Annotated in this window: 42 protein-coding genes and 1 tRNA gene; 13 read left to right on the top strand and 30 right to left on the bottom strand. The window is 46.3% G+C overall.

Going from position 1 to position 49,964, the window contains the following annotated elements; genetic code table 11:
* Nucleotides 1-74 precede the first annotated feature (74 nt).
* Together FC82_RS12185 and FC82_RS16925 are read right to left on the bottom strand one after the other, a co-directional pair.
* Nucleotides 75-1,493 carry a C69 family dipeptidase gene (locus tag FC82_RS12185; RefSeq protein ID WP_056997149.1) on the bottom strand — a complete coding sequence of 473 codons (1,419 nt, stop codon included), beginning with the start codon at nucleotides 1,491-1,493 and terminating at the stop codon, nucleotides 75-77.
* A gap of 579 nt (nucleotides 1,494-2,072) precedes the next feature.
* Nucleotides 2,073-2,246: a hypothetical protein gene (locus tag FC82_RS16925; protein ID WP_161939732.1), complete on the bottom strand. Its 174-nt coding sequence runs from the start codon at nucleotides 2,244-2,246 to the stop codon at nucleotides 2,073-2,075.
* A gap of 101 nt (nucleotides 2,247-2,347) precedes the next feature.
* On the opposite strand from FC82_RS16925, the gene FC82_RS17210 reads away from it, so the two are divergent.
* A complete protein-coding gene (locus tag FC82_RS17210) occupies nucleotides 2,348-2,578 on the top strand; it encodes a hypothetical protein (RefSeq protein ID WP_235809234.1) in 231 nt (76 codons plus the stop codon).
* Nucleotides 2,538-3,530, top strand: coding sequence for an acyltransferase family protein (locus tag FC82_RS12180; RefSeq protein ID WP_235809233.1), 993 nt, complete (start codon nucleotides 2,538-2,540; stop codon nucleotides 3,528-3,530). Before FC82_RS17210 ends, FC82_RS12180 begins: the two co-directional genes overlap by 41 nt.
* 50 nt (nucleotides 3,531-3,580) lie before the next feature.
* Here the strand turns inward: FC82_RS12180 and FC82_RS12175 are convergent, their stop codons facing one another.
* From FC82_RS12175 to recX, 8 genes are all read right to left on the bottom strand, one after another.
* On the bottom strand, nucleotides 3,581-6,118 hold the full coding sequence (locus FC82_RS12175; protein ID WP_056997148.1) for an excinuclease ABC subunit UvrA: 2,538 nt from the start codon (nucleotides 6,116-6,118) through the stop codon (nucleotides 3,581-3,583).
* A gap of 181 nt (nucleotides 6,119-6,299) precedes the next feature.
* Complete coding sequence (locus tag FC82_RS12170) at nucleotides 6,300-7,871, bottom strand: peptide chain release factor 3 (protein WP_056997147.1); 1,572 nt, start codon at nucleotides 7,869-7,871, stop codon at nucleotides 6,300-6,302.
* Nucleotides 7,872-8,114: 243 nt separating this feature from the next.
* Nucleotides 8,115-10,139: a CDP-glycerol glycerophosphotransferase family protein gene (locus FC82_RS12165; protein WP_056997146.1), complete on the bottom strand. Its 2,025-nt coding sequence runs from the start codon at nucleotides 10,137-10,139 to the stop codon at nucleotides 8,115-8,117.
* A 12-nt stretch (nucleotides 10,140-10,151) separates the two neighbouring features.
* Nucleotides 10,152-10,985: a hypothetical protein gene (locus tag FC82_RS12160; protein ID WP_056997145.1), complete on the bottom strand. Its 834-nt coding sequence runs from the start codon at nucleotides 10,983-10,985 to the stop codon at nucleotides 10,152-10,154.
* A gap of 62 nt (nucleotides 10,986-11,047) precedes the next feature.
* A complete protein-coding gene (gene tagD / locus FC82_RS12155; RefSeq protein WP_054762510.1) occupies nucleotides 11,048-11,464 on the bottom strand; it encodes a glycerol-3-phosphate cytidylyltransferase in 417 nt (138 codons plus the stop codon).
* Between the two features lie 154 nt (nucleotides 11,465-11,618).
* Complete coding sequence (locus FC82_RS12150; RefSeq protein ID WP_056997144.1) at nucleotides 11,619-12,764, bottom strand: AI-2E family transporter; 1,146 nt, start codon at nucleotides 12,762-12,764, stop codon at nucleotides 11,619-11,621.
* Nucleotides 12,765-12,988: 224 nt separating this feature from the next.
* On the bottom strand, nucleotides 12,989-13,537 hold the full coding sequence (gene ntdP / locus FC82_RS12145; protein WP_054710041.1) for a nucleoside tri-diphosphate phosphatase: 549 nt from the start codon (nucleotides 13,535-13,537) through the stop codon (nucleotides 12,989-12,991).
* A 384-nt stretch (nucleotides 13,538-13,921) separates the two neighbouring features.
* Nucleotides 13,922-14,740: a recombination regulator RecX gene (gene recX, locus FC82_RS12140; RefSeq protein WP_056997143.1), complete on the bottom strand. Its 819-nt coding sequence runs from the start codon at nucleotides 14,738-14,740 to the stop codon at nucleotides 13,922-13,924.
* Nucleotides 14,741-14,816: 76 nt separating this feature from the next.
* Here recX and FC82_RS12135 point away from each other — a divergent pair, with 76 nt between their 5' ends.
* A complete protein-coding gene (locus tag FC82_RS12135; RefSeq protein ID WP_054762516.1) occupies nucleotides 14,817-15,266 on the top strand; it encodes a flavodoxin in 450 nt (149 codons plus the stop codon).
* A 70-nt stretch (nucleotides 15,267-15,336) separates the two neighbouring features.
* On the opposite strand, the gene FC82_RS12130 is transcribed toward FC82_RS12135, so the two are convergent.
* The gene (locus tag FC82_RS12130) at nucleotides 15,337-16,422 is read right to left on the bottom strand and encodes a YihY/virulence factor BrkB family protein (protein WP_056997142.1); all 1,086 of its coding nucleotides are present in this window, start codon (nucleotides 16,420-16,422) and stop codon (nucleotides 15,337-15,339) included.
* Between the two features lie 17 nt (nucleotides 16,423-16,439).
* Nucleotides 16,440-17,555 carry a non-hydrolyzing UDP-N-acetylglucosamine 2-epimerase gene (gene wecB / locus FC82_RS12125; protein WP_054762522.1) on the bottom strand — a complete coding sequence of 372 codons (1,116 nt, stop codon included), beginning with the start codon at nucleotides 17,553-17,555 and terminating at the stop codon, nucleotides 16,440-16,442.
* A gap of 891 nt (nucleotides 17,556-18,446) precedes the next feature.
* Here wecB and FC82_RS12120 point away from each other — a divergent pair.
* Nucleotides 18,447-19,388, top strand: a complete 942-nt coding sequence (locus tag FC82_RS12120) for a glycosyltransferase family 2 protein (RefSeq protein WP_056997141.1) — start codon at nucleotides 18,447-18,449, stop codon at nucleotides 19,386-19,388.
* A 70-nt stretch (nucleotides 19,389-19,458) separates the two neighbouring features.
* Complete coding sequence (locus FC82_RS12115; RefSeq protein WP_054760025.1) at nucleotides 19,459-19,869, top strand: GtrA family protein; 411 nt, start codon at nucleotides 19,459-19,461, stop codon at nucleotides 19,867-19,869.
* A 533-nt stretch (nucleotides 19,870-20,402) separates the two neighbouring features.
* On the opposite strand, the gene FC82_RS12110 is transcribed toward FC82_RS12115, so the two are convergent.
* The 3 genes from FC82_RS12110 to FC82_RS12100 form a co-directional block, all read right to left on the bottom strand.
* Entirely contained in the window at nucleotides 20,403-21,929 is a 1,527-nt protein-coding gene (locus FC82_RS12110; RefSeq protein ID WP_056997140.1) for an ABC transporter permease/substrate-binding protein, read from the bottom strand.
* Nucleotides 21,922-22,881: an ATP-binding cassette domain-containing protein gene (locus tag FC82_RS12105; RefSeq protein ID WP_054760024.1), complete on the bottom strand. Its 960-nt coding sequence runs from the start codon at nucleotides 22,879-22,881 to the stop codon at nucleotides 21,922-21,924. Before FC82_RS12105 ends, FC82_RS12110 begins: the two co-directional genes overlap by 8 nt.
* 406 nt (nucleotides 22,882-23,287) lie before the next feature.
* Complete coding sequence (locus FC82_RS12100; protein ID WP_056997139.1) at nucleotides 23,288-23,761, bottom strand: MarR family transcriptional regulator; 474 nt, start codon at nucleotides 23,759-23,761, stop codon at nucleotides 23,288-23,290.
* A gap of 179 nt (nucleotides 23,762-23,940) precedes the next feature.
* Between FC82_RS12100 and FC82_RS12095 the strand changes: the two genes are divergently transcribed.
* Nucleotides 23,941-24,393 (top strand): universal stress protein, encoded by a 453-nt coding sequence (locus tag FC82_RS12095; protein ID WP_054760018.1) that lies wholly within the window; start codon nucleotides 23,941-23,943, stop codon nucleotides 24,391-24,393.
* A 300-nt stretch (nucleotides 24,394-24,693) separates the two neighbouring features.
* Here the strand turns inward: FC82_RS12095 and FC82_RS12090 are convergent.
* The 3 genes from FC82_RS12090 to FC82_RS12080 all read right to left on the bottom strand — a co-directional run bounded on the left by FC82_RS12090 (nucleotide 24,694) and on the right by FC82_RS12080 (nucleotide 27,223).
* A tRNA-Arg gene (locus tag FC82_RS12090) sits at nucleotides 24,694-24,766 on the bottom strand.
* A 68-nt stretch (nucleotides 24,767-24,834) separates the two neighbouring features.
* Nucleotides 24,835-26,163: a DEAD/DEAH box helicase gene (locus tag FC82_RS12085; RefSeq protein ID WP_056997138.1), complete on the bottom strand. Its 1,329-nt coding sequence runs from the start codon at nucleotides 26,161-26,163 to the stop codon at nucleotides 24,835-24,837.
* 55 nt (nucleotides 26,164-26,218) lie between these two features.
* Entirely contained in the window at nucleotides 26,219-27,223 is a 1,005-nt protein-coding gene (locus FC82_RS12080) for a Gfo/Idh/MocA family protein (RefSeq protein WP_056997137.1), read from the bottom strand.
* 158 nt (nucleotides 27,224-27,381) lie between these two features.
* Here FC82_RS12080 and FC82_RS12075 point away from each other — a divergent pair, with 158 nt between their 5' ends.
* On the top strand, nucleotides 27,382-27,738 hold the full coding sequence (locus tag FC82_RS12075) for a DUF4828 domain-containing protein (RefSeq protein ID WP_056997136.1): 357 nt from the start codon (nucleotides 27,382-27,384) through the stop codon (nucleotides 27,736-27,738).
* 175 nt (nucleotides 27,739-27,913) lie between these two features.
* The gene (locus FC82_RS16755) at nucleotides 27,914-28,177 is read left to right on the top strand and encodes a hypothetical protein (protein WP_162260951.1); all 264 of its coding nucleotides are present in this window, start codon (nucleotides 27,914-27,916) and stop codon (nucleotides 28,175-28,177) included.
* On the opposite strand, the gene FC82_RS12070 is transcribed toward FC82_RS16755, so the two are convergent.
* The 3 genes from FC82_RS12070 to FC82_RS12060 all read right to left on the bottom strand — a co-directional run bounded on the left by FC82_RS12070 (nucleotide 28,160) and on the right by FC82_RS12060 (nucleotide 31,584).
* On the bottom strand, nucleotides 28,160-29,179 hold the full coding sequence (locus FC82_RS12070) for a LacI family DNA-binding transcriptional regulator (RefSeq protein WP_056997179.1): 1,020 nt from the start codon (nucleotides 29,177-29,179) through the stop codon (nucleotides 28,160-28,162). The two genes, FC82_RS16755 and FC82_RS12070, sit on opposite strands and share 18 nt — an antisense overlap.
* A gap of 102 nt (nucleotides 29,180-29,281) precedes the next feature.
* Nucleotides 29,282-30,304 (bottom strand): lactonase family protein, encoded by a 1,023-nt coding sequence (locus tag FC82_RS12065; RefSeq protein WP_056997135.1) that lies wholly within the window; start codon nucleotides 30,302-30,304, stop codon nucleotides 29,282-29,284.
* Nucleotides 30,305-30,315: 11 nt separating this feature from the next.
* Entirely contained in the window at nucleotides 30,316-31,584 is a 1,269-nt protein-coding gene (locus FC82_RS12060) for a hypothetical protein (RefSeq protein WP_056997134.1), read from the bottom strand.
* Between the two features lie 225 nt (nucleotides 31,585-31,809).
* On the opposite strand from FC82_RS12060, the gene FC82_RS12055 reads away from it, so the two are divergent.
* From FC82_RS12055 to FC82_RS12045, 3 genes are read left to right on the top strand one after another with little or no spacing between them, the layout of a single operon-like run.
* Nucleotides 31,810-32,595 (top strand): sugar phosphate isomerase/epimerase, encoded by a 786-nt coding sequence (locus tag FC82_RS12055; RefSeq protein WP_235809232.1) that lies wholly within the window; start codon nucleotides 31,810-31,812, stop codon nucleotides 32,593-32,595.
* Nucleotides 32,596-32,620: 25 nt separating this feature from the next.
* Nucleotides 32,621-33,403, top strand: coding sequence for a glucose 1-dehydrogenase (locus tag FC82_RS12050; RefSeq protein WP_056997133.1), 783 nt, complete (start codon nucleotides 32,621-32,623; stop codon nucleotides 33,401-33,403).
* A gap of 11 nt (nucleotides 33,404-33,414) precedes the next feature.
* Nucleotides 33,415-34,353: a phosphoglycerate dehydrogenase gene (locus FC82_RS12045; RefSeq protein ID WP_056997132.1), complete on the top strand. Its 939-nt coding sequence runs from the start codon at nucleotides 33,415-33,417 to the stop codon at nucleotides 34,351-34,353.
* Between the two features lie 379 nt (nucleotides 34,354-34,732).
* Here the strand turns inward: FC82_RS12045 and FC82_RS12040 are convergent, their stop codons facing one another.
* Nucleotides 34,733-35,509 carry a GH25 family lysozyme gene (locus tag FC82_RS12040; RefSeq protein WP_054760010.1) on the bottom strand — a complete coding sequence of 259 codons (777 nt, stop codon included), beginning with the start codon at nucleotides 35,507-35,509 and terminating at the stop codon, nucleotides 34,733-34,735.
* Nucleotides 35,510-35,748: 239 nt separating this feature from the next.
* The gene (locus FC82_RS12035) at nucleotides 35,749-36,603 is read right to left on the bottom strand and encodes a MurR/RpiR family transcriptional regulator (RefSeq protein ID WP_056997131.1); all 855 of its coding nucleotides are present in this window, start codon (nucleotides 36,601-36,603) and stop codon (nucleotides 35,749-35,751) included.
* Nucleotides 36,604-36,780: 177 nt separating this feature from the next.
* On the opposite strand from FC82_RS12035, the gene gntK reads away from it, so the two are divergent.
* Both gntK and FC82_RS12025 read left to right on the top strand, forming a co-directional pair.
* Entirely contained in the window at nucleotides 36,781-38,340 is a 1,560-nt protein-coding gene (gene gntK / locus FC82_RS12030) for a gluconokinase (protein WP_054760008.1), read from the top strand.
* 133 nt (nucleotides 38,341-38,473) lie between these two features.
* A complete protein-coding gene (locus FC82_RS12025; protein ID WP_054760006.1) occupies nucleotides 38,474-39,829 on the top strand; it encodes a gluconate:H+ symporter in 1,356 nt (451 codons plus the stop codon).
* Nucleotides 39,830-40,195: 366 nt separating this feature from the next.
* On the opposite strand, the gene FC82_RS12020 is transcribed toward FC82_RS12025, so the two are convergent.
* The 7 genes from FC82_RS12020 to gatC form a co-directional block, all read right to left on the bottom strand.
* Nucleotides 40,196-41,722, bottom strand: a complete 1,527-nt coding sequence (locus tag FC82_RS12020; RefSeq protein WP_054760004.1) for a gamma-glutamylcysteine synthetase — start codon at nucleotides 41,720-41,722, stop codon at nucleotides 40,196-40,198.
* Between the two features lie 282 nt (nucleotides 41,723-42,004).
* Nucleotides 42,005-42,703, bottom strand: a complete 699-nt coding sequence (locus FC82_RS12015; protein ID WP_054760002.1) for a matrixin family metalloprotease — start codon at nucleotides 42,701-42,703, stop codon at nucleotides 42,005-42,007.
* 657 nt (nucleotides 42,704-43,360) lie between these two features.
* Nucleotides 43,361-44,740 carry a 23S rRNA (uracil(1939)-C(5))-methyltransferase RlmD gene (gene rlmD / locus FC82_RS12010; RefSeq protein WP_054760000.1) on the bottom strand — a complete coding sequence of 460 codons (1,380 nt, stop codon included), beginning with the start codon at nucleotides 44,738-44,740 and terminating at the stop codon, nucleotides 43,361-43,363.
* A 72-nt stretch (nucleotides 44,741-44,812) separates the two neighbouring features.
* Nucleotides 44,813-45,850, bottom strand: a complete 1,038-nt coding sequence (locus tag FC82_RS12005; protein ID WP_056997130.1) for a diacylglycerol kinase — start codon at nucleotides 45,848-45,850, stop codon at nucleotides 44,813-44,815.
* Between the two features lie 296 nt (nucleotides 45,851-46,146).
* Complete coding sequence (gene gatB / locus FC82_RS12000) at nucleotides 46,147-47,568, bottom strand: Asp-tRNA(Asn)/Glu-tRNA(Gln) amidotransferase subunit GatB (RefSeq protein ID WP_056997129.1); 1,422 nt, start codon at nucleotides 47,566-47,568, stop codon at nucleotides 46,147-46,149.
* On the bottom strand, nucleotides 47,568-49,037 hold the full coding sequence (gatA, locus tag FC82_RS11995) for an Asp-tRNA(Asn)/Glu-tRNA(Gln) amidotransferase subunit GatA (RefSeq protein ID WP_056997128.1): 1,470 nt from the start codon (nucleotides 49,035-49,037) through the stop codon (nucleotides 47,568-47,570). Before gatA ends, gatB begins: the two co-directional genes overlap by 1 nt.
* A gap of 2 nt (nucleotides 49,038-49,039) precedes the next feature.
* Entirely contained in the window at nucleotides 49,040-49,351 is a 312-nt protein-coding gene (gatC, locus tag FC82_RS11990; protein WP_054759997.1) for an Asp-tRNA(Asn)/Glu-tRNA(Gln) amidotransferase subunit GatC, read from the bottom strand.
* Between the last annotated feature and the right edge of the window lie 613 nt (nucleotides 49,352-49,964).

Genomic DNA, 49,964 nt, shown 5'->3' with positions numbered 1-49,964 from the left:
GCACAAAAGTCAGGACCGGACTTTTCTGCCCAGAGTCGCTTCTGCTCCGCCCCCTATGCGCCTTGCTTCACACTCTACAAATTAACATCCATATTAAACGTCAACTTAGAAAGACCAAGCCCCTGTTCAAACAAATCATTCATCAAATTTGTTGTCTTCGACTTCATATCCGCTACCACAGCGTAGTTTTGCTTGGTCAGGTAAGCCGTCAGAGCCTCGCCCTTTAAGTCGGTTGCAGCGGCATCCGACTCTTCCAAGTGGGTTTGGAACGCCTGCTTAGCGGCGGTCAGATAATCCGTGTCCGTTTCAATAAATTCTGCGTAGTGCGATTCAACTAATACCGATAACTTACGGTACATCCAGTAAGCACTGTCCGCATCTGCATGGAATGGCGTTGTTGAATACGACGGATCCGTATCCGTTGCGTTCGCAAAGAATGGGACATACGGACTGAATGCCGGCACACCAAAGCATAACCACATGATGGCTGACTGCTCAGCGGGCACGTTATTGCGTAACTGGAGCACGTGGGAATTTTGCGTCCGGTTCATAGAAATCGGGCGGAATTTTGTTTTCAGATCTTCTGGTCCGCGGCCTAACGGGTCGTAATCCGTTTCGTTATAGTGAGAACTCAGAATATATTCAACGTCTTCCACACTGATTTTACGTGACGCGTGGCAAATGAATGGTAACTCGGACGAGGTGGGTTCCTGTTCAATTTCAGGATTCAAGTAGCGTTGGCCAAACCAGACCCGCGGTGTGTTGTAATGGCGATCCTTTTCAGTACTGGTTCCAAAAATATGGCGGAAGTTCCAGCCAGAAAGATCCGGATTCAAGCCGTGGCCGCTCACGAAGTCTTGAATGCCCTCAGCCCACATAAAGTTGTCCGTATCGGTAAAGTCCACCGTTTGAATGGCAACTTGGTTCGCTGTCACCACGTAGGCGTCGTCCGGAATGCGTTCAGCAACCCACATGTGGCCAGTCACGATCTCCATGTACCACGCTTCATCATTGTCAGCGAACAGAACACCATTACCTTCAGGCGATCCGTACTGTTTGATCAGCTTACCAAGGTAGTCAACACCGTCACGTGCTGAAGTGATAAATGGCAGCACCATTGTTTGCAGACTGTCTTCAGCTAACCCGTTTTCGATCCATGGATCATAGGCCAGCGTCTTCGGGTTGCCGTAGACACTTTCCGTTGCACTCATTGCAACGTTGCGTTCGTTAAAGCCGCTTTCAGCATAGATACCCTCCTTAGCAACATCCGCATTCGGTGTCTGTTGGTAGCGCATCCCTGTTTCAGGAAGCGGTGCTGTAAACCCATTTTGGTTCGACACCAACGTCTCGTGGCGGTCGCTGACGGCAGGCTTCATTTCAAACCTCTGCGGTGTCAACGGTAAAAAGGTATCGTCGTTTCTGGCAATCATGACGGAACCGTCAATCGAGGCTGCCTTCCCGACTAACACTGACGTACATGCTGATTCTTTCATTTCAAGATCTCCCTTTTGCGTGTTTGGGTTTTATTATACCCCACTGTTGCTGAAAGGAACTGTGAGGACAATTACAATTTTTTGAACGTGTGCGGCCTGTTTTTGTTGATGCTGTTGGTGCTGTTGGTGCTGGTTGGGCGGCTATTTGTTTTGCTTGCTGGTTCGCTTGATGAAGCGCGTTTAGCAAGGCATGGGCCCCTGCAGAAGCAACTCTGGTCTCAAAAGTCAGAACCGGACTTTTCTGTGTTCCCTTCTTCTCTTGCCGAAACGCGTTCAGCAAGGCAAGGCGCTACTGCGTAAGCAACTCTGGCAAAAATTCCAGGCCCATGAATTTCTGCCAGAGTTGCTTACGCTCCGCTCCTTAACCGCCTTGCTTCACGCTCTGTGATAGTCAAAACCTTTCACCTACCCATTGTTGATTCATTTTGACTATTGTGTATCATTCAAGGTCGATTTTGTGTTACCATTCTTTAGACTGATGTTTGAGAATTTCTAGTTTTTGGACGCTTTAAATGCAGGCCATTGGATTTTTAGCAAATTGGGCGCTAAAAATCGCCGTTCATCAACTGTCATGCTGACTCATGGCAAGTTGACCGGTGGTGACACACCACTTTTCATGAGCGATTCTGTACTTGTTACGACCGTGCGCACTTGTGACAGCAATGTCAGCAACTGTTCACTGAACCTAGCACCCATCGCAAAATTTGACATCGGATGCAACACTGACGCACCGGCTTGTCCTTTAAGCTCCATTTAAGCTAAAACTTGCAATATAGAGTGTTGCAATCATTACTTGATAGCTATTAGCAATCAACCCTGTGTCTTATTGGGGAATTATTTTAGGAGGTGATGGCTTGGCCACCAAAACCAAACGGCCCTATCTTTACGAAGTTGATCTTATGCGAGTCATCTTTATTTTTGGGGTGTTACTGAACCATACGACAACGGTGTTCATGGGACACATTGTCAACACGACTAACAGTCAAACATTTCTTGAGGCAACCCACCTCATCTTGCACTTTACGCGGATGGGGCTTTATGTTCATGTCCGGCTTAGTGCTTACACTGAACTATTACAATCGTGATCCGCACTGGATCAAATTCTGGAAGAAACGTTTCTCTAGTTCCGGGATTCCTTATTTAGCGTGGAACGCCATCATTATGGTCTTCTTGATTGTGCTTGGTGTCGGTTTTTCCTGGCAGCATTTAGGTGCTGATTACTGGGACGCTATCATTCATGGGGACCAGTTCTACATGTACTACATCTTAGTCACGTTACAACTGTATGTGCTGTTCCCGTTACTGGTCATGCTGTTTAAAAAACTACCAAAATCGCATGCCGGTATCATGGTGGTCAGTTTTATCATTCAGATGTTCCTGATGATCGGCATTAAGTACTGGTTGCCGCACGTTGATACTAGCAACTGGTGGTTCCTGTTTAAAAACTATGGTGAAAACGTGCTGGTTTACCAGTTCTACTTCCTATTTGGGGCGTTTGTTTCGATCCATTACAAAGAGGTCGATGCTTTCATCGCCAACCATGCGAAAGCACTTGGATTCTTCACGGCTGTATTAGCGCTTGGAACCGTTGCACTGTACTGGTGCAACATTCACATCCTTAAGCTGTCGATGGCAGCGACGATGTCCGTTCACCAACCATACATGCTGGTTTACGATACGGTCATGATCATCTTTGTCTTCTGGTTTGGTCGTCAGTATGCTTACGCGCGTCAGCACGGGCTCTGGCCATGGCTCGACCGTTGGATTCACAACGGCGCTAAGGTTTCATTCGGGATCTATCTCGTGCAGATGATTCCGTTGACCTTCCTGACCCTGATCATGAATTACATTCACATGCCAGCATGGTTGCTGGTCCTGTGCTTGCCTATCGGTTACGCATTCGTCGTCGGTATTGCATTCTTGATTTCGTGGTTCTGCTACAAGGTACCGCCATTTGGTGTCTTGATTGGCCGACCACAGATTCATCTGCACCGCCGTGCACCCGCTGTTACAGCACAACCATCTAAAGAAAAATAATATTAACCTAAAAAGCAGCTCGTCCTTCGTGGGCAAGCTGCTTTTTTTGTTTATACTTTTTGGTTCGCTAAGGCTTTTTTCAGGTAACGGCCAGTCTCAGATTTTTTGCTTGAGATCAAGTCGTCAATTGTTCCGCTAACCAGCAATTGACCGCCTTCATTGCCGCCTTTGGGTCCAAGGTCAAGGTTATAATCGCCGTTTGCGATCATCTGCAGGTCATGTTCGATCGTGATAATCGTCGCGCCGTTAGCCAACAATTGATCAAACACCTTCAGCAGCACGGTAATGTCCCGCGGGTGCAACCCGACAGACGGTTCGTCAAACACGTACAGCGTGCCCTGCTGCTTGCGGCCCATTTGGGTGACCAGTTTCAACCGCTGAGCCTCGCCGCCGGAGAGCGCCGGTGTGTTTTCACCAAGCATCAGATAGCCGAGTCCCATGTCATTGAGCACCTGCAACGTGGTTTCAATGGCGGGTTCATCGCTGAAGACATCAAGCGCATCCGTCACAGATAACGCAAGCAGCTCCGCAATGTTGTAGCCGTGCCATTTGACCGTCAGCGTTTCCGGGTTATACCGCTTGCCCTCACAGGTCGGGCACACTTGGGCAATATCCGGCAAATACTGGATGTCCAAGTTGATACTCCCCGTGCCGCCGCACATTGGACAGGCACCAGCCTTTAAGTTGTATGAAAAACGACTCGCAGAATAGCCCTTCTTCTGTGCTTCCGGCGTGGCTGCATACAGGTCGCGAATCCGATCCAGAATGCCGGAGTACGTGGCAACTGTCGAGCGAACATTTTTCCCAACTGGCACCGAATTGATCACCCGGACTTGGCGGATGTGGTGATTGTCAAGGGTCGTCACCTGGCTGGGCAGCGGCTGGTGGTGCCGTTGAGCTTCGATGGCCGGCACGAGTGATTGCAGGATCAAAGTCGTTTTCCCCGCCCCGGAGTACCCCGAAACCATGGTCAACCGGTTGATGGGAAAGTCAGCGGTCACATTGTTGAGATTGTACTGATGACTGACGCCAACTTGTAAATGCCCTTTTTTAAATAACGTCTTAAGAGGTGTCTTTTGGTGAATCTCAATCGGCGCTTGTCCGCTAAGATACGGCCCAATCAATGATTTAGGATCCTGAATCACTTTGGCGACCGGTCCCTGAGTGACGATCTCGCCGCCAACTTCCCCGGCGCCCGGTCCGATCTCGATCAGGTAGTCACAGGCAGAAATGATGCTTGAGTTATGGTCCACAACGACCACTGAATTTCCAATGGCCACCAACCGCTTCATGACGCTGATCAGACCGTCAACGTTCGCAGCGTGCAAGCCCACGGACGGTTCGTCCAACACATAAAGCACGCCGGTGGTTTCACTGTGGAGCACCTTGGTGAGCTGAATCCGTTGCAGTTCGCCAGTAGACAAACTTTCACCGGCCCGGTCCAATGTCAAATAGTTTAGCCCCAGTTCGAGCAAAGGCTGCAAAAGACGGGTCAGCTCACCGACCAGTTGTGCGGCCAGGTGCTGCATCTCGTCGGGCAGTGCCGGCGCAATTCCACCCACAAAATTGTTTAATTCGGCAATCGTCATCGCACTCACTTCAGCAATGTTCTTACCGTTAATCAAACTGGTTAGTAATTTCGGTGCAAACCGCGAGCCGTGACACGTTGGACACGTCATGACCTTATAAAAGCGGTCTAAGCGTTTTAACGTTCTTTCGTTAGTACTTGATGCTAGGGTGTCCGAAATGGCGTTAGACGCGTTTTCATACACCGCATGGTCCATCGTGAACACCTTACCTGTGGCCGTCGGAATGTGAATCTGATATTCACGTTTTTCACCGTTTAACACCAGATCCTTTTCGTGGTCTGTCAGGTCCTGATAAGGCACGTCGACTCGAACCCCCATCTGGGCGACCACAAACGACATAAAGTTCCGGCCGGGTAGGTGCCAGGATGCCACTGCACCATCGTTGATCGACTTGGTCGGATCCCCAATCAGGGTCGCCGGGTCGATCTGCCGCAAACTGCCAGTGCCGCCACACGTTGGACAAGCACCGTTTGAGTTAAACGCAAAGTCTTCAGCACCGGGCACGTAAAACTGCACGCCGCACGTTGGACACGTGATGCGACCCATTTGATCGCCCTCCGCTGCCATGGCGTGGGCAATTTCGATAGTTGGCGGCACCTGGTGACCATTCGGACAGCGCGGTGATGACAGCCGTGAGAACATCAGTCGAAGAATATTCAAAACCTCAGTCATCGTCCCCACGGTAGAACGAACACCGGGAACTGATGGCCTTTGTTTCAGTGCAACCGCCGCTGGCAGATACCGGACCGATTGCACCTGCGCCGCGGCAGCCTGGGTGATTCGACGCTGAGTATAGGTGGACAAAGCCTCCATATAACGCCGGGAACCCTCAGCATAGAGCACCCCTAACGCAAGTGATGATTTCCCTGATCCAGAGACCCCCGCGATTGCCACCAATTGGTTTAGTGGAATGTCAACATCAATGTGTTTTAAATTATGCACGTAAGCATCGCGAACCTCAATGCTCACGGGTAACGTATGTGCTGTCTTATCCGTCATAATATGCCCCCTGTTTGTAAAACTTCTGAATTTACGGTATGCCAGCAGCCGATAATTGTCAATTAAGTTGAATGCGATTTACTGGGCGCCTTTTTGCTGCTCACTAATTTCATAAGCACCAGTTTCCGAGCAATAAAAAAACCACTTAGGCCCCACATGGGTACCCTAAGCGGCGTTATGATTATAGTTTTGAAGTCAACTTAACATCCGGATATTTATCCTTGAACCAGCGCTCAGCAAAGTCGTTTTCAAATAAGAAAAGCGGCTCCCCAGCAAGGTCCTTGACCAGTAAATTCCGGCTCGAAGACATCCGTTCATCCAGTTGTTCAGGATCGATCCAACGGGCAGTCTTATGACCCATCGGTTCCATGATGACATCCGAATTGTACTCGTTTTGCATCCGGAACTGGAAGACTTCAAACTGCAACTGACCCACGGCACCAAGGATGTAATCACCCGTTGTGTAGGACGTATACAGTTGGATGGCGCCTTCCTGGACCAGCTGATTGATCCCCTTGTGGAAGGATTTTTGCTTCATCACATTTTTGGCCGTGACTCTGACAAACAGTTCTGGTGTAAACTGCGGTAATTTTTCGAACTGCAGCTTCTTCTTACCGGTATAAATCGTATCGCCAATCTGGTAGTTCCCGGTATCGTAGAGACCAATAATGTCCCCGGCAACGGCCGTATCAACATTTTCCCGGGTATCCGCCATGAACTGCGTCACATTTGACAGCCGCATCGTCTTACCGGTGCGCCCTAGTGTGACGTCCATGCCATGGTTAAAGCGGCCGGAACAGATCCGCACAAACGCGATTCGGTCCCGGTGCTTCGGGTCCATGTTCGCTTGAATCTTAAACACAAAACCAGAAAAATTGTCATCCGTTGGTTCAACTTCGTCACCTTCAGTCGTCTTGTGTTCTTCCGGCTGCGGCGCAAACTGCAGATAAGTCTCAAGGAAAGTCTTGACCCCAAAGTTGGCCAATGCAGACCCGAAGAAGACCGGTGTCTGGTCACCTTTGGCAATCTTATCCATGTCAAAGGCGTTCCCGGCATCTTCGATCAGCTCCATGTTATCCCGGGCATCTTCGTACCACGAATCATCGTGCAGTGGGTTGTCCGCAGGAATGTCCCCGTCATCGTCTAACGGCACGTAGGCGGTCTCTTCAGAATCTGGCCGGAACATAGCGACCCGGTTATGGTAACGATCATAGAGTCCTTTTAATTCCTTCCCCATACCGATCGGCCAGTTCATTGGGTAACCTTCGATGCCTAAAACATCTTCCAGCTCGGCAATGAGATCAAGCGGGTCGCGGCCATCACGGTCCAGTTTGTTCATGAAGGTAAAGATCGGGATACCCCGCATCTTACAAATTTTAAACAGTTTTTTGGTTTGCGGTTCGATCCCTTTTGCGGAGTCGATAACCATGACGGCTGAATCCACCGCCATCAGTGTCCGGTACGTATCTTCAGAGAAATCCTCATGGCCGGGGGTGTCCAGAATGTTGATGCGCTTGCCCTCATAGTCAAATTGCATCACGGAACTTGTGACAGAAATGCCACGCTTTTGTTCGATTTCCATCCAGTCAGATTTGGCAAAGTTGCCGCTCTTACGGGCCTTGACCGTCCCTGCTTGGCGCACGATGCCCCCAAACAGCAGCAGTTGTTCCGTAATCGTCGTCTTCCCGGCATCAGGGTGAGAAATGATGGCGAAAGTCCGCCGGGTGGCGACGTCATTGGATAATGTTGTCATAGTGTCGTTCCTTTCAATTTTTCGGTTGGTTTATCGTTCATAATTTAAATTTAGTCCATCTAGTAGTATAACTTACTGACGCGTATTAGCCAATTGCCTGCACGAACTTGTTTGGCAAACAGCAAGAAAGACCGGGACGTTACTCCCAGCCTTCCACTGACACTTATTTATAAGTTGTGTGCTTAACGCAATTAGCGCTTGCCTACTGCAGAACATCGCAACATCCACGAAACCGGGCTGCAATCAACCGTTCTTTTCGATCTGGTGGACGACGTAGTTCACGATTTTCAGTGAACTTAGCCCATCATCAATGGCACAGAAGCGTTTGTAAAACTTCATAAAGCGGTCATCGTCACTCATATCTGGTTGTTGAAGGTCCTTCTTAATGCCCGCCAACAATTCTTTTTCGTTGTTAGCAATATCACCAGGCAGATCCTTCTCGTAATCCAAATAGAAGCCTCGCAGTTCATCCTTATACAAATGATAATCGTACGGGTAGAACAGAATTGGCCGCTTAAGGTAAGCGTAATCGAAGAACACCGATGAGTAATCGGTAATCAGCATATCGGACACGAGGTAGAGATCCGAAATGTTGGGGTAACTCGAGAAATCGTAAACGAAATCTGTGTAGTTGCTGATATCTAACGCATTAGCGATCAAGTAGTGCATCCGCAAGATCAAGACTGTATCCTCACCGAACTGTTTCTTAAAGTCGTCAAGGCTAAACGGCAATTCGAAGGTGTACTTTCCCTTTTCAGCGAACTGGTTATCCCGATAAGTAGGCGCGTAAAGCACGACCTTCTTGTCTAACGGGATTCCCATTTCTGCCTTCAATCGTTGAATATCATCGGTTGAAGAGTTTAGCAGTTCATCGTTACGCGGATACCCGACTTTGAGAATCTGGTTGTTGAACCCAAAAGCCGACCGGAAGATGCGTGTTGAGTAATCGTTCGGTGAAACCAGTGCATCCCAGCGGTTGGCTTCCTTCACAAAGTTGGCGTGGTACTTGGCCGTGGTCGTCCCAGGCATCGATACGTTTTCAATATCGAGACCCAGTTTTTTCAGCGGCGTGCCGTGCCACGTTTGAATGTAAGTCACATAGTTTGGCTTTCTTACCCAAGAAGGAAAACGGGCGTTACTGATCCAATACGTGGCTTTCTCCAGTGTCCGGACCCACTTCGAGGTTCTGCGGACAACAAACGGGATGTTGTTTTGCTTACAGAATTTCTTCAATGACCGGTCAATTGACCAAACAAAGTTAAACCCTGGATAGAGCTCCTTAAATAAGCGATAAATCGCGTATGGACTGTCACTGACCTGCCGACCGCCAAAGGATTCAAACACAATGGTGGTCTGATCGTATGGTCGGTGACCGGATTTAAACAGGAAGCGCATCCGCCGCAAGTTGACCTTATCTTGAACGGTGCGGCCAAGGTCAACGACAGCGTGGGTCTTTCCCGGCACTGCCGCAATCTTTTCACCCAAGGATGGTGCCGGGAATTCCTTGATGACGATGCCGTTATTGAACCGCTTTTCAATCAATACCATCCGACTGCCTGGCAAAATCGCCTGAACGGTCTGCCCTTCAAGCGACCGCGCAAGGATCAGCCGCTGGTTTATCGGTTGCGACCCCATTTTGTATGAAATGTACAGGTCTTCAATCGAATCTTGCGGCAGGTCGGTCAGCGGAATGGTGACCTTAAATAAACCGCGCAACGTGCCCTTTTTCGTTGGGTACGCCAGCTTTGCATCTGAATTACGCGATTTTAAAATGATTTTTTGATCAGTGATTTTTTGATTATTAATTTTATTGTAACCGGTAATCTGCAACGTATTGTCCACCAGGTTGACCGCGTTAACTGTAAATTCATCATCCGCTTGGCGAATGTGAATGTTCAATGTGGCCATACCTGCCGAGTCAGCGTTGAATTGAAACTGACTGGTAAGGGACAGCTGGTGCCGGTCACTTAAGTACTCACTTTCAACCTGAAGAATGACCTGTTCTTCATTGGCATCGAAGGCCAAGAAAAGCTGCCAGGTAAATTCCGACTGGTCAAACGCGTTGAACTGCAGCTTGGCAGGATCCATCTGAACCCGAACCAGGTTGTTATCGATAATGCGGGTCACCGGCATCGTTATTGAAGCCAAACTGGTCGTTTCCAAGAAGGTCACTCGTAAATTATCGAAGGAACCTGGGACATCGATCAGTTCAAGTTCCAGTTCTTGTTTTTGTTTTTTTTGATGTAGTCCTGATAATATTGCACGCACGAGAACGACTCCTTAGTAGTTAAAGATCAATAGTTGTTGCATATAGGCCGCGAAGTGCGGGTTGTCATTGAGATCAATGAACAGGCTAGCCGGCACGTCTGCGAATTCGGTGCTGATGAACTCAGCGTAAAATTCAAAAATCGAGTTGAACCGGTGGAAGTCCACGTGGTCAACAACTTCATAATACGGCCGTTCTTCGCTCAAATGATAGCTGACTTCGTCGGTCTTTTCATCAGTCTCAGAGATGAGATTCGTGAAGGCCATCTTAGACGTTCGCTGCATCTCATAATCATAGGTGACGTGACGATTGTGACGAATGAAACGATAGACGAGTTCCCCAGCCCCGTTGAGCAACAGGCTTTCATCGTGCTTGCCATCCGTATAGTGCAGCAAACCGATCTGTTTGCCATCTTCATAAACGGCAGCGGAGACGGGCCGATTCTGAGAAATTTTGGTGGCCGTGATCAATTGACCCGCTGCGTCTGTAATTTCCTCGGCCACAATATCGCCGTCAGCCACATACCGTAGGATCACGTTGTCTGTGTTGTCCGTCGCACTGAATTGTTTTACCTCAAGCTCACGATAATCGGCAACAAATTGATCCTTTGCCGTCACCGTAATTCCCGGCTTCTTACTAACCAGTTCAGCCAGCGATGTCACCTGAACGCGACTGGACTTGACCAGTGACTGGATCAGCTGTTTAGCCGTTTCATATTCATCAAACTGCACCATACCCAGCAACACTGTGATCTGGATATTCTCGTTCAGCAGCATCTTGATTTTTTGTTTAAACGTCAACTTTTTGATACCCGCTAATGACGTTACTAAAAAAATTGCCTGCTTCATTATTACCCTCGCTTTTACAATAAAATATCCCTAGTCGCAACCGGGGATATTGTCGTCACATTCTACTTGTTTTCTTTCCAATCGGCACCGGTTGTCAACCCAAGATCCTGCTTGATCTTTGTGGTTGAAATACCTTCCGTCCGTGGCAGATAAATGACTTCACAGTAATCCTTCAGGAAGTCGAACTTGCCCTTCCAGTCGTCACCCATCACAAAGATGTCGATGTCATTGTCCTGAACGTCCTTAATCTTTTGATCCCAGTTCTTTTCTGGAATCACTTCATCCACGTAACGAATGGCTTCCAAAATATACTTTCGGTCTTCGTAAGACGTGTAGGCGCGCTTGCCCTTAACAGCATTGAACTCGTCTGATGACAAGCACACGGTCAAATGGTCGCCTAAGGCTGCTGCCCGCTTCAATAATCTAACATGGCCCTTGTGTAATAAATCAAAAGTGCCGTAAGTAATAACTTTTTTCATAAAATCTCCCGCTTATCTCTTTAATCGCTTTTTCGCTTTTAATGTTGTGTATCCCTGAGTCCTAACTCGACTATAATATCATAAATTGGGTAGCAACCCAATATCTGACCCGGGAAAGTTTGCCGTCCTTAGTAATCCCTTAAGAAACTGACCGCTATTTTGGCTGCTCAGACTGGGATTTCGTTCGCTGCTCGTGTTGAAGCTGCACCAGATTGTAGATGAATTCGATAATGGTCTTGACCACCGCGTATAGTGGTACGCCGAGAATCATCCCAAACAAGCCCGCAATGTTGCCCGCCACCAGCAGGATAATAATGATGGTCAGCGGATGAATGTTCAGCGTCCGGCCAATCACGTTCGGATAAATAAAATTACCATCTACTTGCTGGACAACGATGGTGACGACCAATACTAAGATTACTTGGGTCAGGCCGCTTTCAATGGCAACAATCAGTGCCGGCAGCACCCCAATATAGGGACCGACATAAGGGATGATGTTGCACATCCCAGCGAAGATTCCCAACAACAGCGCGTATTTTTCTCCAACGAGACTGAATCCGATCGATGTAAAAGTCCCAACGAACAGGATCTCGATCATTTGACCGCCAATGTAACGGGACAGCGTGTGACTCATTTTATTCAGCAGGTCAACGGTTTCATCAGCGCGTTTTGACGGCAGCATTTTTTTGATTCGCGGAATCAGTTTATGGCCATCCTTCAGCATATAAAACAGCATGACCGGCACCGTCACAGCAACCACCGTCACGCTGGTAATCATCCCGACCACAGTCCCGACACTGGAGGTCAGACCATTCATAAACTTTTGCGCGTAACTCGCCAGATTTTTTTCTATCTGAGCCCCGTACTTACTAAAGTCAACGTTTTGCAGCCACTTATAGCTGCTCAGCTTATCATTAATATCAGTCAGTCCATTTTGAATGATCTTGATAATGTTCGGCACGTTATTGACCAGTGTGCTGACCTGTTGAATCAAGCGTGGAATCAGCCAAACAATACCCCCTGCCAAAACGGCAAAGAAAATAAGAAAAATAAGTGCAACTGCCCAAGTTCGGCTGATATGATACTTGCCAATTTTAATTTTTTGAATCAATTTCACCACGGGATTTAACAGGTAAAACAGCACTCCCGCCAATAGAATTGGCATGAAGATCGTGTTAAAAAATGTCGCGATGGGTGAAAATAGAAAATCGATTTTCGTACAGACCCAAATCAGCGTGGCCACGATCAGGATCTCGAGTGACCAAAACAGTAATTTGGACCTGTGAATCTGATCAAACATAGGCCCTCCCTCGTTTCGTGTTGAAAATAAGTCTATTATAACTTGATTATCGGGCGGGTACCAGCGCCAGCGCCGGATTACTGCAAAATCGCGACAAGTGTCGGCTTTGATTGGGAATGGCTTGCTGAATAGCCCATTGTAAGCGCAAATCATTTCAAAAAAATGAACCCAGCCATCGTCTATGGTTGGGTTCATTGATTAAATTTGACCTCGAAAGCAACCCATTAGCTACGCCGGGAAAGTTCGAGATAGCGTGAATACCAGAGATCAACGTATTCTTTGGAGAACGGCCCTTTTCGATTATTGATCCAATCAACCAAAATAAGAACGTTGGCCTTTAAGATTTGATCGATCTCTTTGGAGTAATGCCAGCGACGACTGAACACTTCGTACTCATCAACGTCAAGCAACCGCTTTTCACCGTCAGGAAAGACCTTGACGTCTAAGTCATAATCAATATACTTTAATGCTTCCTTATCCAGAACGTATGGTGAAGCGAGGTTACAGTAATAAGAAATACCGTTGTCTCGGATCATCGCTACCACATTAAACCAATAGTGTTTATGAAAATAAACGATTGCCGGTTCACGAGTCACCCACCGCCGCCCATCGTCTTCAATGACTAACGTGTGGTCATTGCAACCGATGAGGGCATTTTCACTTGTTTTGAGTACCATTGTATCGCGCCAAGTTCGATGCAAACTTCCGTCGTGCTTATAGCTTTTGATCGTAACGAAGTCGCCTTCCTTAGGTCCTCTAGCTTCGCGCGCCATATAGTTTAAACCCTACTTTCTCCTAAAGTATCGGGTATGATTAATAAAAAATTCACCTGTTATTATAACAAATTTTCAGATGTTTGCATACTATTTGTGTAGGGAGCCGCAGAAAGCGATTAAAGAGTGATGTTTCGGGCTTCTGGTCAGTAAAATTAACCTGGTTTTAAGTGACCGGAAGCCCTTAGACACCACACTGCTTGCTTCTGACGTCCCCTGGCGGCACCAGGAAAATTAAGACCTGATGTTGATGAGTCTATGATGAAATGTAAAAATGAGCGTCAGCATATTGGTGTTTCCAATTCAGCAATGCCCTTGCAATGAATAAATGGCCAAGCCAATAAAGCACAACCCAAGTCCAAAAAAGCAGTGGAAGAATAATACCTACTCATCCGCCAGTTTCTCAAACCACGCATTGATCAACTCCCCAGAAAAGCCCTTTCGATACAGCGCTTGCCGCACTTTCATCTTACGCTGACTCTCCGGTTGTGCCCGATAACGTTGCCACAATTTTTCAGCCTGAGGGGCCATTAAATCAGCCTGATCATCATCACTCATTTCAAACGCAACTTCGTTCAATGCCTCGCCGACAACGTCAAAGGAATAACCGCGGTCAACTAAGCGTTTCTGTACCTTTTGGCGTTGTAGTCTGGGCGTCTCTTTACGGTATTGCCGCTGCAGTTTAGGCATCAGTTCTGCGAGTTTTTCTAACTGTTGATCAACACTATATTCATCGGCCAAGGCCTCATCGATGTAATTGACCTGAACGTGCTTTTGCTGCAGCGTCCGGCGAATAACGGTCGGTCCTTTATCGCTCGTTCGGCGCATCGTGCGCACGTAACTGTAGGCGTAGTGTTTGTCGTTCAACACCAGCTCCTCTTTTAATCGGGCGATAACGGCATCAATTGTGTCTGGGTCATACTCTTTTTTAACGAGGTAATCCACGGTTTCTTTTTCAGTACGCTGCTGATATGAGATGTAGCCAAGCGCCACTCCCCATGCTTGGGACTGCTGATCAGCATTTTCCAATTGTTCACGAAGGTTGTCGTCCACTTCGCTGCCCTTAAATAAGCGGAAGCGGACGAGTACGTCCTCGCTGACTGGAAACGCGTAGCGGCCATCTAAGTAAACATTGTACCGGCCGGCACGTTTCTGCGTTTCAATTTTAGTGATAACAGGAATCTTTTTATTTTCTGTAGACAAGGTTGGTTGATACCTCCCGTTTGATTTTGCTATACTGACGTTAATTCATAATAAACATGATCGAGGTAGAAAAATTATGGCAAGTGCTCACGTAGTATACGCAACAATCACTGGTAACAACGAAGACGTCGCTGACATCATCACTGATAAGCTGGAAGAGCTGGGCGTTGACGTTGAAGAAACTGAAATTTCCCAAACTGACGCTGAAGAGTTAAACGATGTGGATATCTGTGTCGTCTGCCCATACACGTATGATGAAGGCGAACTGCCTGAAGAGGGCATGGATTTTTACGAAGACCTGCAAGATCTCGATTTAACGGGTAAGGTCTATGGCGTTGCCGGTTCCGGTGATGTCTTTTACGAAGATGATTTCAACGTTGCTGTAGATGCTTTTAGCACAGCCTTTAAAACTGCAAAAGCAACTCAGGGTGCTGATGACGTTAAGATCAATTTGGAACCTGATGAAGAAGATATTCAGACGTTGGATGCCTTTGTGGAAAAAATTGTCGCTAAGGCCAACGCATAATCAGTTCATTTTTTAAACAACAAGGAGTTGGCGGTTTCCCAAGTGGTCACCGGCATCTCCTTTTTTTGACTCATTTTTTTGCGGTGTCGTGTTTTCGGTTAACTGCCGTTTTGGGTCCCTTGCCGGTGGTTGTCGGTCTTTTAGTCTTTAATTGCGACCGTGTTTTCGGTCTGGTCGTCGGTTTTACCTTACCTGTTCCCCTTGGCGGCGTCTTTGCCTTTGTGGGTGTCACGGTGGCCTTAGGTTGCCCAACCTGTTGTTTTTTGGCTAAGTGCTTTTTACGGCTCTGCCGGGCGGAATCCATAATTTGATTGACAAGGTGCATCTCTTGAATCTCGCCTTGAAACCACTCTTGGATCGTGGCGTTGATCACACCGCCAATCAGCAGAATCATCCCAGCAAGGTTCATCCACACCATTAAGACGATGAAGGTACTAATTGTTTTATAACTGGTCACATTATTTTCAAAGTAACGAATATAAATTGAAAAAACCTGTCCAAGGCCCAACCAGCCAACTGTCGTGACGAGGGCACCAGCCCATACGTAGCGGTATTTCACGCGGACAGACGGCACGATTGCATAAAGAATAAAGCCCAACAAAAAGATACCTACAAACGAAATTGGCCACTTGATGCTGCCGACAAATTGCGTCAGTCTCGGTGAGATTTGGAACCATGGTTTAGCGAGACGCATCAATGTTTCACTGAGCCCAAATAACAGTCCCAGAAGCGTGATAGCAATCACCAGCACCACAATGAAAATGAACGAAAAAAAGCGGCTGATGACGGCGTTGGTATTATGAATGCCGTACGCTTGATTAATACTGCGCTGAAACGCTGCAACCGCTTTGCTGGCAGACCAGATCGTGACGATGATCCCAATTGACAGTGTGCCGGTACTTCCCTGTTCAAGAAAGGACCGGATAACGGGGGCCAGTGTCTGGTAAACAGATGACGGCAGGACTGGTTTTAAATAGTTTAATACGATGGCCGACTTAATGTTCAAAAACGCAATTAAGTTACCCACAATCAAAAAGATTGGAAAAACCGACATCATCATGTAGTAGGACAGCACTGACGCTGAATCACTGACATTAGCCGATAAATAATGCGTCCAAAGCGCTTTTAAGAATAACTTAAAGCTTCGTTTTTGCATGTTGCTCCCCCGATAAACTAGTGTTGAAAGTGCGCTTGAATCGCATCAAGAATGTACTCTGAAGCACGGCCGTCACCGTACGGATTTTTAGCGTCCGCCATCTCTTGATAGGCTGTCTTGTCTGTCAATAACGTGGTTAATTCCTGTGTCACCTTTTGCGGATCAGTTCCAACTAACTTAAGCGTGCCAGCAGTTACACCCTCTGGCCGCTCCGTCTCGTCGCGTAGCACTAAAACTGGTTTTCCAAGGGATGGTGCCTCTTCTTGTACCCCTCCTGAGTCAGTCATGATCAAATAACTGCGAGCAGCTAAATTGTGAAAATCAACCACGTCAAGCGGATCAATCAAGTGAATCCGGTCAACGCCGCCTAAGACGTCGTGGGCAACGGACTGCACCTTTGGACTGAGATGGACAGGGTAAACGACTTCCACGTCAGGATGCTGCTCAACAACCTGCCGAATCGCTTTGAATACGCGACGCATTGGATCTCCCTGATTTTCGCGCCGGTGCATCGTCAATAAAATAATTCGGTGCTGATCATCAATGGCGTCTAACACAGCGTGGTGGTAATCTGCATTCACCGTTTGGTTCAAAGCATCGATGGCGGTGTTGCCAGTTACAAAAATATGACTTTCATCATGGTGCTCAGTCAATAAGTTCTGACGGCTTAATTCGGTTGGCGCAAAGTATAAATCAGCCAGCACATCCGTCAGCTGACGGTTCATTTCTTCTGGGTAAGGGGAATACTTGTCCCAGGTGCGCAGGCCTGCTTCGACATGCCCCAGCGGAATCTGATGATAAAACGCGCTGACACTCGCCGCAAACGTGGTGGTCGTGTCACCGTGGACAAGGATCAGGTCCGGCTTGGCTTCATTGATGACGTCATCAAGATGTGTCAGCACCCGGCTTGTAATCTGCGCCAAGGTTTGGTTAGGCTTCATAATGTTCAAATCATAATCAGGTGTAATCTTAAAGATTGCCAACACTTGGTCCAGCATTTCACGGTGTTGCGCAGTGACCACGGTGATGGGTTCAAAAACAGCCGGCGTTTGCTGCATCCGCAGGACAATGGGCGCCATTTTGATTGCTTCGGGCCTAGTTCCGAAGATGGTCATTACTTTAATTTTTGTCATTTTAAATTCACTCCAATTATTTTCGTCTATTATTATAGCAAACCCATGAAATTGATAACATCTTTCTTGGAGAAGTTTAATGTTCTGATTTGCAGTTACTTTTTTAAGCCGTTATTAATACCTACGACAATCAACGCTCTAGTTTTAAATGACTGGCTTTTTTTAAAATTAGTGACAAGCTTCCGTCATTTGCCAAATTAATTGTATATACCATACGACTGGTTTAACGGATTTTATTCATTTATATTGGCCAGAAGAACTATTTTAATAATATGGTGTTAGAAAGTAGAAAAGGTCGTAACCAAGTGACTAAGATCTGCGTTGAATGATACCTATTTTACTTTTCCCCAGTTTTTAGCGTGCGGTAATGGATGCCGGGACTGAAAATTTTTTGACTTTCATTTATTCTTTGGACGTGCTCCAGTGCACAACGACCTGAATCTACAAAGACACTGTCACAGAGCCCGTTTTCGGATTTCCTCTCTATGTTCTATTGCCGAAACGAGCTCCGAAAAGCAACGACTTGCACCTGGTGGGACGCTGTCAGGAAGCCAGGTTCAGACTTGTCCTTCTATGTTCTATTGCAGAAACGAGCTCCGAAAAGCAACGACTTGCACCTAGAGGGACGCTGTCAGGAAGCCAGGTTCAGGCTTGTCCTTCTATGCGCTATTGCCGAAACGAGCTCCGAAAAGCAACGGCTTGCACCTAGGGGGACGCTGTCAGGAAGCCAGGTTCAGGCTTCCTGACAGCGTCCCCCTAGGCTCCAGTCGTTAACCGCTTTTCTTCACTCTCTACCCCCTTTACCCAACTTTAACAAAGAAACACTTTGTTCTTCATAGGATTTAGCTTAGAATAGTGTATGAAAGTTCTAGGGAGAGAAGGTTTTTATTTATGCGTACCATCAGCCTGATTGTGCCTTGTTACAATGAGGAAGAATCTATTATGCTATTCTACGATGCTGTGGACAAAGTTTTTACCGGCATCAATGCTACCGGTGACAATTACCAGCCGGAATTCCAATTTGTAAATGATGGCTCCAGTGACAAAACACTTGAAATATTAAAACAATTACAAACTCAGCACCCGGAAACCGTGCACTACATTTCGTTCTCACGTAATTTTGGGAAGGAATCTGCCTTGGCTGCCGGGCTTGACGCTGCCACTGGCGACTTAGTTGCGGTGATGGACGTTGACCTGCAAGATCCACCTGAGCTCCTGCCGGAAATGATTCGGCTGATTGAGGAAGAAAACTATGATTGTGTTGGGACGATTCAAAAGGCACGTCGCGGACAAAGCCGGATTCGGGCTTTTCTGTCCTCACGCTTTTATAAAGTTATCGACTCAATGTCACAGGTTAATATTGAACCAAATGCCCGTGATTATCGGCTGATGACCCGGCAAATGGTCGATTCAATTACTGCCTTGCCGGAATACAATCGCTTTTCAAAGGGAATTTTTGCCTGGGTCGGTTATAAAACAAAATATCTGACCTACGAAAGCCAACCACGGGCTGCTGGTACCACTCACTGGTCACTCAGCATGCTGTTTAACTACGCCATCGACGGCATCATTGATTTCTCAGATGCACCGCTGCGGTTAGCCACATGGGTCGGGGGGATCTCCTTCTTCATTTCCATCTGCGGTCTCATTTTTGTCGTCCTGCGTGCCTTGATTGTCGGCGGTTCCGTTGCCGGCTGGCCAAGCATCGTCTCAATCATTTTGATGTTGGGCGGTCTGCAGTTGTTCTGCCTTGGGATCTTAGGCGAATACATTGGCAAAATTTATCTGGAAACCAAGCATCGGCCAAAGTATATCGTTAAAGAAAAAAAGTAGTGTTGTTTGAACAAGTCGCTGATCCGGCTTGTTTTTGTATCGTACAATGACCTGTAAAGAAAGGATTCACATGCAAACCCTCATCACCCTGTATCATAAATACGAATCTGTGATCTCCTACCTGTTCTTCGGTGGGCTGACCACCCTGATCAACATCGCGGTCTTCATCTGGCTCAGTCCGCACATCAACTATCAAATTGCCAACGTGATTGCCTGGTTTCTGTCCGTTCTCTTTGCTTTCATCACAAACAAGCTTTGGGTCTTCAAATCAAAATCAATGGCTTTGGGCACGTTTTTATGGGAAATGGGATCCTTCTTCTTTTTCCGCATCGCATCACTTGGTGTGGATGCGTTGATTCTGTGGATTGGAATTTCACTGTTGAATGGCAACAATCTCGTTGTGAAACTGATTGACCAGATTGTGGTTGTGATTTTAAACTACTTTTTCTCGAAGTGGTTTATCTTTAGAAAACAACAATAGTGTTGCGTAATACTGGGATTTAGAACCGAATCTTTTGAGATAAACACCTCTTTTAATACCTATCTCTATTAGTGATTGTATATACCATCAAATGTTAATTCTAAAAAATCTCACTCATGTTAACTCACGTGCTGAAAATATAATAGGCATATTCGTTCCACAATGTGATTTCGGCTATTGCATAATACAAAAACCTGTTGACAGTAGCCATACGACTAGGACAAGAAGTTTTCTTTTCTGTAAACAGCTTGATGTTTTTTTGGACGCCCAGTAAATCCGTGATAACCGTTCAAAAGCGACTGAGTGCAACCAAATAAGGCACCCCAGACAAAATCCAACTTCGGGATTTTTGTCTGGGGTGCCTTATTTTCTATGATTAAACCGGCCTTTTGTCACCCGCAGCTTCGCAGGATCAATCAAACCTTTGATTTTCGTGAGACCTTCTGGGCAACTGAGTCGCGACTGGTTGAGTAAGGTTGAACGTGACTAGGAGACAAGTCTGCTCGGCCATTAAAACGTCTTGTGATACGCCTTTAATTCAGCAGCCCATGTGTCTTCAGGTAATGACGCGCCACCGTGGCAGCTTTTTCATGTTTAAATGTGACATCGTAATTCATTTTCTGCATGTCAGTCGTCGTAATCTTGCCAGCCAATTTTGACAGTGCCCGCTTCACTTCAGGATGACGATCTGCAAACGTTGTCGTCATCAGTGGTGCGCCCTGATAAGGTGGGAAGAAATGCTTGTTATCTTTTAGAACAACAAGGTGATCTTTCTGAATTTCAGGGTCGGTCGTGTAACCGTCAACCACTTTTACCCGGTGGTCAGCAATGGCTTCGTAACGAATACTGGACTCCATCGTTTTTACCGTGCCGATGTGCAACCCATAAGCCTTCTTCAGCCCCGGATATCCATCTGCTTGGTGGTAGAAATCCGGGTCAAAGGCCGCGGTTGCCTTGTCGCCGACCTTTGCAAGGTCACTGATAGTTTTAAGATGGTACTTCTTCGCAAAGCTGCGGCTAACGGCAAGGTCGTAGCCATTTTGATACGCCATCGGTTTCAGATAAGTCATTTGATTATCCTTGGCGAGCGCCGTTTTCGCCTTTTTGTAAGTGACTTCAGGATTGTGCGGCGTCTTCCCCTTCTCCTTCACGATGGCCTGCAGAACAGTCCCTGTAAACTCTGGGTAAACATCAATTTGCTTGCTCTCCAGTGCCTTAAACAGAAAACTCGTCCCACCGAAGTTGGGCTTCACGACCACCTTAGTTTTTGGTGATTCTTGCTGGATCAGATCTTTGTACATGTTAATGAGAATTTCAGGTTCACTGCCCATTTTGCCAGCAATGGTAATCGTCTGCCGGCTCGGTGCGAAGTATTTAAACGCACCGGCTCCGCAAGCAATCAGGAATACGCAGAGGGTCACAATGACCCCGCGTTTTGTGAAGTGCACCCGTTCCAGCAACCGAATCAATGCACTGAAAACAATGGCCAAAATGGCTGATAACACCGCCCCAATAAGTAGGAGCGCGTTGTTATTGTTTTCAATCCCTAAAATGATATAAGTTCCCAGACCGCCAGCGCCAATCAGGGCTGCTAAAGTGGCCGTTCCAATGATCATGACGGTCGCGATTCGCAATCCCGAAAGGATCATCGGCATCGCGAGCGGCAGCTCAAGCCGAAAGAGTTTTCGACTGCGGGACAGCCCAAACGCTGTGGCCGCTTCTTCCAAACTCGGGTCAATGTCGGTTAAACCCGCATATGTGTTTTGAAACAACGGCATGATGGCATAAATGACCAGTGCGATGATGGCAGGAACAGTTCCGATACCGACAAATGGAATCAGAATTCCCAAAATTGCTAAACTGGGAATCGTTTGGAACACACCGGCAACCTGCAGGAAAAATTCGGCGATCCGGTGATGATTCATCAGCGCAATCGCCAAGGGAATCGCAATCAGGCATGCAATCAGCAACGAAATCAAGGAGATGGCAATGTGTTCGCCGATGGCCTGCCAAATCTGACCGCTCTGGGTGCGTAACACTTCTTCAATTTGTTTAAACAAGGGCCTCACCTCCCGCAGCTAAAAAGTCCAGAAGGTCATCCATTGTGATTTTAAACAAACGCCCACCGCTGTGAGTAACCACGCCATCGGGATGCTGACGCAACGTGGTCACCAGATCCGCAGTGGTAATGAGCGCGTCAACTTGCGGCAGCGACTGGGCTTCGGACTCATCGATAACCGTGCAGGTCTGTGCCTGCTTCAACAGCTCAACAACCGGTTTGTCCGTCTTAGAAATGCCAGAGAAAAATGACCGAACAATATCGTTTGCCGGGTGGTCCAACAGAGCTTGCGGCGTGGCAATCTGCTGCATATCGCCCTCCGCCATGACGCCGATTCTGTCCCCAAGGCGCAGGGCCTCGTTCATGTCGTGCGTCACGAAGAGAATCGTTGAGTTATACTTCTGGTGAATCTGCAGTACAAGATCTTGCAGATTATGCCGCGACACAGGGTCCAAGGCACTAAATGGTTCATCCATCAACACTACTTTAGGTCGGGCGGCAATCGCCCGAATAATGCCGACACGCTGCTGTTCTCCGCCGGAAAGTTCCGATGGCATCCGGTGGGCATACTTCTCTGCCGGCAGCCCAACCGTGTTCAGCAAGTCCGCAGCAATTTGCTTGCGTTCAGCAGTCGGTCGTTTCATTTCTTCCAACTGAATCCCAATGTTATCTTCAATGGTTAAATTCGGAAATAAACTGATATTTTGTAACACATACCCCATTTGTAACCGTAGTTTTCGAATGTCATATTCCTTGATTCGTTTGCCGTCAAAATAGATGTTGCCATCCGTCGGAACGACTAAACCATTCAACATCTTCAACGCGGTGGTCTTCCCAGTACCACTTGGCCCCACCAGCACAAACAGTTCCCCATCTTCAATCGTAAAGTTGATGTGGTGCAGCACCTGCGTGTCATCACTGTAGTGCATTCCCACATCGCGATATTCTATCATCCCTCAATTCCTCCTTGAGTGGTTAAAAGTTAATCCCAGCGAACCGCTTTTATACAGGGAAATCAGTCATTTGATCGGCTTATACACAAACGTATAACAGTCACAAATTATGAATTCCACTTGATATGACGCAGTCGCCAGCTTGGTGCGTTAACTCATTTTCCGTTGTTTCTTTCAACAACGTTGGCGATCTTTGGATAACTGGCCGTTACCCGAACATCTGTTTAAAAGCTTACCACTTTTCCACTCACAACCTCTTCCAAACGCCTCATATTTGCTGATTTAATTGAGTGTTTCACCAACCACAATCGTTGCCATTAGCTTTTCGACATACCAATCAAAAAGTGTCCTTTTTTTGACAAAAAAACAGATCAGCGAACTGGTCTGTTTTTTGCTTATGATAGTTCTAATGGCCTTCCTGAAGATCCTTCAAGAAATCGGCCACAATCGTGAGTTCCTCTGGACTATATTTTTCCACCAGCCGGGCGTGCTGCTGGTCCAGCAAGTCGCCAAGCTCGTTTTGAATCGTGACGACCTTGCTGCCCGTCTTGGTCAGTTGAAAAGTCGCCTGTTTAATATCTTCGTGTGAACGGGTCACAAATCCCAACCGGGAGAGTTTGTTGACATTTTTTGTAATGACCCCCATTTTCAAGTCCAGCTCGGCAATCAGTCCCTCGGCCGTTACGGGTTCGGAAAGCTTGATCTGCTGAAGCAGGCGTAAATTCAAAGTCGTTAGTTGTGAAATGGCATACTGTAAATCACGGTTAGGCACGTGTAACTGAATCCACTGCCGTTCAAAATTATTATCCTGTGCGCGGGTGTTAATAATGTTGATGAGTGGATTTTCGATATGATGTTTATAAAAATCTAACTTTTCCAATCAGTCATCCCTCGTTTTCATTGACACCTGAAACTATATCATAAATCACCCGCTAAGGCTAATGCAGACCACTTCATTGAACTTTAAAACCTCATGAGAAATGGGACCTAATTGTTGAAACCACTTACAATTTGCTTCAAAATGAAGGTGGTAAATAAAATAGAAAAGAGTTGATCCTAATGTATAACAACATTGTCGTTCCACTAGACGGAAGTCACAACGCTCAGTTAGCTTTGGGAGAGGCAATCAAGCTGGCGCGAACTTTCAACGCCACCCTACACCTGGTCAATGTCGCTGATGACAAGCGACTCATTTATGAAGTCACCGGCACGGGTATCGCTAATTCCGGCGGTTACTACAGTGAATTGGCCGATCACGCAAACGAAATTCTGGCGGCTGGCAAGGCTCAGGCAGATAAGGAAGACTTTCCTGTCACGACTGAGATTCTGCACGGCAATCCCAAGCAGGTCATTGCCACAGAATATCCAAAGGATTACGATGTTGATCTGATTATCATGGGTAAATCCGGGACAGATGCAATTGACCGGTTGTTGGTGGGTTCAACCACCGCCTATGTGGTGCGTAACGCCACTGTGAATGTGTTGGTCGTAGCGGAGCCTAGCGTTAAATAATTGCCATTCAAGCCTTCTAAGCTCGTTTATGACGGCTCATTTCCGGGTCCTCGGGTAACTCCCGAAAACTAAGCCGTGGACAGAGCGAGTCCCCTTACGATATAAAAAAGAAGCCATCTGAAGTCAAAATGTGACTTTCAGATGGCTTCTTTTTTATTCAGGACACAATTATTTGTGCCCGTTAATTTCCTATGATTAGTCAAGAAAATTAATTGGATAAATACGCTTTCTGGCAACTCAATCAAACCAAGTTCCCAAAGTTGGCAGTTCAACGCCTAGCACGCTTTGTTTCAATTGCAATGACCCCACCCGGGCTCGAACCGGAATCAGCCGCTTAGGAGGCGGGTGCCCTATCCAGTTGTGCTATGGGGCCAGCAAAACGAACACTCAATATTTTCTCATTGTTACTGCAGAATGTAAAGGTGTTCGCGAGAGTATGGGTCAGTCTTGGCGCTTATGGCGCATACCCTTACGCTTGGAGTGCTTATTTTTCTTATGGCGTTTTGGCGTTGCGACTGGGTTTTGACGTGGTTTCGCACTTGCTGCAGAGTGCGCAGTCTTCTCGGTGGCAGACGCCTGACTTTGAGTGGCCTGTTCAGTTGATGTGCTAGTCGTCGTTTTCGATGATGCACTTGTTTCAGACTGAACTGCGCTGGACTCAGACACACAGGGTTCGGTGGTCAGTCGATGGGCGTTGTAGTAAATCGGCACCAACTGATAATCCGTGTCTTTCAACATCCGTTTTAAATCACGAAAATCGTGGTCATCGCCAAGGTTGATGACCTGCCCCGGTTCGCCCATCCGTCCCGTTCGCCCGGTCCGGTGGGTGTACGCGTTGGCAGAACGCGGCAGTTCGTAATTGACAACCGCCGGCAACTTTGCAATATCTAATCCCCTTGCGGCAACATCCGTGGACAATAATAACTTCACGCGACCCAGTCGAAAATCAGTGAGGGCCTTTTGCCGATCCGTTTGTCGCTGGTTGGCCGTTAAGGTAGCCACTGGCGCATGATGATGGATAAGCCAGCTCTTGGCTTGCTGCAGGGACCCCATGTGACTGAAGAACACCAGCCCCTTAAACTGCTTGACAGTGGCAAGTTTGGACAGCATCCCCGCCTTTTTGAAGTTTGAAACGCTCAGCAATCCATGCCGCACTTCACCCTGAGTGGTATCAATGTCACGGACATCGTAACGGGTCACAGGCTGACCGAACCATTTTTCAAGTTCTTGCAGGATTGGCGTCTCGGTGGCTGAAAAGAAGCCTAATTGCACTTCCGACGGTGCCGATTGCATAATATACCGCACAGTGTCAAGAGTCTCACCATCCAAAAGATCATCGGCTTCGTCAATGATGACCGTCTGCAGATCGCTCATTTTCAGTTTATGATCATCCGCCAGATTTTGGATTCGTCCCGGCGTCCCAACCACGATCTCAGGATGTTTTTTAAGCTGGTCCAACTGGTTTTTAATGTTAGCGCCGCCCGTTAAAGCAGTCACCTTCAGGTCAACAAGCTGGGCAAAGCTCCGCGTCACGTTAGTCAGCTGCATCGCCAACTCTTGGGACGGCGCGATAATCATCGCTTGGATTCCCATTCCAGGTGCTAAGCGTTCCAGCATGGGTACCACAAAGCCCAGCGTCTTCCCAGAGCCGGTCGGTGCCAGGCCAAGCACACTCTCACCGTTTTTAATCGGCTCATACACAGCGGTTTGAATGGGTGACAATTTGTCGAAGCCCAGCTTTTCAAAACGTTTTTCAAATTCAGTTATCATTAATTAGAGTCTCTCATTTCTATTAATTGGCGTGCCTCATTAAGCGCGGTCAAAACTAGTCGTTTGGCTCGTCCGCAAAAACAATGCCGCCGTTTTGACGTAAATTGTACAGCACTTTATTGACCTGCAGACTTAGATCCAACCACCGTTTATAATCAGCTTGATTGGCAGGAGCCTCGGGATCGTTCAGAACTCGGGCGAAGTCCCTGACCTCTGGCAGCATTGGGTTGTCAGTAACCGGCGTGCTGATGACTGTTTCGTGCCCATCAACATCGAAGTAGCTGGCATGGGTCAATTCCCCAGCATCATCGATCACAACGGTGTCCTTCAAGCCGTATATCTCAGACGGCATGTGCGAATTGGTGGTCTTCCCAAAATTAAGGGTGACGTCAAAATCATCATACCGTAAAATGGCAACCCCTTTGCCGTCAACGCCAGTTTGGATTCGTTGCGGGAAGTAAGCCACTTCCTGCGGTAACCCAAACAGTGCAACGGCATCGTAAACGGGATAAACGCCCAGGTCTTGAAGCGCCCCGCCGGCAAATTTCAACGAAAATACATTTGGTTCTTCGCCGGCTAATACTTTATCATACCGGGATGAATATTTCATGTAGGTAAAATTACCGCCCTGAACGGTTGGCATCGCCGCAACCTGCTTGGCAATGGCCACAAAGTTCGGTGTGTGAATGTTTCTAGCAGCTTCAAAGTAGTGTAATGCCGGTTTTTCAGCCAACAGCCCCTGCACCGTTGTCATTTGGGCCTGAGTGGCAAAGGCCGGCTTTTCAATAATGACATTTTTATCAGCTTTTATGGCTTGCACGGTTTGTTGATAGTGTAAACTATTAGGTGACGCAATATAAACAGTATCAAAATCACCATCCGTAAAGAAGTTATCCAAAGACTCATAAAATTGTGTGGCCCCGTTTGGTTCACCAAACGCCTTTGCGGTCGCTTGTTTGCGGGAATACACCGCCGTTAATTGATAGTCCCCTGAAGCGCGAGCAGCATCCACAAATTGCTGGGTGATCCAGTTCGTCCCAATAATGCCAAATTTAATCATGGTTGTAACCTCCTTCAATAACTCTTACAATTATGATACCAGCTATTATATTCAGATGATACGCATTAGATTGGATTTCCCTTAAAATCGTACAAAACGCTAGGGACAGTTTTTTATTCATGTTATATTTATATCAAACGTGTGAGGAGGTCGGTTAAATGAATGCAAAAGATATGCTGAAGAACGGGCAATCATTTTTCCGCGGCTTCCTGCCAAAACAAAAGCATACCAAGCAAAGCAAAAAAGTATCTCCAATTATTTTCGTTGGTTCCTGGCAGCTGCAGCTCTCCGACAACGCCCGAATTCATTCGCTGGTCATCGGGCCGGACCTAACTGTCAATATTGACCACCGCACCATTCCGGCCCAAGTCGAATCACTGACCAGTGACTCGCTGGTCTTGTTGGATCACTATGGGTATCACATCACAATTCAAGCCGATAATGACGTGCCTGTGCAATTATTCGATGAGGCTGATGATGTGTATTACGTGATCTCACCGGTACAGGATCAGTGATGCATTAAATTAAATATGGTCTTCAGGCTGGCGCGACTAATATGTGACCGAATCAAAAATTCGTATTACCGATCATCATTTCTAAACGTGTGCCTTTAGTACTGACGATCCATTTTACCTAAATGAACAGCAACCGACCCCTTCCGGTCATCTAAAAGACCCCGACTACCCTCAAATGAGTGTTAGTTGGGGTCTTTCATATGCTTTGAACAGTACCGCTTTTTGTTTCTGCGTTGTGTTGCCTATGATGAGTCAAGGAGATAAGGCCAAAACACGCTTTCTTAGCGGGCATTCGGAAGCCAGCCGAAAGAAATCAGAAACCGTCCATCTAATCGCGGTTAGTGACCAATCCAAGACTCAGATTACCATTCCCATTAACAGTGCTTACATTCTGATCTCTAACGGCTCCCTTTCAGACTACTCAGTCGTCAGCCATTAAAGAATGGCGCACCATCAACTGACTTTCCACTTGAATGACCTGAGGCGCGTCCGTTTTACCTGTAAAAGCTTGCGTCAAGACCTCGGCCGCACGCTGCCCCATTAATTTTGGCTGTTGCTGAATCGTCGTAATCTGCGGTTGCATGAGCTCCGCGACATTCCAATCATCAAATGCGGTTAGACCAACATCGGTTGGAATCGTAATATGAAATTCAGCCAGCAAAGTCCGCACCTGCATTAAAACTGTCCCCTTTAGACAATAAATTGCCGTTTTGACTGCAAAATTATCGGTTTCCGTCATCAATTTTGAGTATAGCAATTCTTTTGTGAGACCGTTTTTAAGTTCCAGATGGGTTACCTGAGTATCAGTGCCGATGGCTGCGTCCTTAACAGCGCGGTACCGGTCCATCCGTACCGCGTTTTCCGCCAGTGGTTCACTGACAACCAGAATTCGCGCGTAACCCATTCGGATCATTAACTGAGCCAGGACCTTGGAATAAGCGTAGTTATCCGTTGTTACTTCAGGCCAAGTTTGAGGGATAATTTTCCGGTCAACAATTACGACTGGCGTATCATTTGCCTTTAAATATGCGTAATCGCTTGCCTTCTCACTCATTGGCTGGAGAATAATCCCATCAACTTGCAAATCTAATAACCGCTGCAACTGTTCATGCTCCCGTGCCAATGAGCTATCCGAATTCATCAAAAGAATCTGATACCCGCTTGTTTCAAATACTTCATCAGCACCTTTAAACAAAATCGAGGAGAAAATGTTTTCAATATCCGCAACGACGACGCCAATCAAGTGGGTGGATTGAATTTTCAAAGATTGTGCCTGACGATTAATATGATAACCTGTTTCATCAATTACTTTTTGAATTTTCTCACGCGTCTCAAGTGCCATTTTTTCGTAATGGCCGTTAATAAAGCGTGAAACCGTTGCCGTTGACACCCCGGCTAATTTTGCGATTTCACTAATTGTAACCCTTTTTTTCTTCAACATTGTCACCCAGCTTCAACTTCCAATTTTCATCCTTTAAATCATATCATAGTGAAGCTTAATTATCGCATGAGAATATCAGCGCACAAAGAGTCCTTTCTCTCGTCAGTCAATAACAAAACAGACTGCTTCCGGGACGGCATCACTTTTACTGCGTGCTTTGAGTTTGCCAGTTTTTTCATCCCGCGAAAATACGACAATATTATTCGACCGGTGGTTCCCGACAATCAAATATCGTTGCGTCTTGTCTAAGCAGAACTCACGTGGAAAGTCCCCACCGCTGCTGATTGTCTGAATCTTTATCAGACTGCCGTCAGCGACATTTCGTTTAAATACCGCAATTGAGTTTTCACCACGGTTTGAAACATAAAGGAATCGGCCATCATTTGAAAAATGCATACCACCGCAACCATTGCTGTTAAGCCAAGAATCCGCAATGGTTGAAATAAGCTGTCGTTGTTGAAAAACGTGTTCAATTGCATCATAGTCCAAAACAGCAACCTGACTTGCTAACTCACCAAGCACATAAGCCTTGTCACCCAGGAAGATTATTTTTTTGGGACCAAAACCTGAGCGCATTTTCAACGTCGTTACTAATTGGGTAAACTGCCCACTTTTATCGACTTCAAACAGCAAGATCTCGTCCGTGCCAAGATCCACAATCGCAAGCAGCCCACCAGGGGTAAACGTTGCATAGTGAACGTGCGGGCCCTGTTGCTGCGGTAAAACACCGTGCCCCTCGTGGTGGAAACTATCCGTTCGCTGTAATCCGCCACCAGACTTAATATGATAGATTGTGGCTGTACCGTCGCGATAGTTACAGGTCACAACCAGCTTACGATCATCATCGACCATGACATATACCGGTGATGGACCAAATAAGAGCTGTTCATCTATCTTGGTGAATGGCTTTGATTGCGTGGTGAACACGCGAAGGCCGCCTTGGTTTTTACCCTGATGAATTGCGTACAGTGTATTTGCTTTGCTCAACGCCAAATATGTCGGTGATCCTGCATCGGCTGCCAATGAAACATGCCCAATTGTTGCCCTGTCAGAATCAAAATCCGCGGAATAGATTCCTTGCGCTTTTTCTCTTGAATAAGTCCCAATTATTAATTTTTCAATCATCTGTCATCCTCCTACTTAAACATCACAACGGCCAGTAACAAATTAATAATGCTTGTCACCCAGCCAAACGGGACACCAGTCCACAGAAATTGTTTAACGTCTAATTTTTCGTGTTCAACGACCCATAAGTTCCATGACTGCGTGATGCAGGTTGAAATTGCAATTGAAACCGTTGGTACCAAAATAATGGCAAACCCGAAGTATTGATTAAAGAAGCCAGTTCCTGCAAGCACAGCAGCCGTTGCGGCGCCCGCGCCAGAAAACATCAGCGGTCCTCTAAACAACGCGAGTGGGGCACAAATTCCGAAAATCAACGCAATGACCAGTGGGCTGTGGGGCACGATACCCGTCAATAACGAACTGAACCGCGCAGTAATTTTAACCGCTGCAGCGCTGAACATCGTAAGAAACAGCAGCATGATGATCAAACCGGAAATATCAGTAATGGCTTTACTGATCGTATCGTTAATAATTTTTAAAGCTGATTGATAACTTTTTAGATGTCCCGTTGTTAAAAGCACTAAGAAAATTGCAAGCATCAAAGCGGGGATAGGTTCCCACTGGAAAACCAAATTCATAAATACGGGAAAAATAGGCAAGATATACGAAATTTTTGGTACTTTGGGCGTATCATCAGCAACCTCTTGAACATCATCATTTTTACGAATGGACTTCGCGTGCAACAGGATAAAAATGATGACAACCACCATTTGGACAGCCATAGCGCTAAACCCAAATTTTAAATATTTGGCACTGTAGATAACCTTTGGGAAAAAGAGCTGCAGTTGTTTGATAATCACAATGTTCACATACATCGGCGCGCCAATTGAAAGCACAAAAGCTGAAACAGCAACGTTTTTCGATAACCCAAGCGATTGTAGAATCGGCAATAGGATAACCCCAATCGCGATGACCGCTCCCACGCCGTAGGAACTCGTAAAAATGAAGGCCGTGACAAGGCAGATTAAAATCGTTGCAAGAACGGGTCTTTTACGACTCACCTTCACGGTTTGTGCACTAATTGCGCTGGCAATCCCTGTATCCACAAGGACCCTGCCAAACCAAGAACCAAACACAATAACCATGATTGTTGATCCATAATCCATCGCGGGTTGCGAAAAAATATCGGTGATTGCCACCTTATATGGAATACCGCCGATTACTGTCCACAGTAATGCCATCGCCAAGAATCCAATCATGACGTTGCCACCACGCATAACAAAGACAATAAAGCCAACAAATGTGATAAGCAGCAAACAGCCAATAATAATGTTAGTCATGAGTTTTCACTCCATCCAGGTAAAGTTTATGTTCTTGGTTAATCGATTACCTGAAAGCGTTTTAATAATAACGCAAATGATTGTGAAATGTCAAACTATTTTTTAAAATAAGCGCTAAAAAATATTTAATTAGTAATATTGTTTCCTATCTATATCAACGATTAAACTACATTTATCGAATTGACATGATACCCTCCTATCGTTATGATGGGACTGTTCTTAAATTTGGTTAATCGTTTACATGAATCGCAAAATAAAGGAGGAATCAACATGTTACAAAACAGAATCGTGTTAAACACTCTCGTGAGTCAATCGGATCATAATGCAGGTGTGGCTCAACCAGAATTAGTGAGCAATCTGCTCAACACCAATGTGACAAATATTGAATTACGTCGTGAATACGGAAATCAAACCTTATCGGAATTACAAAAATTATCCCAGATTCGTGCTGATCATCGCCTGACGTTCTTTTACTCTGTGCCTGACAATTTGTTTATCGACCACAAACTCAACCTGCATTTGCTTCAATACGTTGCTGAAGCACAGTTATTAGGTGCCAGCTATATCAAAATGACGCTTGGAGATTTTGACCATTCTGATGTGCACCTCGTTGATAGCTTGCTATCCCTCATTCCGGAAAGTATTCAACTCAACATTGAAAATGATCAAAGCGCTGCCAATAGCGATACAAAAAAACTGGCCGCATTCTTTGACCAGTTCAATGACCGTTCACGAAAAATTGGCTTCGTCAACGATATAGGCAATTGGATTTTCACTCATCAAGATGCTGAAACATCGGCTCAAGCGCTACTGCCTTATACGCGATTTGTTCACCTGAAGAGTTATCTCCTCGATGATAAACAACAACCTGCCACCGTATCTTTTACCAAAGGTGATTTAAATTGGAAGCGGTTGCTAAATCTTTTCGATACCACGTTGCCGGTTGCACTTGAATATCCTGCCGATTCGCAAGCATTAGTTGCTGATTTGGCTGTTTTAAAACAGTTCTAATTGATTATGGGTTTGGAGGAAAACTATGAGTACAGAAAAAACATTTAGTACCGATTCATTTCGACTTGATGGTAAGACTGCCGTTATTACCGGTGGTGCATCCGGTCTTGGTTACTACTACACTAAAGCAATGTTGGCCTCAGGTGCCAATATTTACATCGTCAGTTACGATCAAAAAGGCTGGGACGATGTTCAGGCACTAGCAGAAAAATCAAAAGGCAGCGCAGCGTTTCTTGAGGTGGACGTCACTAATGAAAAAGCACCGCAACAAATTGTCGACGGTGTGCTGAATGCCTTTGGTCAAATTGATATTCTCGTCAATAATGCGGGCATGCAACGCCGCGAAAAATGGCAGGATTATAAAGATTCAGATTGGCAAGCCGTCATTAATCTGAACTTAAATGCCGTTTACTTCATATCACACGCGGTCGCAAAAGTAATGGCTGCTAACGGCGGCGGCAAGATCATCAACATTGGCTCGATGCAATCATTCAGAGCTGGGAAATTCATTTTCCCTTATACTGCCAGCAAGCACGGGGTGGTAGGACTGACAAAAGCGTACGCCGATGCGTTAGCGCCTGAAAACATTCAAGTTAACGCAATCGCACCAGGCTACATCGACACACCAATGACAAAGGCCTTACAAGAAGACCCGGAAAGGAATACAGAAATTCTGGCTCACATTCCGGCTCAACATTGGGCAGATCCATCTGAATTAATGGGAACAGCTGTCTTTCTCGCAAGCCCCGCTTCAGACTACGTCACTGGGACAATCATCCCTGTTGACGGTGGTTATCTTTTACGCTAGGAGGCGTCATAATGACAAAAAAAGTAATAATTCCAAAAGGCTTGTCCCAAGCTGGCAAGGACTATCTGACCGAACATCACCTGCAAACTATTGAACTCAAGGACACGTCAGCAGCAACGATTCTGTCTAATGCACCGGAAGCGGATGGCATCGTGCTCATGACCGAACCATTTCCAAATGACACAATTGCGCAAATGCCAAATCTCAAAGTCATCGCCCGCCATGGCGTCGGTTACGATAACGTTGATCAAGACTATATGCAACAACACAATATTTGGGTCACGATTACCCCGAACGCTAATGCATCGACAGTGGCTGAAACAACATTAGCAGAAATGCTTGATCTCTCAAAAAATTTAACCGCTATTTCAGATAAAATGCGTACTGGAGATTTTGATTACAAAGGCAGTCACATGGGCTTTGATTTGGCCGGGAAAAAATTAGGCATTATGGGCTATGGTCGAATTGGCCGAATGGTCGCACACAAAGCCAGTGCCCTCGGGATGACGACATTAATCTACGACCCCTTTGTTAAAGAAGCGGATGCGGGCACGCTCGTTGATCGCGATACCCTTTTCAAAGAAGCTGATATCATCACGCTGCACATGGCAGTGACCCCGGAGAATACTGCCGGAATCGGTCAACATGAATTCGAACTGATGAAATCCTCTGCCGTGATTATCAATCTTGGCCGTGGTGCGCTTGTTGATCAGAATGCACTAATTCAAGCCTTAAAAAATAAAACCATACGTGGTGCGGCGTTAGATGTCTTTAACGAGGAACCTTTGCCATTAACCAGCCCGTTCTATACGTTAGACAACGTTCTTCTAACCCCCCACATCGCCTCAAACACAGTCGAATGTATGTCGCGGATGGCTGTTGACTCAGCAAGCGAAGTTGTTCGGGTACTCTCTGGTGAAAAGCCGGAGTGGCCGGTCAACCAGATTTAGATTTGAACCAAATCATGATTTCATAACAATACAATTAAACAGAACACTCGAATCATCATACAGACAAAGCGAATGCACAAGACGATTTGAGGGTAACCCCCCGTGCTGCTCAGATGCCAATACAGATTGTCTTTTAATCTGTTTCCTAGCCTAATCGCCGAGCTCAAGAGTGGGACAACAGGTGATTTTGCTCTCAAAATATAAGCGACCCCCTCTGAAAACCACGAATGGATTTTTAGAGGGGGTCGCTTATATGCCCGAGATCTGCCGTTCAGCCCACATTTAGGTAAGATAAGCAGAACTTATTGAAGTTATAGTTTTAAGCGTGTTATTAATGGTTGGCGATTCGCTATCACTCAAAATTTAGCATTAAAAAAATTTATTGCGCCAGCAAATTTAAATAGTCTGTCCACTGCTTGCGACTGCCATTAAAAACCGACCGCGGAACCTTTTGCGTTTGGCCATTCATCGAAACACTCCCGTCGTCATCGTACTCGATAAAGGAAATGTCAGTGCCCGCATGTGTCAGACTGCCGCTATTGACCCACCGCTGTGTTTGGCTCAAGCTGCTGTCCTTCAACAATCGCCATACGGTCGGCGTACACCAGATAATCACGGATTGATGGTAATGATGACGCAGAAGCGTGATAAATTCCGAGAGCCGTTTTGCTGTCGCTGAAGACTTTAGCGTCCGTTGGTTATATTCGCCATAAAAAGCAACCTGAACGGCAATCGGCAACGTGCCAGTTTTAGATTTAACTTTGCGCTCAAAATTAGCTGCCTGCGCCTTGGGTGACGTTGAAAAACTAAAAACATGGTAGACGCCCAGTTTAACATCTGATCCCACTGCCCGCGTATAGTTTGAACTAAAATCATCATCCGTATAGGTGGCCCCAGAGCTCGCCCGCAAATACGCAAACGAAATCCCGTGTTTTGCCAGTTGTTGAAAATCAACAAACCCGTTGTCCTGGGTTAATGAAATGCCTTGGATCGGGTAACGTTTGAGTTGAGCCTGTTTATACCGCTGCCAGCCCATCCAGGAACCAACGGCAACTAAAATAACCGCAATAACCAGCAGCGTGCGCGTCCAAACATAACGCCGTCGCAACTGACGGTAGGTTGTATTATATATCGGTTCAATGCGTCGTTTTCTCACTTTGTCTCATCCTCGTTAGAAAGTGTTCATGATGTTCATGATTTATTTTAACACAGCGGGCAAAACAAGGTATTTAGGGTCAGCGTTATTACCGAGTGGCTTCTGTTTTTCAGAATAGAACGCTGGCGGTGCGGCATGTTCAATCGATACAACAACGCGGCGGCAGCCATAAGGTCACGCCAATGCAGAAAAGCATGCTGCAATGGAATGGCAAACAAATCAATTTCATCTATTAAAACTTAAAGCTCATTACGGGTCTCATCAATTGCCCGGCGAACCCGTGACATTACAGCTTCAGTCTTGTTGGACAGTTTAATGGCGACCATGGTAAATAAACTATCGATCAGCGCCAACTGAGCAATTAACGTGTACATGCCGTCAGAACGCTTATTGACTTGATCCGCTAATGACAACAGTACGACATCCGCGCGTTGTGCCAACGATGACCGGCCATAACTTGTAATAGCGATAACCGGTACATGGTTATTTTTCAGTTGGTTCAGTACCGTCAGCGTCTGCTGGTTTTCTCCCGAATGTGAGATCATGATGGCACAATCATTGCGGGTCAATTTTGCGGCTTGCATCAACTGGACGTCAAAATCTGGATAATATTCACTATTAATAGAAGTTCTTAGGAACGTGTGGTAGCCGTCAAGAGCCGCCACCGACGATCCGCCAAGGCCGAAAAACGCCAGCTGACCGGCGTGGAGAATGTAATCGACCGCCTGCCTTAATTCATCTTCATGCAGAATCGACTGAGTGGAAATCAGTGCATCGATCATTGCCTGAAAAGTTTTTTTCGCCATTTCGTCCAATGTATCATCAGGATCAATTTTTTTAAACATGGTTCGTTGATTGTTATCAGTGGCAACATTGGCCAATTCCATGCTAAACTCACGGTAGTTGGTGTACCCCACCGTTTTTGCAAACCGAGAAATCGAGGCGGTAGAAACGCCCACCTTTTTGGCGAGCTCACTAATTGTGAGTTCACTGACCATTTGTGGCTGGGCAAAGATGTAATCTGCAATTTTTTGATGTAGTCGACTTAGGTTTGGATAGTAAGATCGAATACTGCTTAATACCGAGCGTGCCAATGTTTTGACCTCCTATGTGTGACAATAAATTTTTCTCTTTGTAAATATTTTACAACAAAAGGGTTGAATTGAGAAAATTTTTTTCATATAATAAGTTTTGTTCGATTTACGACTATCCATTTTTGCAATAATGTCATATAGACAATAACAAGTTCTACGAAGGGAAGTAATTCACCTATGGATTATATGATTGGTCTCGATATGGGGACAACCAGTGTTAAAACGGTACTTTTTGATGACAAAGGAAAAGTCGCTGGCTATTCCAACAATTTGTATCCGCTTTATCAAGACAAACCTGATATGGCCGAAGAAGATCCAGAAGAAATTTTCTCTGCTTTAGTTGACGGTCTGACAACCGTTTTACGGAAAGCTGATTTAAAGCCAGGTGAACTGAAAGGTGTTTCATTTTCAGCCGCAATGCATAGTTTGATTTTATTAGATGAAAACCACAAGCCTTTAACTCGCGCCATTACGTGGGCTGATAACCGGGCGGTAAACTACGCTGATGAACTCCGTAAAAACGGCGTTGGTAAGCAAATTTACGAGAAGACCGGGACCCCTATTCACCCCATGACCCCACTGACGAAGTTAATTTGGCTGCGTAACGAACACAAGGACTTGTTCGACCAAGCCCGTTGGTTCGTTGGGATCAAGGAATACGTGATCTATAAATTATTCGGCGTGTTAAAGGAAGATTATTCCATTGCCAATGCGACCGGGATGTTCAACATCTTCAACATGGACTGGGACGACCAAGCCCTTGAACTTGCTGGCGTAACTCGCGACCAATTGCCAGAACTCGTGGATACCACTGATCAAGTTTCCGGCATGAACGAAGATTACGCACGGGTTATCGGTATCGATCCAAACACCCCATTTGTAATGGGTGCATCTGACGGTCCTTTGGCCAACCTGGGTGTTGACGCGATTGACCCTGGCGTTGTTGCTGTTACCATCGGGACTTCTGGTGCTGTTCGTGTCATTACCGACAAGCCAAAAATCGATCCTAAAGCCCGGGTGTTCTGTTACTACCTGGCTAAGGACAAGTGGGTCGTTGGCGGCCCTGTCAACAATGGTGGGATCGTCTTTCGTTGGGTCCGTGACCAACTGTTCGCACCAGAAAAGATCACTGCGGAACAAATGAAGATTGACAGTTACGACTTGTTGACTGAAATTGCTTCTAAAGTGCCTGCTGGTTCACACGGTTTGATCTTCCACCCATTCCTTGGCGGCGAACGTGCCCCAATCTGGGACGCAAACGCCCGCGGATCATTCTTCGGTTTGACGCGGACGCATACTCGGGCCGACATGGTTCGGGCCGCCCTTGAAGGGATCGTTTACAACCTCTACACTGTCATGATTGCCCTAGAAGAAGTTGTTGGCAAGCCAAAGAGTATCCAAGCAACTGGCGGTTTCGCCCGTTCTGCTCTCTGGCGTCAAATGTTAGCCGACATCTTCGAACAGGATGTTACCATTCCTGAAACCGTTGAAGGAACCGCTTTAGGTGCCGCAACGCTTGGCATGTACAGTCTTGGGCTGATCGATGACCTGAGTGAAGTTAAGAAGTTCATCGGGGTTGCAAAGGTGCACCATCCAAACCCAGATACCTTCGAAGCTTACCGGGCACTTGTCCCAATCTACATTCGTCTGAGCCGTCAGTTACAAACTGAGTACAAGGCAATTGCCGACTTCCAGCGTTCACAGGAAGCCAAAACGCAATCAGACGACACTAAATAATCGGGTTCAACTTGGGATAAGTCGAATTGCATGCAATGACACTTATTTCACATTATAATTTATGTTATTGACGAGCCATCCGTTTGCGGCGGGTGGCTTCTCAAAATAAACAAATGAAAGGGTTTACTTCATTATGGAAATACTTGCTCTTATTATTGGGGTCGCACTCCTGCTGATCTTGATCATCAAATTCAAGATCAACACCTTCGTCTCCCTGATCATCACCTCGGTGGTTACTGCCATCTTGCTTGGTATGAAGCTGACAGAAATTGCCTCGAGTATCGAAACAGGTATCGGTAGTCAACTTGGTGAATTATCACTTGTCTTTGGTTTTGGTGCCATGCTTGGCCGGTTAGTTGCCGATGCCGGTGGTGCACACACCATTGCCACCACCTTGATCAAGAAGTTTGGTCGCAAGCGCCTTCAGTTAGCTATTATGTTAGCGTCATTTATTATTGGTCTTGCACTGTTCTTCGAAGTTGGGATGGTTCTGTTGGTCCCAATCGTCTTCGCCATTGCCGTTGAAGCCGGCGTGCCTGTCCTCTACCTTGGGATTTCAATGGCCGCTGCTTTGTCTGTTACCCACGGGTTCTTACCACCTCACCCGGCACCAGTTGCAATTTCTGCAGCTTTGCATGCCAACGATGGGAAGGTTCTCCTGTTCGGTATCATTGTTGCGATTCCAGCAGCTTACATTGCTGGTCCCCTGTTCACTAAATTAGCCCAAAAGTTTGCGCCTGATGCTTTCAAAGCAAAGGGTAACCTAAGCTCAATTGGTGAAATGAAAACACCTGAACCAGGCGAAGAACCTAGTTTCGGCATCTCTGTTTTAACGTCACTGTTCCCCGTTATCTTGATGGCCATCACGACCATCTACAAGATGACGGTTGACGGCGGGGCGACCCCAAAGAACCCAACATTCCTTGATAGCTTAATTGCCTTCATTGGTGACCCTGCTATCGCAATGCTGCTCTCATTGCTCTTTGCAATGTGGTCAATGGGTTGGCACCGTAATCGTGCAACTAAGGACATCATGGCAACACTGGAAAGTGCTGTTAAGTCCATCGCTATGCTGCTGTTAGTTATCGGTGGTGGTGGCGGTTTCAAACAAGTTCTGATCGATGGTGGTATCGGTACTGAAGTTGCCAAGATGTTTGCCAACTCCAGCATCTCACCTCTGATCTTGGGCTGGTTGGTTGCTGTTATCCTGCGTGTTGCTTTGGGTTCAGCTACCGTTGCTTCCTTAACTGCCGCTGGGATCGTTGCCCCATTGATGACCCAAGCCGGTGTTGATCCCGCTCTGATGGTGCTTGCCATTGGTGCCGGTTCACTTGCCGCATCACACGTTAACGATGCTGGTTTCTGGATGTTCAGAGAATACTTCGATTTGACTGTTAAGCAAACACTTTCTATCTGGACGGTGCTTGAAACGATCATCTCCATTGTGGGTATCATTATCGTTCTGATATTGAACGTCTTGTTCCACTAAAATAAACAATCTTCACAAAGCTGAGCAGATAATCTGCTCAGCTTTTTTTGTGCTAAAAGTCGCCCCTAGCTGCATCATGATCGTTGGCGGCACGTTTCATACGTTGAACCAAGAGCGGTGTAATGAATCGTTCAAAAGTTGTTGGTGATGAACTCAAGGACAGATCGAACCAAAGTTTCACTTGGAAGCCTGACCAGTACTAATAAAATCGGCTTATGGGCCGTTGTAAGCCCGTTAACTAGTCTGAGCGTGACTTAGTTACCATCGTCATCTACCACGCTTTAAAAGCGCGAAATAAGCCAATAAAACAACCATTCTGATCACCTGTTTAACAACAGATAACCAAAATGGTTGTTTTAACTTCATTTAATTTAGAGACGGAATCGGCAAGTCAGGGAATAATTGTCGCAGATAGTCTGTAGCACCTTCATCAGGAATCTTGTTTGCCTCAACGACCTGCGTCAGGCCATCATAAGTCAGCATCAACAAGGCTTCACCCTGTTCATCGTGAACCACAAAATAGCGAATGCCAAGTTGAATCGCTCTGAACACCAACTCTTGAGCAGGTATCGGCAGGCGGTACATGACTGGAATCAGCTCAGTAGCACCGATTCGATCAGCCTTCCATTTAGCCGCCTGTTGTTTCCCAAACGTCATCAGGCTGCCATCAACGAGCCGGTCCACCAATTTAGCAGCCGGGGTCAATTCCGGATGCGTCATAAACTCCGCAAAGTCGTCAACGGCCGTTATTTGCTCGCTGTGCGCGTTTAAACCTGCAGCCAGCTCATCTAACTGCTTAAAGATTGCCTGGCCTTCAGCCTGCTTGAAAGTTGGTTGTTTCGGGTCTTCTAACGCAACCTGGTCATTATCGCGGCCCGCTTGCGCTAATTTTTCCCCAATGTCGGTTAATTCCACCGGGGTGACTAGCAAATAGATCCAAAACAGTTTCAGAAAATACAGGGCGTGCCGACTGACGCCATTTGGAGTAAATGGTGTGAGGTCAAAATTTCGAAATTCCAAATATCGAATGCCTTTTGCCGAGTAGTCAGCCAGCTTCTCTTGACCGCGCAACCGAACCGGACCGTAAAATTCAGATGCAGCGTACAAATGACCATCTTCCACCGCTTTTTCGATGGTGCTGATAAAGTGGCTCAACGACTTGTAAACACCCATATCCATGTGGTCAGCAGGCAGGTTCGCATACCCGTACTTGCTGCTGCGGATGCTCCGGACGGGGTGCGATAGATCAACATCGACCGGATAATTATCAAAAAAGCCAGCTTCAGCAACCGGTGATGCACCAAACAAATACGTTAACAACCAGCGGTTCAACACTAAATTCTGGGTAATGCGAAAGTACAAGGCGTTCTTAAAATCTTTGACCGTAGCAAATTCATCTTCATAGTAAGGAAATAGCCGGTTTACAACGGGATCTGGAAGGCTGAAGTTAAGGTGAATACCCGTAATAATTTTCGGCGCAACATCGTACTTCTTAGTCAAATAATCGCGGTAGACAGCATAATTGGGCCGTTCAAAATGGCTGCGAATATACTGACGGTCACTTTCATCAATGGCCGGCGGCATACTCAACGGCCAGATGCGATCATCACCCTTTAACGACCGATAAAAGACTGTCTGCAGGGCATCCAACTGATCTAACACCCCACCAATATTGGGATTAGGATCAGTAATCAGTTCAGCCTGAGCCTCACCAAAATCGGTCTGTAAGTACGGGTGAAACTGACGTGAGCCAAGTTCTGCAGGGTGCTCCTGCCGACTCAAACGGCCGTTTTTATCAATTCGATTCTCTTCGATTTCAATACCGACAAGGCTATGATAAAGCTGTTCAGCCAAGTCCTCTTTTTGAATGGTGGCTAACAAGTTTTCTAACATGTAAGTGCCGCCTCCTGCATTCTAATTTATATAACCTATTCCGAAAATCGACGCCGCGTAACAGTCACGCGCGTTGCCGTTTCAATCCCATTGCCTCATCTGATGAAAATCTGGTGAGACGTTTAATTAATGGTTCGATTATAGTTTAAATCACGACTGGGTACAAGCGTCCGAAACCCAAATTTAAGCAAAGAAAAAAGACCATCAGAATCGCCCATTATTAGGAAGTTCCGATGATCTTTAATGTATCTCATAAACCGTTTTACGGTTGGTTAAAATAAGTTATTTGTTGTTAATATAAGCGTTCTTTAGTCCCTTGATATCAGTGGAAGTAATGGCTGAACTGCGGTTAGCGTAATACATCACGCTCTTCTTCGTGTCAGCATGTTCCAAGCCAAGCGCGTGGCCGATTTCATGTTCAGCAACGTGTTCGCGATCAAGTTGCGAGTAGCCCATCTTATTGGCAATGTTCTTGTATACATAGGATTTAGCACTGGCCATCACATTTAAACTTCCCATCTTCTGGGTAGTGTGATAGGACGTATAAGTGAGGCCGACAATATCACCTGATGTTTTTTTCGTGTTGCTGTTTGCTGAAGCTAAGGAAATATCAGCGGTTTTTCCAGATTGAACCGGCACCATTTTGATGACCTTAGTTGCGTTCCAGTGTTTTACAGCACTGTTCCAAACTTGTTTGTAATAAGTTGATTTATCATTAATTTTGTAAGTAATCGTCTTGCTGGCCCAACGATAACTTGCTGGTGTCGTAGCACTAGTACCCGTTTTAAAGGCGTAAGACATGTGTGCAACGGTCGCTGTGGCAGCGCTCGTTGAATGGCTAAGAGCACGTGTTGCATCGGCTTGTGTTTTAATCGTATCTGTATTGTGAGCAGTTGTCGATTCTGGCTTTGCGACAGCGACAACAGCGATAAATAATGCAGCGACAGCAACAGCTGTGGTGGTAAAACGTTTGATAGTCATAGTGGTTTAATAAACTCCCTTAAAATTCGTTTCCATGAAATTACGGTCAATTTGCGCTTTTTCATAGACTCCGAACTTTACGGTGTTCATCAAGTCCCTAAACTTGACTCCGAGTCTTGCCATCCTATCCACATCGTTAAGTACAGATTATCAGTCCCAACCTGATAACCAAAATTTAATCAGTCGTCCGGTCCCCCGATCGACACAACCTTTCAAATTTTGACTTAAGTTTCGTGGTGAATTGATGTAAATTTAAACAACATTTAATCAACGTTATGTATGTTAGCCGGTATTGTTTTGAAAAGCAACCCCCTCCTTTCACGTGTCTTATTATTGTAACAAATTCATGAAAAGACTTGTGAATTTTCAGCAAGTTCTAAAAACACACCCATCAAGGTTGTAAACCAAGGTTGTAAACGACTGCAGTTTTTGTGAAATACCAACATTGTTAACCATTTTAAGTACAAGTTTTAAAATGTTACAGTTATATTACAAATCAAAACAGCTTATTAATATTGACACATTCATTAAAGTGTTTTATCAATTATCAGATGATATCCGTCATTGTAGTGACATCTGTTTGGCTAACGGACAGCAAAATAAAAAAGCGTCCTTCTTCACTAAAAATGAAAAAGAATGCTTTTTGATTAGTTATCATTAATCGATTGTTTTTTCAAGAACCGTGACAGACTCAACATGCGGTGTTTGCGGGAATTGATCCACGGGCTGAATGGGATCAGAAACCGTGTAACCTGCATCAGCGAACCGTTCAATATCCCGGACCAACGTGGCTGGGTTGCAGCTGACGTAGACGATCCGTTCCGGTGCCATTTGACTGGCACTGTCGATCAAAGTTGCATCCAAACCCTTACGTGGCGGATCAACGACGATAACATCCGGCTTCAAACCCTCTTTTTGCCACTTAGCCATTTGGTACTCGGCCTTGTTGGTCTCAAAGTGAGTGTTGTCTAGTTTGTTCAATGCGGCGTTCTTTTTAGCATCTTCAACGGCTGTTGCAACCACTTCGACACCGTAGACTTCCTTGGCATGACGTGCCATAGCGAGTGAAATAGTTCCGATACCACAATAGGCATCGATAACCGTTTTTTCGCCGGTCAACTGCGCTTTTTCAATGGCAAGATCGTACAATTTTTCGGTCTGTTGCGGGTTGACCTGATAGAAGGATTGGGCGGAAATTTCAAATTTATTGCCCAAAAGTTTATCCGTGATTGCTGGTTTTCCGGACAAGACCTTTGTCTTCGGACCCATGATCACGTTGGTAGGCCGGTTGTTGATGTTTTGGACAACACTGACAACCGTTGGAATAGCTTCCCGAATGGCTTCAGCAATTGCCGGGCTGTTTGGCAGCTTGGTTGAATTAGTGACCAAGCAAACCATCATTTCATCGTTGTAGAAGCCTTGGCGAACCATAATGTTACGAATCAACCCACGGTGGGTCTTTTCATCGTATGGCATAATGCCGTTATCCCGCAAAATGTCACGGACGATGACGATCGCCTTGTCGATCCGAGGATCCTGAATGTAATAGTCTTCCAGAGGCACAAGCGTGTGCGAGTGCTGACGGAAGAAGCCGGTTTCCAGCTTGCCGTTGACTAAGCGGGCGGGAATGGTGGCCTTGTTACGGTAATGGTAAGGTTTATCCATGCCGATGGTCGGCAGCACCTCGATATCCAGCTTGCCTTTTTGAAGCAGGTTTTCGATCTGGTGCTGCTTAAAACGCAATTGCGCATCGTATGTCATGTGCTGCAGAGGTGCAATTCCGGCTTGAGCTAATCGGCGATCCTTATCGCTGGTGTCCACCCGGTCTGGTGAAGTGGTCAGATGTTCAAGAACGCGGCCATAGCCAAAGTTCTTGCCAACTTTTGTGACCACAAATTTGACTTCTTCACCGGGAAGCGCGTTGTCAACGAACAAGGAATAGTTGTCCACTTTGACCACGCCAAGTCCCTCGTAGGTCAAATCGACGACGGTTGCGGTGTATTTTTCATTTTTTTCTACTGGTGCTTTAATTTTCATGTATTTCTCCATAACTAACTAAAAGGATTTTGCCGACTTACGTATCATACAGCAAAATCCCTCAAATTCAAACTATGATTGCTCAGAATCGTCATCTGGGACATCAGCCTGCTCGTCTTCTGGCAAACCGCCGACTCCCTCAACGAACTTCCGCTCAGCTTCAATGTATTCGGGACTCTCCGTTTCCACGGCGTCATCTGGGATATCATCGAGGTTGGCAAAAAATTCGATGTGTTGTTTTAAATCAGTAAACGTCATTGGCGCATCGCCACCGTATTCCCCATCAAGATTGATCATGATTTGAGAATTATTCAGTGGTTTCACGTGGACCTTGCTGACCTTGCGATAAATGATCTTCGGGTCGTTAATGTGCTTCCCGCCGCTCAATACCATGGTGATCAGCCGCATAATTTCGACCAGGTTACTCGTCTTCACGATGATCATGGTAAACTTGCCATCGTTCAAAGAAGCATCCGGCACAAGTTGTTCGAATCCGCCGACTGAATTGGTTAGTGCCAGGAAAAACATTGAAGCCTTGCCCTTATACTCTTCACCATCGTATTTCAAATCCATATCAAATGGCTTGATTCGCGGCAGCAGCTCTGCCCCCTTGACTAAGTATGCCAAGTAGCCGAACAGAGATTTTAATTCTGACGGCACATCGTAGGTCAGTTCAGTCAATCGGCCGCCACCCGCAATGTTTACAAAATAGTTATCAGCGGCTAGGCCAATATCCATTTTGATCGTCTGCTGTTTTAAGATCACTTTGGCCGCCGCCAGGGGATCTTCTCGAGGAATATGCAACGCACGCGCGTAGTCGTTTGTCGTCCCCGCAGGAATAATCGCCATCTTTGGCCGTTTTTTCAGCCCGGCGATGCCGTTGACCACTTCGTTGATGGTCCCGTCGCCGCCAGCAGCCACAATGAGTTCAAACCCATCGCGCGCCGCCCGGTTTGCTTCGTCTCGCGCCGAATTGGGTGCGGGAGTTGTCGCAAAGGCACTGGTTTCGTAACCAGCTTGTTCAAATACATCTAAGATATCGATCAAATCCTTCTTCAAGGCTTCACGGCCTGAAGACGGGTTATAGATCACACGCGCCCGTTTACGCATTTTGGTTCCTCCGTCGTTCTTGAATCAGTTGTCTAAAGACTAAATGCCCAGTGACGCTTGGCCCCTGGGCATTTGATCGTCATGTATTTTGGGTTTTAAAAGTCAGTCGAATTTTGCTTTGTTGCACCAGCCAGTCATCTAGGCTAAACTGGGGCGTTTTTCTTGGCACCACAGCTGAAACGTGCTCCGCGAGGCAAGGGGCTACTGCGTAAGTCACTCTGGGCACAAAATCCAAAATCGGGATTTTCTGCCCAGAGTGACTTACGCTCCGCCCCTTAAACGCCTCGCTCCGCACTCTACTTCTTTAACGAAGCAATCAAAAGCTTATTAACCACTTGTGGGTTCGCCTTACCATGTGTCTGTTTCATGATTTGACCAACCAAGAAACCAACGGCACGGTCCTTCCCATTGTTGAAGTCTTCAATGGATTGCTGGTTGTTGGCCAAGACCTCATCGATAATTGGCTGTAATTTGGCTGGGTCAGATAATTGAACCAGGCCCTTTTCTTCAACAAAGGCCTTTGGTTCCTTACCCTGAGTAATCGCCTTGAAGACTTTCTTAGCCATCTTCGAAGAAATGGTGCCGTCGTTGATCAAGTTGATCATGCCGGCCAGGTTTTCAGGGGTTAGATCCGTATCCTGCAAATCTGCGTGCTGCTCGTTCAGGTAAGCGTTAACGTCCCCTTGCAGGTAGTTAGCGGTCATCTTTGCGTCAGCACCCAATTTAACGGTTGCGTCAAAGAAATCTGACATTTCCTTAGTTTGAGTAATGACCATAGCATCGTAGTCAGTCAAGCCCAAATCGTTGATGTAACGTTCGCGACGTTTCCCAGGCATTTCTGGCATTTCGACTTGGATCTCGTTGATCCAGTCGTCAGAAATATCCAGGGTTGGCAAGTCTGGTTCTGGGAAGTAACGGTAATCGTCTGAGCCTTCCTTGACCCGCATCAAAATAGTTTGGCCCGAGTTTTCATCGAAACGACGGGTCTCTTGTTGAATCTCGCCGCCGGACATCAAAACGCGTTGTTGACGTTGCTCTTCAAATGCCAAGCCCTTCCGGACATAGTTGAAGGAGTTCAAGTTTTTCAATTCAGTCTTGGTCCCAAACTTATCTGAGCCAGCAGGCCGAATCGAGATGTTGACGTCGACACGCATTGACCCTTCTTCCATCTTCACGTCAGAGATTCCAGTAAACTGGATGCGTTGACGCAATGCTTCCAAGTACGCGTATGCTTCGTCAGGTGACGCAATTTCAGGCTTTGAAACGATTTCGATCAATGGTGTGCCTTGCCGGTTTAAATCGACATAGGAATAATCCCGTTCATGGGTGTTTTTCCCGGCATCTTCTTCGATATGCATTTCAGCGATACCGATTTTCTTTTTGGTACCATCAACATCGACTTCGATCCAGCCATCGTGGCCAATTGGCGTATCAGACTGCGTGATTTGGTATGCTTTAGGGTTGTCTGGGTAGAAGTAGTTCTTCCGGTCAAAGTGCGGGTGCTTTTCAACTTCGGCATGGAGTGCTAAGGCCGCCATGATGCCGTACTTGACAACGCCTTTGTTGGTGGTTGGCAAAACGCCAGGATAGCCCCAGTCAATGACGTTGGTATTACTGTTTGGGTCGTCCCCAAATTCAACGGGGGAAGGACTGAAAATCTTAGAATTTGTCTTCAACTCAACATGGACTTCAAGCCCAATCGTTGTTTCAAAGTTCATTAGTTTTTACCCCCTGCGTTTGGTGTTTGTTTGTGAAAATCGGTTGCCTGTTCGAAGGTGTAAGCTGCCTTGTACAAGGTAGTTTCATCGAAAGGACGGCCAATCAGTTGCATGCCGATTGGCAGGCCGTTTGAGAAACCGGCTGGAATGGACATGCCTGGTAAACCAGCTAAGTTCACTGGAATGGTTAAAATATCGTTCATGTACATGGTCATTGGATCATCCACGTCTTCACCGATCTTGTAAGCAGGTGTCGGCGCAACGGGACCCATAATGAAGTCGTAGTCCTTCAAGACCTTTTGGAAATCGTTAATGATCAGCGTCCGGACTTGAGCAGCCTTCTTGAAGTATGCATCGTAAAAACCAGCAGACAATGAGAACGTCCCCAGCATGATTCGACGTTTAACTTCGTCACCAAAGCCTTCAGAACGTGATTTCACGTAAACATCTTCAAGACTCTTGGTATCGTCAGCACGATAACCGTAACGAATACCATCAAACCGTTGTAAGTTTGAAGAAGCTTCAGAAGATGAAATGATATAGTAGGCTGCAACCCCGTACTTGTTATGCGGCAACGAAACTTCATCCACGGTCGCACCCAGTTCACGGTACTTGTCAGCAGCTGCTAGAATGGCGTCCTGAACGTCCTTATCGACCCCTTCACCCAAGAATTCTTTAGGCAGGCCGATCTTCATGCCCTTCACGTTGGTGTCAGCATTTAAGCCGGCAGCAAAATCAGGCACTTCATTAGTTGAGGTGGTCAAATCATGGTCATCATGACCCGCAATGGCTGAAAGAATCAGCGCGTTGTCCTTAACAGTCCGCGTAATCGGTCCAATTTCATCCAAGCTTGAGCCAAAGGCGATCAAACCCCAACGAGAAACCCGGCCATAGGTTGGCTTCATGCCGACCACACCGTTAAATGAAGCGGGTTGCCGAATTGACCCACCGGTATCAGAACCGAGTGCAGCAACCACTTGGCCGGAAGCCACAGCAGCTGCGGAACCGCCTGAAGACCCACCGGGAACACGGGTGTAATCCCAAGCGTTTTTAGTCGTTTTAAAAGCAGAGTTTTCGGTTGATCCGCCCATGGCGAATTCATCCATGTTGGTCTTACCAACGTTGATCATACCGCTTTCGTTGACCTTTTTAGTTGCCGTTGCGTCATAGATTGGCTTGAAGTTTTCAAGCATCTTTGAAGCAGCCGTCGTGGTCAGACACTTGGTAACAATGTTGTCCTTGATGGCAACGGGGATCCCAGCCAAGATGTTATCAGCATCGATGCCCTTTTCATCAAGTTCAGCAGCCTTTTTCAGGGCTGCATCTTTATTTAAGTTTAAGAAGGCTGCCACGTCTGCATCAGTTGTATCGATGTTGTCAAAGGTCGCCTTGGTTAAGTCAGTCGCACTGATCTTCTTGTTAACGAGGTCTTCGTGAAGGGAAGTCAGATCTTTATCAAAATAATTCATTACTAATCTTCGTCCTCACTTTCGTCAATAATAACGGGTACTTTAATATAGCCGTCTTCGGCTTCTGGCGCGTTTGCCAGCAAGGCATCACGCTGACCCCAGTTATCAGCAACGTCTTCTCTCATGACGTTGATTTGGTCGCTGACACTAGACGTAGGCTTGATCCCGTCTGTATCAACTTCGCTTAACGTTTCAAATAATCCAATAATGTCGTCTAACTGCGTCGTAAAGTACTTCAATTGGTTATCATCTAAAGATAACTTGGCCAATGAAGCAACGTGTTGGACTTGGTCTTGGTCAATTCGACTTGTCATCGATTCTCCTTCTTTCAAAAAGAATTTCTTTTATTCACGATAAGGGTAAATTAACGCTACACTAAAATATTTTAACACATTAAACTGTAGATTCTTGACTTATTTTCAGTTTATAAGGAAGTTTAGAAAATTCATGTTGCATGGGGATGTCAGGTTGGCCGCATATTTGCCCTTCTACCATGGGTATGCCTGGAATCGCCTAAAAATCTTGAGGCCAGAACCGTTGCTTTATAATGCTGTCGAGTGTGTGCAGCCTTAATTAAACGCCTCGGCTTGTCATCTTTTAGTGGGTCAATGCATCAGGAGGGTCGTGAGGTGCGCGCTGGCATGGATTTGATTCCGTCATGTCTGATGCTGACTTGGTCAAATTAAAAAGAGGATGCTGAATCGTATCCTCTTTTTTAGTGCTTATTTTGTTGGTTAGAGCTAGTGGTCAACGTGCTTAGGCGTTGATTGTCCCCACCAGAAAGCGCCGACGCGTTTCACTAGTTGCCTCATTGCTGAAACGAGTTTCGCAAGGCAAGGGGCTACTGCCTAACGGACTCTGAGCCAAAAAGTCAGAACCGGACTTTTGTGGGTACAGTCGTTTTTGTAGTCATTGCGACGTGTTTTT

It is taken from the genome of Secundilactobacillus collinoides DSM 20515 = JCM 1123, from assembly GCF_001435975.1.
Taxonomy (GTDB): Bacteria; Bacillota; Bacilli; order Lactobacillales; family Lactobacillaceae; genus Secundilactobacillus; species Secundilactobacillus collinoides.
This window is presented reverse-complemented; position numbering and strand designations above follow the sequence as displayed.

What these genes read in the sequence shown, in the direction of transcription:
- FC82_RS12180 (WP_235809233.1), top strand. Translation starts at nt 2,538, where the DNA reads ATGTCCGGCTTAGTGCTTACACTGAACTATTACAATCGTGATCCGCAC.
- FC82_RS12075 (WP_056997136.1), top strand. Translation starts at nt 27,382, where the DNA reads ATGAATGCAAAAGATATGCTGAAGAACGGGCAATCATTTTTCCGCGGC.
- FC82_RS12115 (WP_054760025.1), top strand. Translation starts at nt 19,459, where the DNA reads ATGCAAACCCTCATCACCCTGTATCATAAATACGAATCTGTGATCTCC.
- FC82_RS12065 (WP_056997135.1), bottom strand. Translation starts at nt 30,304, where the DNA reads ATGATTGAAAAATTAATAATTGGGACTTATTCAAGAGAAAAAGCGCAA.
- FC82_RS12080 (WP_056997137.1), bottom strand. Translation starts at nt 27,223, where the DNA reads ATGATTAAATTTGGCATTATTGGGACGAACTGGATCACCCAGCAATTT.
- gatC (WP_054759997.1), bottom strand. Translation starts at nt 49,351, where the DNA reads ATGACAAGTCGAATTGACCAAGACCAAGTCCAACACGTTGCTTCATTG.
- FC82_RS12060 (WP_056997134.1), bottom strand. Translation starts at nt 31,584, where the DNA reads ATGACTAACATTATTATTGGCTGTTTGCTGCTTATCACATTTGTTGGC.
- FC82_RS16925 (WP_161939732.1), bottom strand. Translation starts at nt 2,246, where the DNA reads ATGGAGCTTAAAGGACAAGCCGGTGCGTCAGTGTTGCATCCGATGTCA.
- FC82_RS12050 (WP_056997133.1), top strand. Translation starts at nt 32,621, where the DNA reads ATGAGTACAGAAAAAACATTTAGTACCGATTCATTTCGACTTGATGGT.
- FC82_RS12135 (WP_054762516.1), top strand. Translation starts at nt 14,817, where the DNA reads ATGGCAAGTGCTCACGTAGTATACGCAACAATCACTGGTAACAACGAA.
- FC82_RS12005 (WP_056997130.1), bottom strand. Translation starts at nt 45,850, where the DNA reads ATGCGTAAACGGGCGCGTGTGATCTATAACCCGTCTTCAGGCCGTGAA.
- FC82_RS12105 (WP_054760024.1), bottom strand. Translation starts at nt 22,881, where the DNA reads ATGATAGAATATCGCGATGTGGGAATGCACTACAGTGATGACACGCAG.
- rlmD (WP_054760000.1), bottom strand. Translation starts at nt 44,740, where the DNA reads ATGAAAATTAAAGCACCAGTAGAAAAAAATGAAAAATACACCGCAACC.
- gatB (WP_056997129.1), bottom strand. Translation starts at nt 47,568, where the DNA reads ATGAACTTTGAAACAACGATTGGGCTTGAAGTCCATGTTGAGTTGAAG.
- FC82_RS12130 (WP_056997142.1), bottom strand. Translation starts at nt 16,422, where the DNA reads ATGCAAAAACGAAGCTTTAAGTTATTCTTAAAAGCGCTTTGGACGCAT.
- FC82_RS12160 (WP_056997145.1), bottom strand. Translation starts at nt 10,985, where the DNA reads ATGAAGCAGGCAATTTTTTTAGTAACGTCATTAGCGGGTATCAAAAAG.
- FC82_RS12185 (WP_056997149.1), bottom strand. Translation starts at nt 1,493, where the DNA reads ATGAAAGAATCAGCATGTACGTCAGTGTTAGTCGGGAAGGCAGCCTCG.
- FC82_RS12025 (WP_054760006.1), top strand. Translation starts at nt 38,474, where the DNA reads ATGGAAATACTTGCTCTTATTATTGGGGTCGCACTCCTGCTGATCTTG.
- tagD (WP_054762510.1), bottom strand. Translation starts at nt 11,464, where the DNA reads ATGAAAAAAGTTATTACTTACGGCACTTTTGATTTATTACACAAGGGC.
- FC82_RS12095 (WP_054760018.1), top strand. Translation starts at nt 23,941, where the DNA reads ATGTATAACAACATTGTCGTTCCACTAGACGGAAGTCACAACGCTCAG.
- FC82_RS12150 (WP_056997144.1), bottom strand. Translation starts at nt 12,764, where the DNA reads ATGTTTGATCAGATTCACAGGTCCAAATTACTGTTTTGGTCACTCGAG.
- gntK (WP_054760008.1), top strand. Translation starts at nt 36,781, where the DNA reads ATGGATTATATGATTGGTCTCGATATGGGGACAACCAGTGTTAAAACG.
- gatA (WP_056997128.1), bottom strand. Translation starts at nt 49,037, where the DNA reads ATGAATTATTTTGATAAAGATCTGACTTCCCTTCACGAAGACCTCGTT.
- FC82_RS16755 (WP_162260951.1), top strand. Translation starts at nt 27,914, where the DNA reads ATGAGTGTTAGTTGGGGTCTTTCATATGCTTTGAACAGTACCGCTTTT.
- FC82_RS12020 (WP_054760004.1), bottom strand. Translation starts at nt 41,722, where the DNA reads ATGTTAGAAAACTTGTTAGCCACCATTCAAAAAGAGGACTTGGCTGAA.
- ntdP (WP_054710041.1), bottom strand. Translation starts at nt 13,537, where the DNA reads ATGGCGCGCGAAGCTAGAGGACCTAAGGAAGGCGACTTCGTTACGATC.
- FC82_RS12070 (WP_056997179.1), bottom strand. Translation starts at nt 29,179, where the DNA reads ATGTTGAAGAAAAAAAGGGTTACAATTAGTGAAATCGCAAAATTAGCC.
- wecB (WP_054762522.1), bottom strand. Translation starts at nt 17,555, where the DNA reads ATGACAAAAATTAAAGTAATGACCATCTTCGGAACTAGGCCCGAAGCA.
- FC82_RS12120 (WP_056997141.1), top strand. Translation starts at nt 18,447, where the DNA reads ATGCGTACCATCAGCCTGATTGTGCCTTGTTACAATGAGGAAGAATCT.
- FC82_RS12045 (WP_056997132.1), top strand. Translation starts at nt 33,415, where the DNA reads ATGACAAAAAAAGTAATAATTCCAAAAGGCTTGTCCCAAGCTGGCAAG.
- FC82_RS12170 (WP_056997147.1), bottom strand. Translation starts at nt 7,871, where the DNA reads ATGACAACATTATCCAATGACGTCGCCACCCGGCGGACTTTCGCCATC.
- FC82_RS12015 (WP_054760002.1), bottom strand. Translation starts at nt 42,703, where the DNA reads ATGACTATCAAACGTTTTACCACCACAGCTGTTGCTGTCGCTGCATTA.
- FC82_RS12085 (WP_056997138.1), bottom strand. Translation starts at nt 26,163, where the DNA reads ATGATAACTGAATTTGAAAAACGTTTTGAAAAGCTGGGCTTCGACAAA.
- FC82_RS12175 (WP_056997148.1), bottom strand. Translation starts at nt 6,118, where the DNA reads ATGACGGATAAGACAGCACATACGTTACCCGTGAGCATTGAGGTTCGC.